Source organism: Pseudomonas sp. 7P_10.2_Bac1, assembly GCF_025465935.1.
Taxonomy (GTDB): Bacteria; Pseudomonadota; Gammaproteobacteria; order Pseudomonadales; family Pseudomonadaceae; genus Aquipseudomonas.
Window position 1 is genome coordinate 173015 of the sequence record NZ_JANLNV010000080.1, and the last position, 45243, is coordinate 218257.

At 58.2% G+C, this 45243-nt stretch carries 39 protein-coding genes (1 of these 39 running past the window's edge); 33 read left to right on the top strand and 6 right to left on the bottom strand.

Translation table 11 applies throughout. From position 1 onward, the window contains the following. Both clpA and clpS read right to left on the bottom strand, forming a co-directional pair. Positions 1-1422, bottom strand: the 5' portion of a protein-coding gene (clpA, locus tag NTD86_RS17595; protein WP_262204062.1) for an ATP-dependent Clp protease ATP-binding subunit ClpA. It extends 849 nt beyond the left edge of the window; 1422 of the gene's 2271 nt are visible here — the first part of the coding sequence; its start codon is at positions 1420-1422; its stop codon lies beyond the left edge, outside the window. Between the two features lie 29 nt (positions 1423-1451). Continuing rightward, positions 1452-1814 carry an ATP-dependent Clp protease adapter ClpS gene (gene clpS / locus NTD86_RS17600; RefSeq protein WP_262204123.1) on the bottom strand — a complete coding sequence of 121 codons (363 nt, stop codon included), beginning with the start codon at positions 1812-1814 and terminating at the stop codon, positions 1452-1454. Between the two features lie 225 nt (positions 1815-2039). Between clpS and NTD86_RS17605 the strand changes: the two genes are divergently transcribed. From NTD86_RS17605 to NTD86_RS17720, 24 genes are all read left to right on the top strand, one after another. Continuing rightward, a complete protein-coding gene (locus NTD86_RS17605; protein ID WP_262204063.1) occupies positions 2040-2318 on the top strand; it encodes a cold shock domain-containing protein in 279 nt (92 codons plus the stop codon). 464 nt (positions 2319-2782) lie between these two features. Then, a complete protein-coding gene (locus NTD86_RS17610) occupies positions 2783-5008 on the top strand; it encodes an NADP-dependent isocitrate dehydrogenase (protein ID WP_262204065.1) in 2226 nt (741 codons plus the stop codon). A 162-nt stretch (positions 5009-5170) separates the two neighbouring features. Next, on the top strand, positions 5171-5617 hold the full coding sequence (locus NTD86_RS17615; protein WP_262204067.1) for an NUDIX hydrolase: 447 nt from the start codon (positions 5171-5173) through the stop codon (positions 5615-5617). 59 nt (positions 5618-5676) lie between these two features. Continuing rightward, the gene (gene mnmA / locus NTD86_RS17620) at positions 5677-6810 is read left to right on the top strand and encodes a tRNA 2-thiouridine(34) synthase MnmA (RefSeq protein WP_262204069.1); all 1134 of its coding nucleotides are present in this window, start codon (positions 5677-5679) and stop codon (positions 6808-6810) included. Then, positions 6807-7430, top strand: a complete 624-nt coding sequence (gene hflD / locus NTD86_RS17625) for a high frequency lysogenization protein HflD (protein WP_262204071.1) — start codon at positions 6807-6809, stop codon at positions 7428-7430. Before mnmA ends, hflD begins: the two co-directional genes overlap by 4 nt. 126 nt (positions 7431-7556) lie before the next feature. Continuing rightward, on the top strand, positions 7557-8927 hold the full coding sequence (gene purB, locus NTD86_RS17630) for an adenylosuccinate lyase (protein ID WP_262204072.1): 1371 nt from the start codon (positions 7557-7559) through the stop codon (positions 8925-8927). Between the two features lie 83 nt (positions 8928-9010). After that, entirely contained in the window at positions 9011-10177 is a 1167-nt protein-coding gene (locus NTD86_RS17635) for a cupin domain-containing protein (protein WP_262204074.1), read from the top strand. Next, positions 10170-10601, top strand: coding sequence for a GNAT family N-acetyltransferase (locus NTD86_RS17640; protein WP_262204075.1), 432 nt, complete (start codon positions 10170-10172; stop codon positions 10599-10601). Before NTD86_RS17635 ends, NTD86_RS17640 begins: the two co-directional genes overlap by 8 nt. A 188-nt stretch (positions 10602-10789) precedes the next feature. Next, positions 10790-11533, top strand: coding sequence for a secretin N-terminal domain-containing protein (locus NTD86_RS17645; RefSeq protein WP_262204076.1), 744 nt, complete (start codon positions 10790-10792; stop codon positions 11531-11533). A gap of 233 nt (positions 11534-11766) precedes the next feature. Further along, positions 11767-13092, top strand: a complete 1326-nt coding sequence (gene aceA, locus NTD86_RS17650) for an isocitrate lyase (RefSeq protein ID WP_262204078.1) — start codon at positions 11767-11769, stop codon at positions 13090-13092. A gap of 557 nt (positions 13093-13649) precedes the next feature. After that, positions 13650-14063 (top strand): NADH-quinone oxidoreductase subunit A, encoded by a 414-nt coding sequence (locus NTD86_RS17655; protein ID WP_003446990.1) that lies wholly within the window; start codon positions 13650-13652, stop codon positions 14061-14063. A gap of 10 nt (positions 14064-14073) precedes the next feature. Continuing rightward, complete coding sequence (locus NTD86_RS17660; RefSeq protein WP_262204080.1) at positions 14074-14748, top strand: NuoB/complex I 20 kDa subunit family protein; 675 nt, start codon at positions 14074-14076, stop codon at positions 14746-14748. Between the two features lie 74 nt (positions 14749-14822). Next, a complete protein-coding gene (gene nuoC / locus NTD86_RS17665; protein WP_262204081.1) occupies positions 14823-16607 on the top strand; it encodes an NADH-quinone oxidoreductase subunit C/D in 1785 nt (594 codons plus the stop codon). Positions 16608-16609: 2 nt separating this feature from the next. Next, on the top strand, positions 16610-17107 hold the full coding sequence (gene nuoE, locus NTD86_RS17670) for an NADH-quinone oxidoreductase subunit NuoE (protein ID WP_055104976.1): 498 nt from the start codon (positions 16610-16612) through the stop codon (positions 17105-17107). Then, positions 17104-18459 (top strand): NADH-quinone oxidoreductase subunit NuoF, encoded by a 1356-nt coding sequence (gene nuoF / locus NTD86_RS17675; protein WP_262204084.1) that lies wholly within the window; start codon positions 17104-17106, stop codon positions 18457-18459. The genes nuoE and nuoF overlap by 4 nt, the downstream gene beginning before the upstream one ends. 133 nt (positions 18460-18592) lie before the next feature. Further along, entirely contained in the window at positions 18593-21307 is a 2715-nt protein-coding gene (nuoG, locus tag NTD86_RS17680; protein WP_262204085.1) for an NADH-quinone oxidoreductase subunit NuoG, read from the top strand. Continuing rightward, the gene (gene nuoH / locus NTD86_RS17685) at positions 21304-22311 is read left to right on the top strand and encodes an NADH-quinone oxidoreductase subunit NuoH (protein ID WP_262204086.1); all 1008 of its coding nucleotides are present in this window, start codon (positions 21304-21306) and stop codon (positions 22309-22311) included. The genes nuoG and nuoH overlap by 4 nt, the downstream gene beginning before the upstream one ends. A gap of 12 nt (positions 22312-22323) precedes the next feature. After that, a complete protein-coding gene (gene nuoI, locus NTD86_RS17690) occupies positions 22324-22872 on the top strand; it encodes an NADH-quinone oxidoreductase subunit NuoI (RefSeq protein WP_262204088.1) in 549 nt (182 codons plus the stop codon). A 9-nt stretch (positions 22873-22881) separates the two neighbouring features. Beyond that, positions 22882-23385 carry an NADH-quinone oxidoreductase subunit J gene (gene nuoJ, locus NTD86_RS17695; RefSeq protein WP_262204090.1) on the top strand — a complete coding sequence of 168 codons (504 nt, stop codon included), beginning with the start codon at positions 22882-22884 and terminating at the stop codon, positions 23383-23385. 1 nt (position 23386) lies between these two features. After that, complete coding sequence (gene nuoK / locus NTD86_RS17700; RefSeq protein ID WP_003446970.1) at positions 23387-23695, top strand: NADH-quinone oxidoreductase subunit NuoK; 309 nt, start codon at positions 23387-23389, stop codon at positions 23693-23695. Further along, positions 23692-25545: an NADH-quinone oxidoreductase subunit L gene (nuoL, locus tag NTD86_RS17705; protein ID WP_262204091.1), complete on the top strand. Its 1854-nt coding sequence runs from the start codon at positions 23692-23694 to the stop codon at positions 25543-25545. The genes nuoK and nuoL overlap by 4 nt, the downstream gene beginning before the upstream one ends. Before the next feature lie 38 nt (positions 25546-25583). Continuing rightward, positions 25584-27116, top strand: coding sequence for an NADH-quinone oxidoreductase subunit M (gene nuoM / locus NTD86_RS17710; protein WP_262204092.1), 1533 nt, complete (start codon positions 25584-25586; stop codon positions 27114-27116). Between the two features lie 7 nt (positions 27117-27123). Continuing rightward, positions 27124-28593 carry an NADH-quinone oxidoreductase subunit NuoN gene (gene nuoN, locus NTD86_RS17715; RefSeq protein ID WP_262204094.1) on the top strand — a complete coding sequence of 490 codons (1470 nt, stop codon included), beginning with the start codon at positions 27124-27126 and terminating at the stop codon, positions 28591-28593. A 243-nt stretch (positions 28594-28836) separates the two neighbouring features. Next, positions 28837-30954: a TonB-dependent receptor family protein gene (locus NTD86_RS17720; protein ID WP_262204096.1), complete on the top strand. Its 2118-nt coding sequence runs from the start codon at positions 28837-28839 to the stop codon at positions 30952-30954. On the opposite strand, the gene NTD86_RS17725 is transcribed toward NTD86_RS17720, so the two are convergent. Together NTD86_RS17725 and NTD86_RS17730 are read right to left on the bottom strand one after the other, a co-directional pair. Beyond that, a complete protein-coding gene (locus NTD86_RS17725; protein WP_262204097.1) occupies positions 30951-32033 on the bottom strand; it encodes an AI-2E family transporter in 1083 nt (360 codons plus the stop codon). The genes NTD86_RS17720 and NTD86_RS17725 overlap by 4 nt on opposite strands. A 141-nt stretch (positions 32034-32174) precedes the next feature. Then, positions 32175-32921, bottom strand: a complete 747-nt coding sequence (locus NTD86_RS17730) for a FadR/GntR family transcriptional regulator (protein ID WP_262204098.1) — start codon at positions 32919-32921, stop codon at positions 32175-32177. Positions 32922-33388: 467 nt separating this feature from the next. Between NTD86_RS17730 and NTD86_RS17735 the strand changes: the two genes are divergently transcribed. The 8 genes from NTD86_RS17735 (at position 33389) to yegQ (ending at position 41941) form a co-directional block, all read left to right on the top strand. Further along, positions 33389-34657: an OprD family porin gene (locus NTD86_RS17735; protein WP_262204099.1), complete on the top strand. Its 1269-nt coding sequence runs from the start codon at positions 33389-33391 to the stop codon at positions 34655-34657. Positions 34658-34831: 174 nt separating this feature from the next. Next, a complete protein-coding gene (locus tag NTD86_RS17740; protein ID WP_262204100.1) occupies positions 34832-35659 on the top strand; it encodes an NAD-dependent epimerase/dehydratase family protein in 828 nt (275 codons plus the stop codon). Positions 35660-35686: 27 nt separating this feature from the next. Then, positions 35687-36574 (top strand): glucurono-1,5-lactonase, encoded by an 888-nt coding sequence (locus NTD86_RS17745; protein WP_262204102.1) that lies wholly within the window; start codon positions 35687-35689, stop codon positions 36572-36574. Between the two features lie 59 nt (positions 36575-36633). After that, entirely contained in the window at positions 36634-37617 is a 984-nt protein-coding gene (locus NTD86_RS17750) for a TRAP transporter substrate-binding protein (RefSeq protein WP_262204104.1), read from the top strand. A 63-nt stretch (positions 37618-37680) separates the two neighbouring features. After that, positions 37681-38208, top strand: coding sequence for a TRAP transporter small permease (locus NTD86_RS17755; protein WP_262204106.1), 528 nt, complete (start codon positions 37681-37683; stop codon positions 38206-38208). Beyond that, entirely contained in the window at positions 38209-39489 is a 1281-nt protein-coding gene (locus NTD86_RS17760) for a TRAP transporter large permease (protein ID WP_262204107.1), read from the top strand. It begins immediately after the preceding gene. 112 nt (positions 39490-39601) lie between these two features. Further along, complete coding sequence (locus tag NTD86_RS17765; protein WP_262204109.1) at positions 39602-40516, top strand: EamA family transporter; 915 nt, start codon at positions 39602-39604, stop codon at positions 40514-40516. A gap of 84 nt (positions 40517-40600) precedes the next feature. Continuing rightward, positions 40601-41941 (top strand): tRNA 5-hydroxyuridine modification protein YegQ, encoded by a 1341-nt coding sequence (gene yegQ, locus NTD86_RS17770; RefSeq protein WP_262204110.1) that lies wholly within the window; start codon positions 40601-40603, stop codon positions 41939-41941. 74 nt (positions 41942-42015) lie between these two features. Here yegQ and NTD86_RS17775 read toward each other — a convergent pair whose 3' ends face one another. Next, entirely contained in the window at positions 42016-42744 is a 729-nt protein-coding gene (locus NTD86_RS17775) for a dienelactone hydrolase family protein (protein WP_262204111.1), read from the bottom strand. Positions 42745-42803: 59 nt separating this feature from the next. After that, positions 42804-44708: a molecular chaperone HtpG gene (gene htpG, locus NTD86_RS17780; RefSeq protein WP_262204112.1), complete on the bottom strand. Its 1905-nt coding sequence runs from the start codon at positions 44706-44708 to the stop codon at positions 42804-42806. Positions 44709-44929: 221 nt separating this feature from the next. Here htpG and NTD86_RS17785 point away from each other — a divergent pair, with 221 nt between their 5' ends. After that, positions 44930-45184 (top strand): hypothetical protein, encoded by a 255-nt coding sequence (locus NTD86_RS17785; RefSeq protein ID WP_262204114.1) that lies wholly within the window; start codon positions 44930-44932, stop codon positions 45182-45184. The last annotated feature ends 59 nt before the right edge of the window (positions 45185-45243 follow it).

The window sequence follows — 45243 nt, forward strand, 5'->3', positions numbered from 1 at the left end:
CAAGGAGTCAATCGCCGCATCCTGGCCAAATACCGTCAGCTTGAGGTCACGCTCCAGGTTACGCAGCAGCTCTTTGTCAGAGCTGGAGACGCTCTTGGGCGGAATACGGGCAATTTTCGCCACGATGTCTTCAACCTGCTCCACATCAATGCGCTTGACGCGTTTTTCAGCCGGTTGCAGACGCTGGAATGCACCCGCCTCGTCGATCACGTCAATGGCTTTGTCCGGCATGTGCCGATCATTGATGTAGCGCGAAGCCAGCTCAGCCGCCGAACGCAGCGCGTCATCGCTGTATTCGATGCCGTGATGTTGCTCGAACCGCCCCTTTAGGCCGCGCAGGATGCCGATGGTGTCCTCTACCGAAGGCTCGGATACGTCGACTTTCTGGAAACGACGCGCCAGCGCACGGTCTTTTTCAAAGATCCCGCGAAATTCCTGGAATGTGGTCGAACCAATGCAGCGAATCTCACCCGAGGACAGTAGCGGCTTGAGCAGGTTGGAAGCGTCCATCACGCCCCCAGACGCCGCGCCCGCACCAATGATGGTGTGGATTTCATCGATAAACAAAATCGCCTGCGGACGCTTTTTCAGCTCGCCAAGCAAGGCCTTGAAGCGTTTTTCGAAATCACCGCGGTACTTGGTACCGGCCAGCAAGGCGCCCAGGTCCAGTGAGTAGACAATGCTGTTGGCCAGCAGGTCCGGCACCTGGTTGTCGACAATACGTTTGGCCAGGCCTTCGGCAATCGCGGTTTTGCCTACGCCTGCCTCGCCCACCAGCAGCGGATTGTTTTTGCGGCGACGCGCCAGGATCTGCGCAACGCGCTCAACTTCGGTTTCACGCCCCACCAGCGGATCGATACGACCTTGGCGCGCCAGCTCGTTCAAGTTGCTGGCGTAAGCATCCAGAGGATTGCTTGAGGAAGTCGATTCACCGCCCTCCTCATCTTGCATTTCGTTCTCGCCTTCGGAATGGTCACCGTGGCCCGGCACCTTGGAAATGCCGTGCGCAATGAAGTTGACCACATCGATGCGCGCAACGCTCTGCTGCTTGAGGAAAAACACCGCTTGGCTTTCCTGCTCGCTGAAAATCGCAACCAGCACATTGGCGCCGGTGACTTCTCGCTTGCCGGAACTTTGCACATGAAACACGGCGCGCTGCAGGACACGCTGGAAACCCAGGGTCGGCTGAGTTTCACGGTCTTCGTCGTGGACAGGGATCAGGGGCGTGGTGGAATCAATAAACTCTTGCAGGTCATGCTTGAGTTTGTCGAGGTTTGCGCCACAGGCGCGTAGAACGGTTGCGGCCGCCTCATTATCCAGGAGCGCTAGAAGGAGGTGCTCGACCGTCATGAACTCATGACGCTTTGAGCGGGCCTCCTTGAAGGCCAGATTGAGGGTGACTTCGAGCTCGCGATTTAACATGGCTTCACCTCATACCCAAGTGGTCGGCGTTAACCGTCCTTCTCGATTTCACAGAGTAGCGGATGCTGGCTTTCGCGTGCGTACTGGTTTACCTGCGCCGCCTTCGTCTCGGCAATATCACGGGTAAAGATGCCGCACACGGCCCGTCCTTCTGTATGAACGGCCAGCATGACCTTGGTCGCCAATTCGCGATTCAAGTTAAAAAACACCTCAAGCACTTCGACAACGAAATCCATGGGTGTGTAGTCATCGTTGAACAAAACCACCTTGTACATCGGCGGCGCCTGGAGCGCAGGCTTAGCCTCTTGCACAGCCAAGCCAGCGGAGTCTTCGTCATCAAAATCGGGCTGATCTTGATTGGATGTTAGTCGAATCTGGCTGATTGCATGCATGGAAAGAAAGGTTCGTCTTTGATCGATTACAGTGATGGTGGCAGACAGAGCAAATTTCAACTGCGCCGCCGCGTGACCTTGACTATCGGTAAAACGGTGTTACAACCAATAGAACCCACAGTGGGTAACAAAGGTCCGTGCAGTCAACCATATTTCGTGGTTTCTGCGCGAGTGAACTGGATGATACTCCAGTGATGGAGTTGTTTGCAGCAGAGGGAGATGAGTATGCAAGGCAAGGTCAAGTGGTTCAACAACGCCAAAGGCTTCGGCTTCATCAATACGGAGGCCAAGGAAGGCATCGACGAGCATGGACACCCCATCGACTTCTTTGCCCATTTTTCAGCCATTCAGATGGACGGTTACAAGACGCTGAAAGCAGGCCAACCTGTTAGCTTCGAAATCATTCAAGGGCCAAAAGGCCTGCACGCCGTTGCGATCACCGATGCAAAGGTGCTCACGCCATCCCCCGTGACTGCATCAGGGACCAACCGCCTCTCGGTCTGAGCCCCCAAGCACAGCTCGTGATCAAAAAACGGCCGATTCAATCACAGGAATCGGCCGTTTTTTTATGCCGTCGACTCGGGAAAATGATCCCCCCGGGCGCTGCCAAACGTCTGCAAAAGCCAGTAAAAACGGGGATAACACGGTAAAAACAAGGACATATTGCCGCAGGATCTTAGACCAATGGATGATTTGTGATACGCCGCCCCCCTCGCAGCAACCTTAGTGACCTATGTATACTGCGCGGGTGACCACGGAGTCACCCAGATATACCAACTGGAATGAGTCTTTCAGGCCTAGAAAGGCTGAGCCGTTACCCCGGCTCGACCGCTTGACGCTCTACTGATGCATTCACATCACCGCTAAGAACCTCGACTTTCGGCTCATTGTTCACTGTGTACGAAAGCGCCTACCCTGCGCATCTCGAGTATCTGAGCACGCTCAGCAAAGAAGAGAGTTAATCCGAAATGCCCAACCGTTCGAAGATCATCTACACCTTCACCGACGAAGCTCCGGCGCTCGCCACCTATTCACTGCTGCCTATCATCGAGGCCTTTACCGCCAGCGCTGATATCGCCGTTGAGACGCGCGACATCTCTTTGGCAGGCCGCATCCTCGCCAGCTTCCCCGAGCAATTGGGTGACAAGGCTGTAGCAGACCACCTCGCCGAACTGGGCGACCTGGCTGTTACCCCTGAAGCCAACATTATCAAGCTGCCCAACATCAGCGCATCGGTTCCTCAGCTGCAAGCTGCCATCAAGGAACTGCAAGCACAGGGCTTCAACATCCCGGACTACCCGGAGACTGTAACCACTGACGCCGAGAAAGAAATCAAGGCGCGTTACAGCAAAGTCATGGGCAGCGCCGTAAACCCGGTATTGCGCGAAGGCAACTCTGACCGTCGCGCCCCGCTGTCGGTCAAGAACTACGCTCGCAAGCACCCGCACAAAATGGGCGCCTGGACCGCAGACTCCAAGTCCCACGTTGCGCACATGAGCGAAGGTGACTTCTACGGCAGCGAAAAAGCCGCCACGGTAGAAGCCCCGGACAACGTCAAAATCGAATTGATCGCTCAAGACGGCACCACCACCGTCCTGAAGGAAAAAACCGCCGTACAAGCCGGCGAGATCATCGATTGCTCCGTCATGAGCAAAAACGCCCTACGCAAGTTCGTAGCGGCCGAAATCGAAGACGCCAAGAAACAAGGCGTGCTGTTCTCGGTTCACCTGAAAGCCACCATGATGAAGGTTTCCGACCCAATCATGTTTGGTCAGATCGTGGCTGAGTTCTACAAGGACGCGCTGGCAAAACACGCTGACGTCCTGAAAGAAATCGGCTTCAACCTGAACAACGGCATTGGCGACCTGTACGCCCGCATCAAAACCCTGCCTGCCGACAAGCAAGCTGAAATCGAAGCCGACATTCAGGCTGTTTACGCGGATCGCCCTGCACTGGCGATGGTGAACTCCGACAAAGGCATCACCAACCTGCACGTACCGAGCGACGTCATCGTTGACGCCTCGATGCCAGCCATGATCCGTGACTCCGGCAAAATGTGGGGCGCTGATGGCCAACTGCATGACGCCAAGGCTGTGATCCCGGATCGCTCCTACGCCACCATCTACCAGGCCACGATCGAAGACTGCAAAAAGCACGGCGCTTTCGATCCGACCACCATGGGCAGCGTGCCAAACGTTGGCCTGATGGCACAAAAAGCCGAAGAGTACGGCTCGCACGACAAAACCTTCCAGATCAAGACCCCAGGTGTTGTTCGCGTTACCGACAGCAACGGCAACGTGCTGATGGAGCAAAAGGTTGAGGAAGGCGACATCTGGCGCATGTGCCAGGCCAAAGACGCGCCGATCCGCGACTGGGTCAAACTGGCCGTCAACCGCTCCCGCGCCAGCAACACCCCGGCCGTTTTCTGGCTGGACCCTAAACGCGCCCACGACGCCCAGATGATCAAGAAGGTAGAAACCTACCTGAAAGATCACGACACCAGCGGCCTGGACATTCGCATCATGTCGCCTGTCGAGGCCATGAAGTTCACTCTGGAACGCACCCGTGCCGGCCTGGACACCATCTCGGTGACCGGCAACGTACTGCGCGACTACCTGACTGACCTGTTCCCGATCATGGAGCTGGGCACCAGCGCCAAAATGCTGTCGATCGTACCGCTGATGAATGGTGGCGGTCTGTTCGAAACTGGCGCAGGCGGTTCGGCACCCAAGCACGTACAACAACTGCTGGAAGAGAACTTCCTGCGCTGGGACTCCCTGGGTGAGTTCCTGGCACTGGCAGCCTCCCTGGAGCACCTGGGCACGACCTACAACAACGCGAAAGCGCTGGTGTTGGCCAAGACTCTGGACCAGGCCACCGGCCAGTTCCTCGACAACAACAAATCGCCATCGCGCAAAGTCGGCAACATCGACAACCGCGGCAGCCACTTCTACCTGGCGCTGTACTGGGCTCAAGCCTTGGCCGCGCAGACTGAAGACAAAGCGCTGCAAGCCCTGTTTGCCCCAGTGGCAAAAGCCATGACCGAGAACGAGGCAAAAATCGTTGCCGAACTCAACGCCGTGCAGGGCAAGCCAGTCGACATCGGTGGTTACTACCACGCTGACGCCGACAAGGTGAGCACCGTAATGCGCCCTAGCGCCACACTGAACGCGATCATCGCTTCACTGGTGTAAGAGCAACAGGCAACAGCACAGACCCCGGCCCACGACGCCGGGGTTTGTGTTTTCAGGGCGCTCGCAACTGTGCAATCGCTGCCGAAGGCTTCAGGTTTTGGGATTGACGCAAACTTTCTGTAGCATCAAGGAATATTCCCCCAAAAATCGAGAACCACCTCAATGGAATGGAAACCCCACATCACCGTTGCCACGGTCGTTGAAGACAATGGCCGTTTTTTAATGGTTGAGGAATACAGCGGCGAACGCGCCGTGCTCAACCAGCCCGCCGGGCACCTGGACCCAAACGAAACCCTGATAGAAGCCGCCGTGCGCGAAACCCTCGAAGAAACCGGCTACGACGTCGAGCTAACCGGGGTCATCGGCATTTATTTGTACACAGCCCCGAGCAATGGCGTCACCTATCAGCGCGTCTGCTTTGCCGGTAAAGCGCTCAAACACCATCCTGACTACACCCTGGACACCGGCATCATAGGCCCGCAATGGCTGACCCGTGACGAGCTACTAGCCCAACGCCACCGCTGGCGCAGCGAGTTGAGCCTGCAGTGCATCGACGATTATCTGAACGGTCAACTGTTCGACCTCACGCTAATCCGTCCTTCGGTTTAGCCTTGAACGCTCGGGCCTGATAGAATCGCGTCCTTTTTCAAGACACTCATTGAAACCTTATGCGTGATCCAGCCTTAGTCGCCCCCGAACAACAGCGCGTCATCGTCGGCATGTCCGGTGGTGTAGATTCTTCCGTTTCCGCCGTTCTGCTCATGGAGCAGGGCTATCAGGTGGAAGGCCTGTTCATGAAGAACTGGGAGGAAGACGACGGAACGGATTACTGCACCGCCATGGACGATCTGGCAGACGCCCAGGCCGTATGCGACAAAATCGGTATCAAGCTGCACACCGCCAATTTTGCCGCCGAATACTGGGACAATGTCTTTGAGCACTTCCTGGCCGAATACAAGGCCGGACGCACGCCCAACCCAGACATCCTGTGCAACCGCGAAATCAAGTTCAAGGCGTTCCTCGACTACGCCCTGATGCTGGGCGCCGACCTGATTGCCACCGGCCACTACGTTCGCCGTCGCGACATTGACGGCCGCACAGAGCTGCTCAAGGGCCTTGATCCAAACAAGGACCAAAGCTACTTCCTGCACGCCGTGGGCGGCGAACAGATTGCCAAGACTCTGTTCCCGGTCGGCGAACTGGAAAAACCGGAAGTTCGCCGCATCGCCGAAAAACACGGCCTGGCTACCGCCAAGAAAAAAGATTCCACGGGTATCTGCTTTATTGGCGAACGCCGCTTCAGCGACTTCCTCAAGCAGTACCTGCCTGCACAACCGGGCGAAATCAAAACCACCGAAGGTGAAGTGATCGGCCGCCACCATGGCCTGATGTACCACACCATCGGCCAGCGTCAGGGCCTGGGCATTGGCGGCCTCAAAGACGCCAGTGACGAGCCGTGGTACGTGCTGATCAAAGACCTGGAGCACAACGAGCTGATCGTCGGCCAGGGCAACGATCATCCGTGGTTGTTCTCCCGCGCCCTGCTCGCCTCAGAGATCTACTGGGTCAACCCGGTCGACCTGAGCAGCCCGCTGCGCCTGACCGCCAAGGTCCGCTATCGTCAAGGCGACCAGCCTTGCACCCTGGAAAAGACCGCTACCGGCTACCGCGCCACCTTCGACGACCCGCAGCGCGCCGTTACCCCCGGCCAGTCCGTAGTGTTCTACGACGGTGATGTCTGCCTGGGCGGCGGCGTGATCGAAGTGGCCGAGCCGTGGACCAGCAAGGGCCATCGCGCATGAACACCATTCAGGAGCAACTGGTAGCCCTTGGCGGTGTGTTCTTTGCCGCCGTGCTGGTAGACAAGATCGCCAAGACCGGCCAGATCAGCGAAACCGATCTGGCCTGCATGCTGGGTAGCTTGCTGGTCCGCGACCCAAAGGACACGCTTGAAGTCTATGGCGGTGACGACATCAACCTGCGTGAAGGCTACCGGGCACTGATTGGCGCCCTCGAGCGCGACCCCAACACCCTGCAGCGCGAACCGCTGCGCTACGCGCTGTCGATGCTGGGTCTGGAGCGTCAACTGGCCAAGCGCGACGACATGCTCGAGCTGATCAGTAAGCGTCTGCCACAGATCCAGTCACAGGTTGAGCACTTTGGCCCTGCCCACGAAAACGTGGTGGCGGCCTGCGGCGGGCTGTACCAGGACACCCTGAGCACCCTGCGCCAGCGCATCCAGGTCCACGGCGACATGCGCAACCTGCAACAACCGAATAACGCGGCAAAAATTCGCGCGCTCCTGCTGGCCGGTATTCGCTCCGCCCGGCTGTGGCGCCAATTGGGTGGTCATCGCTGGCAGCTGGTTTTCAGCCGCCGCAAGCTGCTCAAAGAGCTCTACCCGATGCTGCGCGGCAACTGAAACACGCCAGCACACACCTTGTAATGTCGTTATGCGCAAGACGCCGGTCAGTTGGCAACGGACCGGCCGTTTTTTTCATGTATGATACGCGCCCTATTTCGTTGCCCGACTGTCCGAGAACACCCCATGCAGCTCTCTTCGCTCACTGCGGTTTCCCCTGTTGACGGCCGCTACGCCGGCAAAACCCAGGCCCTGCGCCCAATTTTCAGCGAGTACGGCCTGATCCGCGCTCGCGTTCTGGTTGAAGTTCGCTGGCTCCAGCGCCTGGCTGCTCACGCTGCCATCCCTGAAGTACCCGCCTTCTCCACCGAAGCCAACGCCGTTCTGAACGAACTGGCCGAGAACTTCTCTCTGGAGCACGCCGAGCGTGTGAAAGAGATCGAGCGCACCACCAACCACGACGTAAAAGCCATTGAGTACCTACTCAAGGAACAGGCTGCCAAGCTGCCTGAACTGGCCAAAGTCAGTGAATTCATCCACTTTGCCTGCACCAGCGAGGACATCAACAACCTGTCCCACGCCCTGATGCTGCGTGAAGGCCGTGATGATGTGATGCTACCGCTGATGCGCCAGACTGCCCAAGCCATCCGCGAGCTGGCCATCCGCTTCGCTGACGTGCCGATGCTGTCGCGCACCCACGGCCAACCGGCTTCCCCAACCACGTTGGGCAAAGAGCTGGCCAACGTGGTTTACCGCCTTGAGCGTCAAATCGCCCAAGTCGCTGCAGTCCCGCTGCTGGGCAAGATCAACGGCGCTGTGGGCAACTACAACGCCCACCTGTCGGCCTACCCGCAGATCGACTGGGAAGCCAACGCCCGCGCCTTCATCGAAGACGAACTGGGCCTGAGCTTCAACCCGTACACCACGCAAATCGAACCTCACGACTACATCGCCGAGCTGTTCGATGCTATTGCGCGCTTCAACACCATCCTCATCGACTTCGACCGCGATATCTGGGGCTACATCTCCCTGGGCTACTTCAAGCAGCGCACCATCGCTGGCGAAATCGGCTCCTCGACCATGCCGCACAAGGTCAACCCGATCGACTTCGAAAACTCCGAAGGCAACCTGGGTATCGCCAACGCCCTGTTCCAGCACCTGGCCAGCAAATTGCCAATCTCCCGCTGGCAGCGCGACCTGACCGACTCCACCGTGCTGCGCAACCTCGGTGTCGGCTTTGCCCACAGCGTGATCGCATACGAAGCCAGCCTCAAAGGCATCAGCAAGCTGGAGCTTAACGCACCAAAAATCGCCGCAGACCTGGACAACTGCTGGGAAGTCCTGGCCGAGCCGATCCAGACCGTGATGCGCCGCTACAACATTGAAAACCCGTACGAGAAGCTCAAGGAACTGACGCGTGGCAAGGGCATCAGCCCTGAAGCCCTGCAAACGTTCATCGACGGCCTTGAAATGCCGGAAGCGGCCAAGGCCGAGCTGAAGTTGCTGACGCCTGCCAACTACATTGGCAACGCGGTCGAGCAAGCCAAGCGCATCTGACTGCTGCAATGACCTATTAACGCCCGGCCGTGCCGGGCGTTTTTATTCCCGATTACAAAGCGCATTTTTTCAATAGGTTACACATGAATCCTGATATTCCTCTTCAACTTTTGGGCGGCCTGACGGCGCGCGAATTCATGCGCGACTATTGGCAAAAAAAACCATTGCTGATCCGTCAGGCGATTCCTGACTTCGAAAGCCCGATCGATGCCGATGAACTGGCCGGCCTGGCCCTGGAAGAAGAAGTCGAATCACGCCTGATTATCGAACACGGCGAACGTCCATGGGAATTGCGCCGCGGCCCGTTTGAAGAAGACGAATTCGGCAAACTGCCTGAGCGCGAGTGGACCTTACTGGTTCAAGCGGTTGACCAGTTCGTACCTGAAGTCGGTGAATTACTGGAAAACTTCCGCTTCCTGCCGAGCTGGCGCATCGATGATGTGATGATCAGCTATGCAGCCCCGGGCGGCAGCGTAGGCCCGCACTTTGACAACTACGACGTGTTTCTGCTTCAAGGGCATGGCAAGCGCCACTGGCAAATCGGCCAAATGTGCGACTCGCAAAGCCCGCTGCTGGAGCATGCCGACCTGCGCATTCTGGCTGATTTCCAGACAACCGATGAGTGGACCCTGGAACCCGGCGACATGTTATACCTGCCGCCACGTCTGGCCCACTGCGGCGTAGCCGTGGATGACTGCCTGACCTACTCGGTAGGCTTCCGCGCACCCGGGGCTGCCGAAGTGCTGACCCACTTCACTGACTTCCTGAGCCAGTACCTGCCCGATGAAGAGCGCTACACCGATACCGACGCGCAGCCTGTCAGTGATCCGCACCAGATCCAGCACGACGCATTGGGTCGTCTGAAAAACCTGCTGACCGAGCACATGAGCGACGAACGCATGCTGCTGACCTGGTTCGGACAGTTCATGACCGAGCCACGCTATCCGGAACTCGTGGTCGGCCCCGAACTCGAAGAACAAGAGTTGATCGACAGCCTGGAACAGGGAGCCATCCTGATCCGTAATCCAAGCGCACGCCTGGCCTGGTCTGAAGTGGACGAAGACCTTCTGCTCTTCGCCAGCGGCCAAAGCCGCCTGTTGCCAGGCAAACTGCGTGAGCTGCTGAAAATGATCTGTGCTGCTGACGCACTGCACAGTGACAACCTCGGCCCATGGTTGGCCGATGAAGACGCAAGCAACCTGCTCTTGGAGCTGGTTAAACAAGGAAGCCTGGGGTTTGCCGATGAATAAGATTCACGTACGTGTCGCCGACTGGCATAAGGACAACGCCGAACTTCGACGCATTCGTGAGGCGGTGTTTATTGCCGAACAACATGTTCCGCCCGAGCTTGAGTGGGACGCTGACGATTCAGATGCGGTACATTTCCTGGCTTACGAAGGCGACTTTCCCATTGGTACCGCCCGCCTGTTGCCAGACGGTCATATCGGCCGTGTATCAGTCCTCAAGGATTGGCGCGGCCTGAAAGTCGGTGATGCCTTGATGCAGGCCACAATCAACGAGGCTGAAAAACGCGGCCTGAAAGAACAAAAGCTCAGCGCGCAAGTGCACGCGACGCCGTTCTATGAGCGCCTGGGTTTTGAAGTCATCAGTGAGGAGTTCCTCGAAGCAGGCATTCCTCACGTTGATATGAAACGCAGTAGCAAAATTCTGTAGCCCCTGGCGCAGGCTGCGATAAGGGCCGCAGACCCTTTATAACCGGGGTTGCTGCGCAACCTATCGCAGCCTGCGGCAACGACTACAAACGCCTGCCACAAAACGCCCTGCGATCTTCGGATCGCAGGGCGTTTTGCTATCTGCCACACTCCGAACAGACCTTTACACGTATTTCGGAGATAACGGACATGTCCCCACGGGCTTTTATTGCCAGCCTGCTCTTGACCTTTAGCGTGAGCGCGCTCGCCGACACTCAGGTCATCACCCTGCAAAACCGAACCAGCGCCGAACTGCTACCGATTGCACAGAACTTTATCGGTAAAAACGGCAAAGTCAGCGCTTATGGCAATCAGCTGATTGTCGAAGCAGCCCCCTCAAAAATTCAAAACCTGGAAAACCTCCTGGCCCAGCTCGATACGCCGGCCAAACGGCTATTGATCACCGTCGACACTCGTGACAACGCCCTGCCCAACTCCAATTCAGACACCCGTGTGTACAGCACGGCCAGCCGAGAAGGAGGAGTTCAGCAAATACAGGCCACCGAAGGCGTGCCAGCGCAGATTCAGATCGGACAGAGCGTACCCCTCACCAGCACCCGGACTGACGGTTATGGCCGACTCTTCACACAGACCGAATACCGCGATGTTACCCAAGGTTTTTTCGTCACTGCCAACGTCACAGGTGAAACGGTACACCTCGCGATCAGCACGCATCTGGACGCCATGAGCCAAGAGCAGCCAGATGTAGTGAACGTTCAAAATGCCAACACACAAATCAGCGGACCACTGGGTCAATGGATCACCGTGGCAGGTAGCAGCAACCAGAACCAGACCGCAAATAACGCTACAACCCTTACGTACTCTACTCAAGGTCGCAATGACCTGACGGTGCGGGTCAAAGTCGAAACACTCGACCAAAAGGCCCAAAACTGACTGACGGGTCGTATTAGACCAAATATGTAGTGCGGAAAAAAAAGCACTACAAAGTGTTTGACGACACAAAAATGCAAAGGCATGATGGCCCCGCTCCCGCCAATCAGAGCCCCACCAACAGGCCCTGGACGCTCCATGGCGAGCAGCCATTCACGCACGTACTCAAACAAAATTGTTGTGTGCTGGTGGAGCAAAATTTTTCAACCCAGACCTATGCGACGAGGTTTATCTCCATGGCACTGACACGCGAACAGCAAATTGCAGCCCTTGAAAAAGACTGGGCCGAAAACCCACGCTGGAAAGGCGTGAAACGCGATTACTCCGCTGCTGACGTGGTCCGCCTGCGTGGTTCGGTTCAACCCGAGCACACCTTTGCAAAAATGGGCGCCGACAAGCTGTGGAAACTGGTGACACAGGGCGCACACCCGTCCTTCCGTCCTGAGAAAGATTTCGTCAACTGCATGGGCGCCCTGACCGGGGGCCAGGCAGTTCAACAGGTTAAAGCCGGTATCCAGGCTATTTACCTGTCGGGTTGGCAAGTGGCAGCAGACAACAACTCTGCTGAATCCATGTACCCCGATCAGTCGCTGTACCCGGTGGACTCGGTTCCAACCGTGGTCAAGCGCATCAACAACTCGTTCCGCCGTGCTGACCAGATCCAGTGGAAATCCGGCAAGAACCCGGGCGATGCAGGCTACATCGACTACTTCGCTCCAATCGTGGCAGACGCTGAAGCCGGTTTCGGCGGCGTACTGAACGCATACGAGCTGATGAAAAACATGATCGAAGCAGGCGCCGCCGGCGTTCACTTCGAAGACCAACTGGCCTCAGTGAAAAAATGCGGCCACATGGGCGGCAAAGTATTGGTACCCACCCAGGAAGCCGTACAAAAGCTGACTGCAGCGCGCCTGGCAGCTGACGTGGCTGGCGTACCGACCATCATCCTGGCCCGTACCGACGCTAACGCCGCAGACCTGCTGACCTCTGACTGCGACCCGTACGACCAGCCGTTTGTATCGGGCGAACGCACTAAAGAAGGTTTCTACAAAGTGCGTGCCGGCCTGGACCAAGCCATTGCCCGCGGCCTGGCCTACGCTCCTTATGCCGATCTGATCTGGTGTGAAACCGCCAAACCAGATCTGGACGAAGCTCGCCGCTTTGCCGAAGCGATCAAAAAGGAATACCCGGACCAACTGCTGTCTTACAACTGCTCGCCTTCTTTCAACTGGAAGAAAAACCTGGACGACGCAACCATTGCCAAGTTCCAGCGCGAACTGTCAGCCATGGGCTACAAACACCAGTTCATCACCCTGGCAGGCATTCACAACATGTGGCACAGCATGTTCAACCTGGCGCACGACTATGCCCGCAACGACATGACTGCCTACGTGAAGCTGCAAGAGCAGGAATTTGCTGACGCAGAAAAAGGCTACACCTTCGTGGCACACCAACAAGAAGTGGGCACCGGCTACTTCGACGACATGACCACCGTTATCCAGGGTGGCTCTTCATCGGTAACCGCCCTGACCGGCTCGACCGAAGAAGAACAGTTCCACTGATAGCTGCTCCTCAGTGATTGGCGCCCCGACTGGTTCGGGGCGTTTTTTTGTGTGCCCGAACAACCCTGTAGGAGCGAGCTTGTCTCGCGATCTTTTGATCTTTTAAAAGATCGCGAGGCAAGCTCGCTCCTACAGAGGGTGAGCATTCACCAAAACCCTGACCTGGATCCATAAACTGAAACCCGAAACAGGTTACAAAACCAAGTTCTAAACTTGCCAATTGCGTCTATATAAGCCAAGTTCAACAGGTTGACTGCACCGCGTCACAATAGCGCAGCTTTTAAACGATATTAATTATCATTTAGAGTTGCTTTTGTTGATTACCTGAACGGTAAAACATAATCACTGAAACACGCTGTAATCCACGTAACACAAGGCCTGCGTAGACTTTGGGGAGTGCCATACCACTAAAGGATTGAATTTATTCATCTTAGAAAATTTACTTGCTGGGTGTTTAGCCATAAAATCCCGGCAATCAATAGCGCTGCGACATATCGTCACTGCTTTATTACCTTTTCAAGCTCAGAGACCTTTGCTCTCTGTTAAGGATTTCCAGCATGCCCGAAGCGACAGGACTCATAGCCCACAACTGGGGCTTTGCCATTTTCCTTCTCGGCGTTGTCGGCCTCTGTGCCTTCATGCTCGGCGTCTCCAGCCTCCTTGGGTCAAAAGCCTGGGGCCGCAGCAAAAACGAACCGTTCGAATCCGGCATGCTGCCTACCGGTGGCGCCCGCTTGCGGCTCTCGGCAAAATTCTATCTGGTCGCGATGCTGTTCGTGATCTTCGATATCGAAGCCCTCTTTCTCTTTGCATGGTCTGTGTCTGTTCGCGAAAGCGGCTGGACCGGATTCGTCGAAGCTCTCGTTTTCATAGCAATTCTGTTGGCAGGCCTTGTCTACCTATTTCGGGTGGGTGCTCTTGATTGGGCACCAGAAGCTCGTCGTAAGCGGCAGGCCAAGCTGAAACAATGAGGCTTTGGCAATGCAATACGAACTCACCAGGATCGACCCGGATGCTCCTAACGAGCAATACCCAATCGGCAAACGGGAAACCGTTGCCGATCCGTTAGAAGATCAAGTCCACAAAAACATCTTCATGGGCAAGCTTGAAGACGTGCTGAGCAATACCGTCAACTGGGGGCGTAAAAACTCCCTGTGGCCGTATAACTTCGGCCTGTCCTGCTGCTACGTGGAGATGACCACCGCCTTCACGGCGCCCCACGATATCGCGCGCTTCGGTGCCGAAGTAATCCGGGCATCGCCGCGTCAGGCGGATTTCATGGTTATTGCCGGTACCTGCTTCATCAAGATGGCGCCGATCATTCAGCGTCTCTATGAGCAAATGCTTGAGCCTAAATGGGTTATCTCCATGGGTTCTTGCGCCAACTCCGGTGGCATGTACGACATCTACTCCGTGGTTCAAGGGGTCGACAAGTTCCTGCCCGTGGACGTTTACGTGCCAGGCTGCCCACCCCGCCCAGAGGCTTTCCTGCAGGGCTTGATGCTCTTGCAAGAGTCGATTGGCCAGGAGCGTCGCCCACTTTCCTGGGTTGTCGGTGAACAAGGCGTGTACCGCGCCGAGATGCCGTCCCAAAAGGAACAGCGCCGCGAACAGCGTATTCAGGTCACTAACCTGCGCAGCCCCGACGAAGTCTGATCCAGCGCCGTTTCTTTATATAGAACGAATCACTGGCTTCATTCTTTACGTTGACCGAAAGCGATAAAAAAACCATGACTACAGGCTCCGCTCTGTACATCCCGCCTTATAAGGCTGACGACCAAGATGTGGTTGTCGAACTCAACACCCGTTTTGGCCCTGAGGCGTTCACCGCCCAAGCCACACGCACCGGCATGCCGGTGCTTTGGGTTTCCCGCGCAAAACTGGTTGAAGTCCTCACCTTCCTGCGCAACGTGTCAAAACCGTACGTCATGCTCTATGACCTGCATGGTGTGGACGAACGTCTGCGTACCAAGCGTCAGGGCCTGCCCTCCGGTGCCGACTTCACAGTCTTCTACCACTTGATGTCACTTGAGCGTAACAGCGACGTGATGATCAAGGTGGCCCTGTCCGAAAGCGATCTGAGCCTGCCGACCGTTACCGGTATCTGGCCGAACGCCAGCTGGTACGAACGTGAAGTCTGGGACATGTTCGGTATCGACTTCAAAGGCCATCCGCACCTGTCGCGCATCATGATGCCGCCAACGTGGGAAGGTCACCCGCTGCGCAAGGACTTCCCGGCGCGCGCCACTGAATTCGATCCGTACAGCCTGACATTGGCCAAGGTTCAGCTGGAAGAAGAAGCCGCACGCTTCCGCCCTGAAGACTGGGGCATGAAGCGTTCGGGTGAAAACGAGGACTACATGTTCCTCAACCTGGGCCCGAACCACCCTTCTGCTCACGGTGCTTTCCGTATCATCCTGCAACTGGACGGCGAAGAGATCGTCGACTGCGTGCCGGACATCGGCTACCACCACCGCGGTGCCGAGAAAATGGCCGAGCGCCAGTCCTGGCACAGCTTCATCCCGTACACCGACCGTATCGACTACCTCGGCGGCGTGATGAACAACCTGCCGTACGTGCTGTCGGTCGAGAAACTCGCCGGCATCAAGGTACCGGATCGGGTCGACACCATCCGCATCATGATGGCCGAGTTCTTCCGTATCACCAGCCACCTGCTGTTCCTGGGGACCTACATCCAGGACGTGGGCGCCATGACTCCGGTGTTCTTCACCTTCACCGACCGTCAGCGCGCCTATAAAGTGATCGAAGCCATCACCGGTTTCCGTCTGCACCCGGCCTGGTACCGCATCGGCGGCGTTGCCCACGACCTGCCAAATGGCTGGGAGCGTCTGGTCAAGGAATTCGTCGAGTGGATGCCAAAGCGTCTGGACGAATACCAAAAAGCTGCCCTGGACAACAGCATCCTGCGTGGTCGTACCATCGGCGTCGCCCAGTACAACACCAAAGAAGCCCTGGAATGGGGCGTTACCGGTGCTGGCCTGCGCTCCACCGGCTGCGACTTCGACCTGCGTAAAGCGCGCCCATACTCGGGCTACGAGAACTTCGAGTTCGAAGTCCCGCTGGCGGCCAATGGCGATGCCTACGACCGCTGCATCGTGCGCGTCGAAGAAATGCGTCAGAGCCTGCGCATCATCGAGCAGTGCATGCGCAACATGCCAGCCGGCCCGTACAAGGCGGATCACCCGCTGACCACGCCGCCGCCTAAAGAGCGCACGCTGCAGCACATCGAGACCTTGATCACGCACTTCCTGCAAGTTTCGTGGGGCCCGGTCATGCCGGCCAACGAGTCTTTCCAGATGATCGAAGCGACCAAGGGCATCAACAGTTACTACCTGACGAGCGACGGCGGCACCATGAGCTACCGCACCCGGATTCGTACTCCAAGCTTCGCCCATTTGCAGCAGATCCCTTCGGTGATCAAAGGTGAAATGGTCGCGGACTTGATTGCGTACCTGGGGAGTATCGATTTCGTTATGGCCGACGTGGACCGCTAAGCATGAACAGCACGCTTATCCAGACAGACCGTTTCGCCCTGAGCGAAACCGAGCGCTCGGCCATCGAGCACGAGATGCATCACTACGAAGATCCACGCGCAGCGTCGATCGAAGCCCTGAAGATCGTTCAGAAGGAACGCGGCTGGGTGCCGGATGGCGCGGTATACGCCATCGGCGAACTGCTGGGCATCCCGGCCAGCGACGTTGAAGGCGTGGCCACGTTCTACAGCCAGATATTCCGTCAGCCGGTTGGCCGTCACATCATTCGCGTCTGCGACAGCATGGTCTGCTACATCGGTGGCCACGAGTCGGTGGTCAGCGAAATCCAGAGCAAACTGGGCATCGGCCTGGGCCAGACCACTGCTGATGGCCGCTTCACGCTGCTGCCAGTGTGCTGCCTGGGCAACTGCGACAAGGCGCCGGCGTTGATGATCGACGACGACACATTCGGTGACGTGCAGCCTGCTGGCGTCGCTACGTTGCTGGAGGGCTACCCATGACCCTGACTTCTTTCGGCCCTGCCAACCGCATCGCGCGTACGGCAGAAACCCACCCGCTGACCTGGCGCCTGCGTGATGACGCCGAGCCGGTGTGGCTCGAAGAGTACCAGGCCAAAAACGGCTACGCGGCTGCTCGCAAGGCGTTCGCTGACATGGCCCAGGACGATATCGTCCAGACCGTGAAAGACGCGGGCCTCAAAGGCCGTGGCGGTGCGGGCTTCCCCACCGGCGTGAAGTGGGGCCTGATGCCCAAGGACGAGTCCCTGAACATCCGTTACCTGCTGTGTAACGCCGATGAAATGGAACCCAACACCTGGAAAGACCGCATGCTGATGGAGCAACTGCCCCATCTCCTGATCGAAGGCATGCTGATCAGTGCTCGTGCCCTGAAAACCTACCGTGGCTACATTTTCCTGCGCGGCGAATACGTCACTGCCGCCAAGCACCTTAACCGTGCGGTCGAAGAAGCCAAGGCAGCAGGCCTGCTGGGCAAAAATATCCTGGGTTCCGGCTTTGATTTCGAACTGTTCGTGCACACCGGCGCCGGGCGTTACATCTGCGGTGAAGAAACCGCACTGATCAACTCCCTCGAAGGCCGTCGCGCCAACCCGCGCTCCAAGCCGCCGTTCCCGGCCGCTGTGGGTGTGTGGGGCAAGCCGACTTGCGTCAACAACGTAGAAACCCTGTGCAACGTACCGGCCATCATCGGCAACGGCGTTGACTGGTACAAATCCCTCGCCCGCGAAGGCAGCGAAGACCACGGCACCAAGCTGATGGGCTTCTCCGGCAAAGTGAAGAACCCCGGCCTGTGGGAACTGCCGTTCGGCGTGACTGCACGCGAGCTGTTCGAAGACTACGCCGGTGGCATGCGCGACGGCTTCAAGCTCAAGTGCTGGCAGCCAGGCGGCGCCGGTACTGGCTTCCTGCTGCCGGAGCACCTGGACGCACAAATGTACGCCGGCGGCATCGGCAAAGTCGGAACCCGTATGGGGACAGGCTTGGCGATGGCGGTCGACGACAGCGTCAACATGGTGTCCTTGCTGCGCAACATGGAACAGTTCTTCGCCCGTGAATCGTGCGGTTTCTGCACACCTTGCCGCGATGGCCTGCCATGGAGCGTCAAGCTCCTGATGGCCATCGAGAAAGGTGAAGGCAAGCCCGGCGATATCGAGACCCTGCTGGGTCTGGTCGGTTTCCTCGGCCCAGGCAAGACCTTCTGTGCACACGCACCGGGCGCCGTGGAGCCATTGGGCAGCGCGATCAAGTATTTCCGCTCTGAGTTCGAGGCCGGTATTGCTCAGGCAACACCGGGTGCCGTGCCATTGGCACGGCCGATCGTAGTCGGCGCGTAACGCTTTGCATGAGGGCGGTCCGTGCCGCCCTTTGATCGTTCGATGACGCCGTAAAGGCTGTGTTGATTCGAACGCATAACAAGATTCCATTAGCCACGCCCGCTGACACCGGGCCAACGAAGAACTTTGAACCATGGCCACTATCCACGTAGACGGCAAAGAGCTCGAAGTCGATGGGGCAGACAACCTGTTACAGGCCTGTTTGTCGCTAGGACTCGATATTCCGTATTTCTGCTGGCACCCTGCCCTGGGCAGTGTTGGCGCCTGCCGCCAGTGCGCAGTCAAGCAGTACACCGACGAGAACGACACCCGCGGTCGAATCGTCATGTCCTGCATGACACCCGCCAGTGACGGAAGCTGGATTTCCATCGAAGACGAAGAAGCGAAAGTGTTTCGCGCCAGCGTCGTCGAATGGCTGATGACCAACCACCCGCACGACTGCCCGGTCTGCGAGGAAGGCGGTCACTGCCACCTGCAAGACATGACGGTGATGACCGGCCATAACGAGCGCCGTTATCGCTTCACCAAGCGTACCCACCAGAACCAGGAACTCGGCCCGTTCATCGCTCACGAGATGAACCGCTGCATCGCCTGCTATCGCTGCGTGCGCTACTACAAAGACTACGCCGGTGGCACCGACCTGGGCGTCTTCGGCGCGCACGACAACGTGTATTTCGGTCGCGTTGAAGACGGCGTGCTTGAAAGCGAGTTCTCCGGCAACCTGACCGAGGTCTGCCCGACTGGTGTATTCACCGACAAGACTCACTCCGAGCGCTACAACCGTAAGTGGGACATGCAGTTTGCACCAAGCATCTGCCACGGTTGCTCCAGCGGCTGCAACATCAGCCCGGGCGAGCGTTATGGCGAGCTGCGTCGCATCGAAAACCGTTTCAACGGTTCGGTGAACCAGTACTTCCTGTGTGACCGCGGCCGTTTCGGCTATGGCTACGTCAACCGCACCGACCGTCCACGTCAGCCGCTGCTGGCCGACGGCACCAAGCTGGGCCTCGACGCGGCGCTGGATAAAGCCGCCGAACTGCTGCGCGGTCGCAACATCGTCGGTATCGGTTCGCCACGTGCCAGCCTCGAAAGCAACTACGCGCTGCTCGAGCTGGTGGGCGCCGAGCACTTCTACTCCGGCATCGAAGCCAGTGAGCTGGAGCGCATTCGCCTGGTGCTGCAAGTTCTCAAGGACAGCCCGCTGCCAGTGCCGAACCTGCGCGACATCGAAGACCACGATGCGGTGTTCGTACTTGGCGAAGACCTGACCCAGACCGCCGCCCGTATGGCGCTGTCGCTGCGTCAATCGGTCAAGGGCAAAGCCGAAGACATGGCCGACGCCATGCGCGTTCAGCCTTGGCTCGACGCTGCAGTCAAAAACATCGGTCAGCACGCGCTGAACCCGCTGTTTATCGCAAGCCTGGCTGAAACCAAGCTTGATGACGTTGCCGAAGAATGCGTACACGCCGCTCCAGATGACCTGGCGCGCATCGGTTTCGCCGTGGCTCACGCCCTGGACGCCAGCGCACCAGCTGTTTCTGGCCTGGATGCCGAAGCCCTTGAGCTGGCCCAGCGCATCGCTGACGCCCTGCTCGCGGCCAAACGCCCACTGATCGTGGCCGGTACTTCGCTGGGCTCCAAGGCCCTGATCGAAGCCGCCGGCAACATCGCCAAGGCTCTGCACTTGCGTGAAAAAGCCGGTTCCATCAGCCTGGTGGTGCCAGAGGCCAACAGCCTCGGTCTGGCCATGCTCGGCGGTGACTCGGTGGATGCCGCGCTGCAAGCGGTCATCGACGGCAAAGCCGACGCCATCGTGGTTCTGGAAAACGACCTGTTCACCCGCGTGGACGCGATCAAGGTCAATGCTGCACTGGACGCTGCCAAAGTGGTCATCGTTGCTGACCACCAGAAGACCGCGACCACTGACCGCGCTGATCTAGTACTGCCAGCCGCCAGCTTTGCCGAAGGCGACGGTACTCTGGTCAGCCAGGAAGGCCGCGCCCAGCGCTTCTTCCAGGTCTACGAGCCACGCTACCTGGACTCGAGCATCCTGATCCACGAAGGCTGGCGCTGGTTGCACGCCCTGCGCAGCACCCTGCTGAACAAGCCGGTTGACTGGACCCTGCTCGACCACGTGACCCAAGCCACTGCTGCCAGCACGCCAGCACTGGCTCAGATCGTGGATGCTGCGCCGTCTGCCGCGTTCCGTATCAAAGGCTTGAAACTGGCCCGTGAACCGCTGCGTTATAGCGGACGCACAGCCATGCGCGCCAACATCAGCGTGCACGAGCCACGTATTCCTCAAGACCCGGACACCGCGTTCGCGTTCTCGATGGAAGGTTACTCGGGCTCGGTCGAGCCGCGTAAACAAGTACCGTTCGCCTGGTCTCCGGGCTGGAACTCACCCCAAGCGTGGAACAAGTTCCAGGACGAAGTCGGTGGTCACATCCGTGCTGGCGACCCAGGCACCCGCCTGATCGAAAGCAAAGGCGATGCACTGAGCTGGTCTGCCAATATTCCGGGCGCTTTCAACCCGGCACGTGGCACCTGGCAAGTGGTGCCGTTCTATCACCTGCTGGGCAGCGAAGAGAACTCTTCCAAAGCCGCGCCGGTGCAAGAGCGCATTCCAGCCGCTTACGTTGCGCTGGCCAAGTCCGAAGCCGATCGTCTGGGCGTCAATGATGGCGCACTGCTGAGCTTGAACGTTGCGGGCCTGACCTTGCGTCTGCCACTGCGTATCAATGAAGAGCTGGGCGCAGGCCTGGTGGCATTGCCGGCCGGTTTGCCAGGCATTCCACCCGCTATCTTTGGCCTTACCGTTGACGGTTTGCAGGAGGCAGCCCAATGAGCTGGTTTACGCCTGAAGTGATCGACGTGATCATCACGGTGGTGCAGGCCATCGTGATCCTGCTCGCCGTTGTGGTGTGCGGCGCACTGTTGAGCTGGGTCGAGCGTCGTTTGCTCGCCCTCTGGCAAGACCGTTACGGTCCGAACCGCGTCGGCCCGTTCGGCGCGTTCCAGATTGCCGCCGACATGGTCAAGATGTTCTTCAAGGAAGACTGGACACCTCCATTCGCCGACAAGATGATCTTCACCCTGGCGCCGGTTGTGGCCATGAGTGCCTTGCTGATCGCCTTTGCGATTATCCCGATCACCCCGACCTGGGGCGTGGCGGATCTGAACATCGGTATCCTGTTCTTCTTCGCCATGGCCGGTCTGTCGGTGTACGCGGTGTTGTTCGCTGGCTGGTCCAGTAACAACAAGTTCGCCCTGCTGGGCAGCTTGCGTGCCTCGGCACAGACCGTGTCGTACGAAGTGTTCATGGGCCTGTCGCTGATGGGTATTGTGGTGCAGGTTGGCTCGTTCAACATGCGCGACATCGTTGAATACCAAGCGCAGAACCTGTGGTTCATCATCCCGCAGATCTTCGGTTTCCTGACCTTCTTCATCGCTGGTGTCGCCGTGACTCACCGTCACCCGTTCGACCAGCCAGAAGCGGAGCAGGAACTGGCCGATGGTTACCACATTGAATACGCCGGCATGAAATGGGGCATGTTCTTCGTGGGTGAGTACATCGGGATCGTGTTGATCTCGGCGTTGCTGGTGACTTTGTTCTTCGGTGGCTGGCACGGGCCTTTCGGCATCCTGCCGCAGATCCCGTTTATCTGGTTCGCCCTGAAGACCGCGTTTTTCATCATGATCTTCATCCTGCTGCGCGCTTCTATTCCGCGTCCACGGTATGACCAAGTGATGGACTTCAGCTGGAAGTTCTGCCTGCCGCTGACCCTGATCAATTTGCTGGTAACCGCTGCAATCGTGTTGATGAACACGCCTGCAGTCGCGGTTCAGTGAGGATAGAGACCCATGTTCAAGTATTTGTCTGAAATCGTGCATGGCACCTACACCCAGCTTCGCAGCTTGGTGATGGTCTTTGGCCATGCCTTCCGCAAGCGTGACACGCTGCAATACCCGGAAGAACCGGTCTATCTGCCACCGCGTTACCGTGGCCGAATCGTCCTGACCCGCGACCCGGACGGTGAAGAACGTTGTGTAGCCTGTAACCTGTGCGCCGTAGCGTGCCCGGTAGGCTGCATCTCGCTGCAAAAAGCCGAAACCGAAGATGGCCGTTGGTATCCGGAGTTTTTCCGCATCAACTTCTCACGCTGCATTTTCTGCGGTCTGTGTGAGGAAGCCTGCCCGACCACCGCGATCCAGCTGACGCCGGATTTCGAAATGGCCGAGTTCAAACGTCAGGATCTGGTTTACGAGAAGGAAGATCTGCTGATCTCCGGCCCGGGCAAGAACCCTGATTACAACTTCTATCGTGTTGCGGGTATGGCCGTGGAAGGCAAGCCGAAAGGCGCTGCCCAGAACGAAGCCGAGCCGATCAACGTGAAGAGCTTGCTGCCTTAAGGAAGAACGATGGAATTCGCTTTCTATTTCGCATCGGGTGTCGCTGTCGTGTCCACGCTACGCGTGATCACCAACACCAACCCCGTGCACGCCCTGCTCTACCTGATTATTTCGCTGATTGCCGTAGCGATGACCTTCTTCAGCCTGGGGGCACCGTTTGCCGGTGTCCTGGAAGTGATCGCCTACGCTGGCGCCATCATGGTGCTGTTTGTGTTTGTGGTGATGATGCTCAACCAGGGCCCGGCCTCGGTGACGCAAGAACGCCACTGGCTCAAGCCCGGCATCTGGGTTGGCCCGAGCATTCTGTCGGCGCTGTTACTGGCAGAGCTGCTGTACGTGCTGTTCGCTCACCAGAGCGGCGCGGCTATCGGTCAAACCACCATTGATGCAAAAGCCGTAGGCATCAGCCTGTTCGGCCCGTATCTGCTGGTGGTCGAACTCGCCTCGATGCTGCTGCTTGCTGCAGCTGTGACGGCGTTCCATTTGGGCCGCAACGAGGCGAAGGAGCAATAAGATGCCTGGAATACCTTTGGAACACGGCCTTGCGGTAGCAGGTGTACTGTTCTGCCTCGGTCTGGTTGGACTGATGGTTCGCCGTAACATTCTCTTCGTATTGATGAGTCTGGAAATCATGATGAACGCCGCTGCACTGGCGTTCATTGTTGCCGGTGCACGTTGGGCGCAACCGGATGGGCAAGTGATGTTCATCCTGGTGATCACCCTGGCAGCTGCCGAGGCCAGTATTGGCCTGGCGATCCTGCTTCAACTGTATCGCCGCTTCCACACGCTTGATATCGATGCTGCCAGTGAGATGCGCGGATGAACCTTCTCTTTCTGACTTTCGTATTCCCCCTGATCGGCTTTTTGCTGCTGTCGTTCTCCCGTGGACGCTTCAGCGAAAACCTCTCGGCACTGATCGGCGTTGGCTCGGTGGGCCTATCGGCCCTCGTGGCCGCGTATGTGATCTGGCAATTCAACGTCGCGCCGCCTGAAGGCGGTCACTACACCCAAGTGCTGTGGCAGTGGATGTCGGTAGGCGAGTTCAAGCCTTCCTTCACCCTCTACCTAGACGGCTTGTCGGTGACCATGCTCGGCGTGGTCGTCGGTGTGGGCTTCCTGATCCACGTGTTTGCCTCCTGGTACATGCGCGGTGAAGACGGCTACTCGCGCTTCTTCTCCTACACCAACCTGTTTATCGCCAGCATGCTGTTCCTGATCCTGGCCGATAACCTGCTGTTCGTGTACTTCGGTTGGGAAGGCGTGGGCCTGTGCTCTTACCTGTTGATCGGTTTCTACTACAGCAACCGCAACAACGGTGACGCGGCACTCAAAGCCTTTATCGTGACCCGTATCGGTGACGTGTTCCTGGCCATCGGCCTGTTCATCCTGTTCCAGCAACTGGGCACGCTGAACATTCAGGAACTGCTGGTACTGGCACCGCAGAAATTCCAGGCCGGTGACTTCTGGATCGTTCTGGCGACCCTGATGCTGCTGGGTGGTGCGGTGGGTAAATCGGCGCAACTGCCGCTGCAAACCTGGTTGGCAGACGCGATGGCCGGCCCTACCCCGGTATCGGCACTGATCCACGCGGCCACCATGGTGACCGCAGGTGTTTACCTGATTGCCCGTACCCACGGTCTGTTCACTCTGGCACCTGAAGTGCTGCACCTGGTCGGTATCGTCGGCGGTGTGACACTGGTGCTGGCAGGTTTCGCTGCGCTGGTTCAAACCGACATCAAACGTATCCTCGCCTACTCGACCATGAGCCAGATCGGCTACATGTTCCTGGCGCTGGGTGTAGGTGCCTGGGACGGCGCGATTTTCCACCTGATGACCCACGCCTTCTTCAAGGCCCTGCTGTTCCTTGCTTCGGGTGCGGTGATTGTTGCCTGCCACCACGAGCAGAACATCTTCAAGATGGGCGGCCTGTGGAAAAAACTGCCATTGGCTTATGCAAGCTTTATCGTCGGCGGGGCGGCCTTGTCGGCCTTGCCACTGCTGACAGCCGGCTTCTACTCCAAGGACGAAATTCTTTGGGAAGCCTTCGCCAGCGGTCACAGCGGTCTGCTGTATGCCGGTCTGGTGGGTGCGTTCATGACCTCGCTGTACACCTTCCGCCTGATCTTCATCACCTTCCACGGTGAAGCCAAGACTGAAGCTCATGCAGGCCACGGCGTAACCTACTGGCTGCCGCTGAGCATCCTGATCGTACTGTCGACCTTCATCGGCGCCCTGATCACACCGCCACTGGCGGGCGTGCTGCCACAAAGCGTTGGCCATGCAGGCGGCGAAGCCAAGCACAGCCTGGAAATCGCCTCGGGTGCCATCGCCCTGGCCGGTATCCTGCTGGCTGCTCTGCTGTACCTGGGCAAGCGTCGTTTCGTCACCGCTGTTGCCAACAGCGGCATCGGTCGCTTCCTCTCGGCCTGGTGGTTCGCCGCCTGGGGCTTCGATTGGTTGTACGACAAACTGTTCGTCAAACCGTACCTGTTGATCTGCCGCTTGCTGCGCAAAGATCCGCTGGACCAGACCATTGGTTTGATCCCGCAGATGGCCAAGGCCGGGCATAACGCCCTGAGCCGCAGCGAAACCGGTCAACTGCGTTGGTACGCTGCTTCCATGGCCGCCGGTGCTGTACTGGTCATGGGCGCCATCGTACTGGTAGCGGTCTGATATGAACCTTCGACATTGCGAAAGGAATTGAGCCCGTCATGATTCTGCCTTGGCTAATCCTGATCCCCTTTATCGGCGGCCTGCTGTGCTGGCTGGGTGAGCGCTTCGGCCCTACCCTGCCACGCTGGATTGCGTTGCTGACCATGTCCCTCGAACTTGCCCTCGGCCTATGGCTGTGGGCGCACGGGGACTACCACCTGGCGCCGAACCCGGGCGCTGCCCCGGCGTGGGCGCTTGAGTTCCAGCACACCTGGATCGAGCGCTTCGGCATCAGCGTGCACCTGGCGCTGGATGGCCTGTCGCTGCTGATGATCCTGCTGACCGGCCTGCTGGGCGTGTTGTCGGTTCTGTGTTCCTGGAAAGAGATTCAGCGTCACGTGGGCTTCTTCCACCTGAACCTGATGTGGATCCTGGGCGGTGTGGTTGGCGTGTTCCTCGCCATCGACCTGTTCATGTTCTTCTTCTTCTGGGAAATGATGCTGGTGCCGATGTACTTCCTCATCGCGCTCTGGGGTCACAGCTCCTCCGACGGCAAGAAAACCCGTATCTACGCCGCGACCAAGTTCTTCATCTTCACTCAGGCGTCCGGCCTGATCATGCTGGTGGCGATCCTCGGTCTGGTACTGGTCAACTACAACGAAACCGGTGTGCTGACCTTCAGCTACGCCGAGCTGCTGAAAACCAAGATGTCACTCACCACCGAGTACATCCTGATGCTCGGCTTCTTCATTGCATTTGCCGTGAAACTGCCGGTTGTACCGTTCCACTCCTGGTTGCCTGACGCTCACGCCCAGGCACCGACCGCAGGTTCCGTCGATCTGGCCGGTATCCTGTTGAAGACCGCTGCTTATGGTCTGCTGCGTTTCGCCCTGCCGCTGTTCCCGAATGCCTCGGCCGAGTTTGCGCCGATCGCCATGACCCTGGGTCTGATCGGGATTTTCTACGGTGCTTTCCTGGCCTTCGCACAAACCGACATCAAACGTCTGATCGCTTTCTCCAGCGTTTCCCACATGGGCTTCGTGCTGATCGGTATCTACTCCGGCAGCCTGCTGGCGCTGCAAGGTGCAGTGATTCAGATGCTGGCACACGGTCTGTCGGCCGCGGCGCTGTTTATCCTCAGCGGTCAGCTGTACGAGCGCCTGCACACCCGTGACATGCGTGAAATGGGTGGCTTGTGGTCCAAGATCGCTTACCTGCCAGCTATCAGCCTGTTCTTCGCCGCCGCGTCGCTGGGCCTGCCGGGCACCGGTAACTTCGTCGGTGAGTTCCTGATTCTGATGGGCTCGTTCGCCAGCTTCCCTTGGGTCACGGCAATTGCAACAACCGGTCTGGTGTTTGGTTCGGTTTACTCGCTGATCATGATTCACCGGGCCTACTTCGGCCCTTCCAAGTCGGACGCCGTTCTGGCCGGCATGGATGCTCGTGAACTGATCATGGTGCTCGGTCTGGCGGTACTGCTGGTGTTGATCGGCGTGTACCCACAACCGTTCCTCGATACCTCTGCTGCGACCATGCATGGCGTGCAGCAATGGCTCGGCACCGCCTTCACTCAACTCGCTTCGGCCCGGTAAGAGCGCTATGGAATTTACGATCCAACACTTTATCGCGCTTGCTCCATTGCTGATTACCAGCCTCACCCTTGTGGTGGTGATGCTGGCAATCGCATGGCGCCGCAATCACTCACAGACCTTCCTGCTTTCGGTGGCGGGTCTCAACCTGGCACTGTTGTCGATTTTCCCGGCGTTGAAAGTGGCTCCACTGGCCGTCACCCCGCTGTTGATGATGGACAACTTCGCCTATCTGTACATCGGGCTGATCCTGGTTTCGACCCTGGCTTGCGTCACCTTGGCACATGCCTATCTGGGCGAAGGCGGCACCGGCTACCCGGGCAACCGTGAAGAACTGTACCTGCTGATCCTGCTGGCCGCTGCCGGCGGTATCGTGCTGGTGAGCGCGCAACACCTGGCTGGCTTGTTCATCGGTCTGGAGCTGCTCTCGGTACCGGTCTACGGCCTGGTGGCCTACGCCTTCTTCAACAAGCGTTCGCTGGAAGCCGGTATCAAGTACATGGTGCTGTCGGCCGCGGGCTCTGCGTTCCTGCTGTTCGGTATGGCTCTGCTCTACGCCGAAGCCGGCAGCCTGAGCTTCAGCGGTATCGGCCATGCCCTGGCGTCGACTGGCGCACCAAGCGCCATCGCACAGCTGGGTCTGGGCATGATGCTGGTCGGTCTGGCATTCAAACTGTCGCTGGTACCTTTCCACCTCTGGACCCCAGACGTGTACGAAGGTGCTCCGGCACCCGTGGCGGCTTTCTTGGCCACCGCCTCCAAAGTGGCTGTGTTTGCCGTTATCGTGCGTTTGTTCCAGATCTCCCCGGCGGCGACTACCGGTGTAATGAGCGACGTACTGACCGTGATCGCGATTGCCTCGATCCTGTTCGGTAACCTGCTGGCCCTGACGCAAAACAACCTCAAGCGTCTGCTCGGTTTCTCGTCCATCGCCCACTTCGGCTACCTGCTGATCGCCCTGATTGCGAGCAAAGGCATGGCCGTTGAAGCGATTGGCGTGTACCTGATCACTTACGTGCTCACCAGCCTGGGTGCGTTCGGCGTCATTACCCTGATGTCGTCGCCATACAAAGGCCGTGACGCAGACGCACTGTACGAGTACCGCGGCCTGTTCTGGCGCCGTCCGTACCTGACCGCCGTACTGACCGTGATGATGTTGTCGCTGGCCGGTATCCCGCTGACCGCAGGCTTCATCGGCAAGTTCTACATCATTGCCACCGGCGTTGAAGCACATCAATGGTGGCTGGTCGGTTCCCTGATCCTGGGTAGCGCCATCGGCGTGTTCTACTACCTGCGCGTGATGGTGACTCTGTACCTGGTCGAGCCAAAACTGCATCGCCACGACGCTCCGCTGAACTGGGAGCAAAAGGCAGGTGGCGTGATGCTGCTGGCCGTGTCGATTCTGGTGTTCTTTCTGGGTGTGTACCCACAACCGATGCTGGAACTGGTGCAACACGCAACGCTGTACCTGCATGGCTAAGCGTTAAACGGTTGTCCCGATACCCCGTGAAGGCCCGGCCTTCACGGGGTATTTTTTTGGGTTGGATTTAAACCCTGCCAGCCCCTGTAGGAACGAGCTTGCCTCGCGATCTTTTAAAGCTCAAAAGATCGCGAGGCCAGCTCGCTCCTACGGTTTAGGTAGATCGGTGATTGTCTGACAGTTGCGAGTGATTACTGGCTTGTATAGGCTGGCGCGCCGCCCGCCCTCCTGGAATACCTGCTGATGCGATCTGCCCTGTCTTCGTTGCTGCCCCTTGCGCTGGTTTGCGCTGTACCTGCCTATGCCGGCCCGCTGGAGCTGAGCGAGGTGCAGGTGCGCAGCGAAGAAAACAGTGATCTGGAAACCGCCCAGCAAGCCCTCAAGCAAGTCCCCGGCGCCAGCAATCTGATCGACATGAACTCCGTCGAAAATGGTCGCGTCGCCACCAACAGTGATGTGCTGGCCTATCAACCCGGGGTCTATGCTCAATCGGGCGGTAATGAAGGCACCAAGATTTCGGTACGGGGCTCGGGCCTCAACCGCGCTCCCGGCGCTCACGCCTCAGGCCTGTATGTGATGTTCGACGGTCTGCCGCTGACCGGTCCCGGCGGCACGCCCTATGAGCTGTTCGAACCGCTGTGGCTGAGCCGCGCAGAGGTGTTGCGCGGTGCCAATGGTTTTGAGGCCGGTGCGCTGGCCCTGGGCGGCTCGATCAACTACGTCACCCACACCGGCTACGACGCCGCGCCGCTGCAAGTGCGCTATGAAACCGGCAGCTACGGTTACCAGAAGCGCCAGATCAGTTCCGGGCAAGTGTTGGGCGATCTGGATTACTACGTTTCGCTAAACGACGCTGAAACCAGCGGGTATCAAGACCACACGTCAGGCAACAGCAAAGGTGTCGCGGCCAATATCGGCTATCGCTTCAGCCCGCAATTAGAGACGCGCTTTTACCTGCGCTACCGCGAAACCGACAACGAACTCGCTGGCCGCGTCACTAAAGAACAGATCAAGCACCACCCGCGTGCCGCCAACCCGGCGTATGTGAGCGGCGACTACACGCGCCCGCAACCCGGCAGTACCTGGCTAGGCAACAAAACCACGATGTACCTGGATGACGACTCGCAACTGGAAGTCGGGCTGGTGTACCACGATTACCCCATGGACCTGCGCGAAGGCCCCAACCGACTCAAGGTCGCCTACACCGACGTCAGCGGCACGCTGAACTACAAACGTCGCGACACGCTGTTTGGCCTCGAAAGCAACACCACGGTGGGCCTGCGCAGCACCAAGCACCTGCCCAACAACGGCGCGTCAGAATACGTGCGACTGCCACGCGGCAACACCGCCAGTTACGCACCGGGCACCAAAATGCGGGACTTCACGTATCAGGGTTCAGACACCGTGCTGCACGCCAGCAATGATCTGGAGCTGATGCCCGACCTGTGGCTGACCACCGGCATGGCGCTGATCTACACCCGCCGCGAAAGCGAGGTGAGCTACCCCGAAACCGGCGGTAAAGTCAGCCGCCACGATTGGGACTACGCGCCGCGCCTGGGTTTACGCTATGAGTTCAACCCGCACTTGCAGGTGTACGGCAACCTCAGTCGCTCGGTCGAACCGCCGCACCCGTGGTCGATGATCTGGAGTTCGCCGTACGTGTTCCCGGAGGGTAGCGGCCCGGCCACCGGGCGCCAAAGCACCCCGATTGCAATGCACAACCAGACCGCGACGACCCTTGAGCTGGGGACGCGCGGCGACTCGGGGATCGGCCAATGGGATGTGGCCTGGTATTACTCGGCGGTGCGCCATGAACTGCTGACGGTTGAGCTGCAACCCGCCACGGCTGACCTGGCGCCCATTCTCGGCGAGTCCAACGCCAGCCCGACCGTGCACCAAGGCATTGAAGCCGGTCTTAACAGTAAGCTGTGGGAGCGCGATGGTGTGGGCAGCGTGTCGTTGCGTCAGGCCTACACCTTCAGTGACTTCCATTACCGCGATGACGCGCGTTTTGGTGACAACCGCTTGCCCGGCATCCCGCAACACTACTACCAGGCTGAAGTCCGCTATGACCATCCGCAGGGTTGGTATGCGGGGGTCAACACCCAAGTCGCCTCACGCATGGCGGTGGACTATGCCAACAGCTATTACGCGTCGTCCTACAGGCTCTTGGGCGCAACACTGGGCTACGCGTCCCCCAAGCGCGACTGGCAAACCTGGATCGATCTGCGCAACCTGACAGGCGAGCGTTATGCTGCCACGGTAACGCCGGGCTACGACGACAAAGGTCAGGACGCCGCCCGCTCCACCCCTGGCGAAGGCCGTGGCGCCTACGTCGGGGTGTCGTACAGCTTGCGTTAATCGATTCTGATTTTATCGGCGGGCAAACGCACCTTGCGCCGGGTGCCGCTGAACAATCCCCAGCTCGACAGGAACAGGGCGGCGATCAATGGCCCGATGACAAAGCCATTGAGGCCGAAAATCGCCATGCCGCCCAAGGTCGAGATCAGAATCAGGAAGTCCGGCATTTTTGTGTCCTTGCCCACCAGAATCGGGCGCAGAACATTGTCGACCATACCGATCACGAACACCCCGAACAGCGCCAACACCACGTTTTGCCAGATCATCCCGGTGGCCAGGAAGTAAACCGCCACCGGCGCCCAGACGATGCCCGCACCCACCGCCGGCAGCAGCGACAGGAACATCATCAGCACCGCCCAGAACAACGAACTCTGGATGCCCAGAATCCAGAAGATCACTCCGCCCAGCGCTCCCTGAACAACCGCGACAGCCAGGTTACCCTTGACGGAAGCCCGGACCACGCGCCGCAATTTGATCTGCAACAGCCGCTTGTGCTGTTCCGCCATTGGCACCGCGTTACGGATCATGCGCACCATGGCCTGCCCGTCCCGGATAAAGAAGTACAGCAGGTAGAGCATGATGAAGAAACTCACCACCAGCTCAAACGTGCTCTGACCAAAGTTGAACACTTGGGTGGCGAAAAACTGGCTGCCTTCCAGTGCACCCTTGGAGATTTTGTCGCTGACGCCTTCGATGCTGCGCAAACCCAGACGGTCGAGCCACTCCAGGGCCTGATGCGGCAAGCTGCTTTGCAATTGCGCGACATAGCGGGCGACATTGATCTTGCCGCTCTGCACATCGCTGTAGAGGGTTGCCACTTCCTGCACCAGCAGGATCGTGGTGAAAATCACCGGCAAGATCGCAATCAACGTGCAGGCCGTCAGCGTAATGAAGGTAGCCAGATTACGGCGCCCTTTAAGCTTGTGGAGCAATTTGCGTTGTAAAGGCGTGAACAGAATGCCGAGCGCCACCGCCCAGAAAATCGCGCCATAGAACGGTATCAGGATCCAGATAAAGGCAATGGTGACAAAGGCCAGTAGCAAGAGCAGGGTTTTACGTTGCAGGCTTAAATCGTTCATAGGCCATCCATGTCTTAAGTCGCCAAGTAGCGACTGCCGAAGGCTGCGATAAGGTCCGCAAGACCTTCGCTGCTGACTTCACAGGTGTGGGCCGCTGCGCAGCCCATCGCAACCAGCGGCAGCGACTACAACTGCAGTTCTTTAACCCTGCGCTTCTGCTTCTTCATGGGCATGGCGCAGGCGTTCGCGGCTGTTGGTCAGGTGCAATCGCATGGCCGCACGGGCGGCGTCGGAGTCCTGGCGAGCAATGGCGGCGTAGATTTCTTCATGCTCGCGACCCAGGCGGCTCATGTAATGCGCCTGGTCATCATGGGCCAGGCTCGCCGAGTTGAGGCGGGTCCGCGGAATGATGCTGGTGCCAAGGTGGTTCATGATGTCGGTGAAGTAGCGATTGCCGGTGGCCAGGGCAATCTGCAAGTGGAACTGGAAGTCCGAGGCCACGGCATCACCGTTGCGCGCGGTGTTTTCATTCAGGGCATCCAACGCAGCACGCATCGCGGCCAGCTGCTCGGGGCTGCGACGTTGCGCGGCCAACCCGGCCGACTCGACTTCAAGGCTGATACGCAACTCCAGAATCGCCAGCACGTCGCGCAATGTGACCACTGTGGCCGGATCGATGCGAAAGCCGCTGGGACTTGGCGTGTCCAACACAAAAGTACCGATGCCATGGCGCGTCTCGACTTGCCCCGCCGCCTGCAACCGGGAGATGGCTTCGCGCACCACGGTGCGGCTGACGCCATGGGCTTCCATGATCGCGGACTCGGTGGGCAACTTGTCGCCCCGCTTGAGCAAGCCGTCGCGAATTTGTTCTGACAGCACCGTCACCAATTCCTGCGCGAGGCTGCGGCGTTTGCGAGGAAGGCGTGGAATGTCGGTCGGTTTTTCCATGGTCAACATTTATCTCGAATTCAGTGGCGCGAGCTGCAAGTTCACGCATGATAGCTCATGCCGGTTGTACGATCACCTTTCAAGGGGGCAATGCGCCCTCGCCTACCCCTGAAAAACCCTGATTTCTTTGCTGGGCGTTGCATTGACAAAGCCGGTCGAAGCTGTAAATAATCCTACATAGTTGTACGACAACGGATAACAAAACAATAATAATCAGGGTATTTCCGTATGACCGCATTGCCTCGTCTTATACCTGTCACCCCAGCCCTCACCCGCCTCTGTCGCGTCCGACTCACGTCGGGGCGATTGCCCGCCGCATTGGCTGATTGTCTGCCTGCAGCAAATGACTCATCCACCAGAACGGCTTGAGTCAGCGCCCTGACACCAGGGCATCACACTTCGCCTTTTCTGACTGCTTATGCCGGTCACGCGAGGACGACTTTGTCAAAAATGGGAGCACAACAATAATGAAATCTCAAAACACCCGTTCATTGATTCTGATGGGGCTGGGCGGCATGACCTTTTCACTGCCGCTGACAGGGGTGGCAGAAGGGTTTGTCGAAGACACCAAGGCGACCCTGACCCTGCGCAACGCGTACATCAACCGTAACTACACCCACCCGGACTACCCCAACAGCCGCACCCCGCAAAGCAAGGCCGAAGAATGGACGCAAAACTTCATTCTCGACGTCAAGTCCGGCTTTACCCAAGGCACTGTCGGTTTCGGGGTGGACGTACTGGGGCTGTATTCGCAAAAGCTCGATGGCGGCAAAGGGACTGCAGGCACCCAGTTACTGCCAACCGGCAGCGATGGCGAGCCGGCAAAGAACTTCGGCCGCCTGGGGGTTGCCGCCAAGGCCAGATTCTCCAACACGGAACTGAAAGTTGGCGAGTGGATGCCGGTCCTGCCGATTTTGCGCTCGGATGATGGGCGCTCGCTGCCGCAAACCTTTCGCGGCGCGCAGATCACCTCCAAGGAAATCGCCAACCTGAACCTCTACGGCGGGCAGTTTCGCGCCAACAGCCCACGCAATGACGCGAGCATGGAAGACATGTCACTCAACGGCAAAGGCGCTTTCACCTCCGACCGCTTCAACTTTGTCGGCGGCGATTACACCTTCAACGACAAACGCACCCAGGTCGGTGTGTGGTATGCCGAATTGGAAAACATCTACCAGCAACAATTTCTCAATCTGATACACAGCCAGCCCGTCGGCGATGTGACGCTAGGCGCCAACCTGGGCTATTTCTGGGGCAAGGAAGATGGCAGCAAACGCGCCGGGGATCTGGACAACAAAACCGCTTCCGCCCTGCTCTCTGCCAAATACAAAGGCAATACCTTGTACGTCGGCCTGCAAAGGGTATACGGCGACGATGGCTGGTTCCGGGTCAACGGCACCAGCGGCGGGACCCTGGCCAACGACAGTTACAACTCCAGCTATGACCTGGCCAAGGAACGCTCCTGGCAACTGCGCCACGACCTCGACTTCGCCGTGCTGGGCGTGCCGGGCCTGAGCATGATGAACCGCTATATCAGCGGCGATAACATCCATATCGGTACCTACACCAACGGCAAGGAATGGGGTCGCGAATCAGAACTGGCCTACACCGTGCAGAGCGGAACACTCAAGGACCTGACGCTTCGCTGGCGTAACGCAAGCATTCGCCGCAGCTACAGTGCCCATGAATTTGACGAAAACCGCATTTTCATTAGCTACCCGTTGTCGTTGTTGTAACCAGCCCACTTGCCTCGCGATCGTTCAAGGCATCGCGAGGCAAGCTCCTATAGGGTTCAAAGCACGATGATGGCACTCGGCCAAATCGTGCATTGACAACCCCGACCGGGGCTGTGAATAATTCGCGCAAGTCATACGACAACAGATGACATTAATAAAAAGCAGGGGTCCTTGATGACTAACACTCGTACTGTCCAAACTCCCTTCAACCGCCTTCTTCTAACCGGTGCCGCGGGTGGTTTGGGGAAGGTGCTGCGCGAAAGCCTGAAACCATATACCAAGGTGCTGCGCTTGTCTGACATTGCGCCAATGGCGCCGGCTGTCGACAGCACTGAAGAAACTGTGATCTGCGACCTCGCCGACAAACAGGCCGTGCATCAGTTGGTCGAAGGCGTGGACGCCATCCTGCATTTTGGCGGAGTGTCGGTTGAACGCCCCTTTGAAGAAATCCTCGGCCCTAATATCAGCGGCGTGTTTCATATTTACGAAGCCGCGCGTCGACATGGGGTCAAGCGTGTGGTTTTCGCCAGTTCCAACCATGTGATCGGCTTTTACCCGCAAGAGCAGACACTCGACGCCCACTCCCCTCGCCGTCCCGACGGTTACTACGGGCTGTCCAAGTCGTACGGCGAAGACATGGCGACTTTTTACTTCGATCGTTACGGCATCGAAACCGTCAGCATCCGTATCGGTTCTTCATTCCCGGAACCGCAAAATCGTCGAATGATGCACACCTGGCTCAGTTTTGCCGACCTCACGCAGTTGCTCGAACGTGCGCTCTACACGCCGAATGTCGGGCATACCGTGGTCTATGGCGCCTCGAACAATCTGAACGTGTGGTGGGATAACCGCTATGCGGCGCATTTGGGGTTCGCCCCCAAGGACACCTCAGAGGTTTACCGGGAAAAGGTTGAAGCCCAACCCATGCCGCCCGCAGATGATCCCAGCCGAATTTACCAAGGCGGTGCCTTTGTGGCAGCCGGCCCATTTGGCGACGAATAAAAACAATACCAACAGGGATCAAGCCGCATGACTGCCGAACTGATTCTCGACGCCCGCAATGCCACGGGTGAAAGCCCGGTCTGGAGTATTGCCGAACAAGCGCTGTACTGGGTTGATATTCCGGCCAAGCGCCTGCACCGCTGGCAGGCAACTGGCGGCATCAGCCAAAGCTGGGAAGCCCCACAAATGCTCGCGTGTATCGCTCGAGGCAGTGATGGCCACTGGATTGGCGCGATGGAAAGCGGCGTCTTCAGCCTCACGCCCCAAGCCGATGGCCGCCTGAGCACGCGCCTGTTGAGCGGCGTTAAACATGCACAACCGGGCATGCGCTTCAATGATGGCCGCTGCGATCGCCAGGGCCGCTTCTGGGCCGGCACCATGCTGCTGGATATGGCCGCAGGGGTGCCCGTCGGTGCGATGTATCGCTATGAAGCCGGGCGACATGAGCCTCTAAAACCGCAGATGAGCGGGTTTATCGTGCCTAACGGCCTAGCGTTCAGCCCGGACGGCCTGACCATGTACCTCTCGGACTCGCACCCGGACGTGCAAAAAATCTGGGCCTTTGATTACGACATCGACACGGCCACCCCACATAACCGCCGCCTGTTTGTCGACATGACACAACATCCCGGCCGCCCTGACGGCGCCGCTGTCGACGCCGACGGCTGCTACTGGATTTGCGGCAACGATGCCGGGTTGATTCACCGGTTTACCCCCGAAGGCAAACTTGACCGCTCGCTGGCCGTCCCGGTCAAGAAGCCGGCAATGTGCGCCTTTGGCGGCGCGAATCTGGACACCCTGTTCGTCACCTCGATTCGCCCCGCAGGCGACCTCAGTGACCAACCTTTGGCGGGCGGCGTGTTTGCCCTTAACCCTGGCGTTAAAGGGCTGGCGGAGCCCGCGTACACAAGCTGACTGTTTAATCCTGCTGATCCAGAACCTTTAAATAACAAAAACAATATGTGGAGTGACCCATGGATTTCAAACGCACCTTACTCATCGCTGCATTGCCGCTTGCCTTCTGCCTGTCGGGCATAGCCCAGGCCGAAATCAAGATCAAATTCGCCGAAGTTCATCCGGCTGGCTACCCGCCGGTGGTGGCTGAGCAAGAGATGGGGAAGAAGCTGCAGGCCCAAAGCAATGACGAAATCACCTTCAAAATGTTTGCCGGTGGCGTACTTGGCTCCGAGAAAGAAGTGGTTGAACAGTTGCAGTCCGGTGCCGTGCAAATGACCCGCGTCAGCCTTGGCATCCTCGGCCCCGTGGTGCCGCAAACCAATGCCTTCAACCTGCCCTTTGTGTTCCGAGACCAGGCGCACATGCGCAAGATCATCGACGGCGAAATCGGCCAGGAGATGCTCGACAACATCACCAACTCCGACTTCAACATGGTCGCATTGGCGTGGATGGATGGCGGCACCCGCAACCTCTATACCAAGAAGCCTGTGCGTGAACTGGCTGATCTCAAAGGCATGAAGATCCGCGTACAAGGCAACCCGGTGTTTATCGACACCATCAATGACATGGGCGGGAACGGCATTGCCATGGCCACCGGCGAAATTTTCAGCGCCCTGCAAACCGGCGTGATCGACGGTGCCGAAAACAACCCGCCTACCTTCCTTGAGCACAACCATTACCAGAACGCCAAATACTTCACCTGGACCGATCACTTGATCCTGCCCGAGCCCATCGTGATCGCCAAAACCACCTGGAACAAACTCAACCCCCAGCAACAAGCCCTGGTGCAGAAACTGGCCCGCGAAGCGCAGATGGAAGAGCGTGTGATCTGGGACCAAAAATCGGCCGAGAGCGAAGCCAAGCTCAAGGCGGCTGGTGTGGAGTTCATCACCCTCACCCCGGACCAGAAAAAAGCCTTCTACGACGCCACCCAACCGGTTCGTGACAAATACGGCGCCGGCTACAAAGACCTGATCTCGCGTATCGAAGCGGTTCAATAAGCCTGTCCGACAACGCCGCGGTGGCGGGCGCGAGCCCGTTTGCCGCCGCTGGGGTGAGCCTCCATGAAAAATACCGTACTGCGTTTTAACGACTTTCTGTACAGGGTCTGCATCGGGATCGCCGGTTTGTCGGTGCTGACCATGACCCTGATCATTCCCTGGGGCATCTTCGCCCGATACGTATTGGGTTCGGGCTCCAGCTGGCCGGAACCGACCGCCATTTTGCTGATGGTGGTGTTCACCTTCTTCGGGGCCGCCGCCAGTTACCGCGCCGGCGCCCACATGGCGGTCGCGATGGCGGTGGAGCGCATGCCGGCTCACGTACGCAAGCCGGTGGCGGTGCTGGTGCAGATCCTGATGGTCGTTGTTTGCCTGTTCATGGCGGTCAAGGGGTTCAAGTTGTGCGCCACCACCTGGAATCAATTCCTCGGCGAAATGCCCTCCATGCGGGTCGGGATTTCGTACTTGCCCATCCCCATCGGCGGCCTTATCACGCTGATCTTTGTCCTGGAAAAGCTCTTCCTGGGCGACCAGAGCCACCGCCGTGTTGTGCGGTTCGACATCGTAGAAGCCAGTGAAGAGGCCGTATAAATGGACGCTTTGGTACTTTTGGGCAGCTTTATTGCCCTGATCCTGATTGGCATGCCGGTCGCCTATGCCCTTGGTCTCTCAGCCCTGATCGGCGCCTGGTGGATTGAAATCCCGTTCGACGCGCTGATGATTCAAGTCGCCGGGGGCGTGAACAAATTCTCGCTATTGGCGATTCCGTTCTTCGTCCTGGCGGGCGCGATCATGGCCGAGGGCGGCATGTCGCGCAGGCTGGTGGCATTTGCCGGTGTGTTGGTGGGCTTTGTTCGCGGCGGCCTGTCACTGGTGAACATCGTGGCCTCGACCTTCTTCGGCGCCATCTCGGGCTCGTCGGTGGCTGATACCGCATCCGTCGGATCGGTACTCATCCCCGAAATGGAGCGTGCAGGCTACCCGCGCGAGTTTTCCACAGCCGTGACGGTCAGCGGCTCGGTACAAGCCCTGCTCACGCCACCGAGCCACAACTCCGTGCTGTACTCGCTGGCCGCTGGCGGCACGGTGTCGATTGCCTCGTTGTTCATGGCCGGGATCATGCCGGGGCTGCTGCTCAGTGCGGTGATGATGGGCTTGTGCATGATCTTCGCGCGCAAGCGCAACTACCCCAAGGGCGAAGTGATCCCGCTTAAACAGGCACTGAAAATCGCGGGTGAAGCCCTGTGGGGCTTGATGGCCATGGTCATCATCCTTGGCGGCATCTTGTCGGGCATTTTCACCGCCACCGAATCGGCGGCGATTGCGGTGTTGTGGTCGTTCTTCGTGACCATGTTCATCTACCGCGACTACAAATGGCGCGACCTGCCCAAGCTGATGCATCGGGCGGTGCGGACTATTTCCATCGTAATGATCCTGATCGGTTTTGCCGCCAGCTTTGGCTACATCCTGACGCTGATGGAAATCCCGATGAAAATCACCACGGCGTTCCTGACACTGTCAGATAACCGTTACGTGATCCTGATGTGCATCAACGTCATGTTGCTACTGCTGGGCACGGTGATGGACATGGCGCCGCTGATTTTGATCCTGACCCCGATTCTATTGCCGGTCATCATCGGCATCGGCGTCGACCCGGTGCACTTCGGCATGATCATGCTAGTCAACCTGGGCATCGGGCTGATTACTCCGCCGGTGGGCGCGGTGCTGTTTGTCGGTGCTGCGGTGGGCAAAGTCACCATCGAAAACACCGTCAAGGCGTTGCTGCCGTTCTACTTGGCGTTGTTCGGCGTGCTGATGCTGGTGACCTACGTGCCGGCCATTTCGCTGTGGCTGCCAAGCCTGGTGTTGTAACCCTCCCCTCTGTAGGAGCCAACTGCCTCGCGATCTTTTGAACCGTTAAAAGATCGCGAGGCAAGCTCGCTCCTACAGGGCGTATTTATCCAGCCAAGGAGGCTGGTTGCTTATGTCTGCTCCTGCTCTGTTTCCCCGTCATATTGCGGTGTTGATTCTGGTACTGCTGGCGTGTGCCTTCGCTGGCAACCATATTGCTGCGCGCATTGCTTTCGATCATGACACCGGCCTTTTGCTGGCGATTCTGTGCCGCGCCGGGATCACCTTACTGGTGCTGACGGCCTTGGTGGTCTGGCAACGCGAACGGCCTCGATTGACGGCTGCCAACTGGCGTTGGCAACTGTTGCTGGGCCTGCTGATTGCGGCGCAAAGCTTTTTTCTTTATTCAGCAGTGGCGCGCATACCCGTCGCGCTGGCGTTGCTGATCGGCAATATGGCGCCGATTCTGCTGGTGTTGCTGACATGGGCACTGGGCGGTGCTGCGCCTACCCGCCGCGCAGCCCTGCTGATGGGCCTGATCATGTGCGGTCTGGTGTTTGCGCTGGACGTGCCCGAGCGTCTGGCCAATCAGGGCAGCACCGAGGCGCAATGGCTGGAGGGCATCCTGTTTGGTTTTGGTGCCGCATCTGTGTTCGCCTGCGCGCTATGGATCACCGATCACAAACTGTCGAGTCTGCGCGGCACCGTGCGCAGCCTGCTGACCATGTTGATCGTGTTCAGCGCTGCCGCCCTGGCCGGGGTCAGCGGCGTCTTGCCCGGTGGCGTTTCGCTGCCCAGCTCGCCCACCGGCTGGACCGCCCTCGCTTGCCTGGTCACGCTGTATGGCGTCGGCTTTTGCTTGCTGTTTATCTGCATGACCCGCCTGAACATGGCGCAAAACGCCCCGGTGATGAACGTTGAGCCGGTGGCGAGCCTGCTGTTTGGCTGGCTGATTCTGGATCAGGTGCTCAGCAGCGGCCAGGTTATCGGCGGGCTGATGGTGGTTGCCGGCATCGTCATGCTGGCCTTGCAACGGGCGGCGCGGTAAACCAGGCACAGGTTTTTAGATCCAGATCAATAAGTGCGCCCAAAGGCTCGACTACCATTGCGCCTTTTTGCGAAAGACTCGATTATGCGCTTTGCTCCACCCGAACTCCTCGCCCCCGCCGGTACCCTGAAAAACATGCGGTACGCCTTCGCCTACGGTGCCGACGCCGTCTACGCAGGCCAGCCGCGCTACAGCTTGCGGGTGCGCAACAACGAATTTGATCACGACAACCTGGCCATCGGCATCCGCGAGGCTCAGGCTCAGGGCAAGCGCTTTTACGTGGTGGTCAACATCGCGCCACACAACGCCAAGCTGCGTACCTTCCTTAAAGACCTGGAACCGGTGATTGCAATGGGCCCGGACGCGCTGATCATGTCCGACCCTGGGTCGATCATGCTGGTACGCCAGCATTATCCGCAGATGCCCATTCATTTGTCGGTTCAGGCCAATACGGTGAACTGGGCCAGTGTCGAATTCTGGCGCCAGCAGGGCTTGAGCCGCATCATTTTGTCCCGAGAACTGTCGCTGGATGAGATCGATGAAATCCGTCAGCACGTACCTGACATGGAACTGGAGATCTTCGTGCACGGTGCGCTGTGCATGGCCTATTCCGGCCGCTGCCTGTTGTCTGGCTATATGAACAAACGCGACGCCAACCAGGGCAGTTGCACCAATGCGTGCCGCTGGAAGTACGAAGCCAAACCGGCCACAGAAAACGAACTGGGCAATGTGGTGAAGGTGGTTGAGCCCACGCTCGGTCTGGGCGCACCGACCGACGAAGTGTTTGTGCTGCACGAAAGCAATCGCCCGGACGAACCGATGGCGGCGTTCGAGGATGAGCACGGCACCTACATCATGAATTCCAAAGACCTGCGCGCCGTGCAACACGTGGCACGGCTGGCAGAAATGGGCGTGCACTCGCTGAAGATTGAGGGGCGCACCAAATCGCATTTTTACTGCGCACGGGCCACACAGGTGTACCGCAAGGCAATCGATGACGCAGTGGCGGGACGTGAGTTCGACCGCAACTTGATGAACGACCTGGAGTCACTGGCGCAGCGCGGCTACACCGAAGGCTTTCTGCGCCGGCATGTGCATGACGAGTACCAGAATTACCTGCACGGCAGCTCGTTCTCACATCGCCAGCAATTTGTCGGGGAATTGACCGGCGTGCGGCGCAAAGGGCTGGCCGAGGTCCATGTGAAAAACCGTTTTGCCTTGGGCGATCACCTCGAGTTGATGACCCCCAGTGGCAATTACCACTTTGATCTGGACCAACTGCTCAACACGGCGGGATTGCCAATCGAAGTCGCCCCGGGGGATGGCCACACGGTCTACTTGCCGATCCCCGAGCAGGTGGACCTGAACTATGCCCTGCTGATGCGTGATTTGACGGTGAGCGAAAGCATAGAGAGGGCACTGTAAGAGCGAGCTTGTCTCGCGATCTTTTAACAGATCAAAAGATCGCGAGGCGAGCTCCTACAACAACGTGCGTAGCATCAACCCTTGAACACTTCTTCCAGCAGGTTGTGCATGGCAGTGAAAGCCCGTTGCGCGGTCTTGGCGTCGTACATCATTTTGCCCGGCACATTGGCGTGGGGGTCAGTGAAGGAATGCACCGCACCGCCGTAGCTGGTCAGCTGCCAATCTACACCGGCCGCGTTCATCTCGGCTTCAAACGCCGGCAATTGCTCATGGGGCACCAACGGGTCAGCAGCACCATGCAGCACCAGCACTGAACCGGTGATGTTATTGGCATCTGCCGGGTTGGGTGTGTCGAGCGAGCCGTGGAAAGACACCGCCGCTTTCAGCGCAGCCCCATCACGCGCCAGCTCCAGGGAACAGCATCCACCAAAGCAGAAACCAAAGGCCGCTAACTGGTTGCTGTCGACTTTGGCCTCTTTTTGGACGCTCAAGGCCGAGTAGGCCGCCTGCATGCGTTTGCGCAACAAGGCACGATCATTTTTCAACGGCATCATGGCCGCGGCGGCCTCATCACCGTTGGTTGGGCGAACGCCCTGACCGTACAGGTCAGCAATCAGTACCACATAGCCTTGCTCGGCGACCTTCTTGGCAATGTCCTCGGCACCTGCGCTGATGCCCATCCAGTTAGGCGCCATCAGCAGGCCCGGCAGCGACTGTTCGCAGCTTGGGTCATACGCCAGGCGGCTTTCATAAGATTGGCCATCGATTTGATAGACCACAGAACTGACCGTAATTGACTTCATTAAAAACTCCCGAATTCAAAACAAAAAAAACCCGCCGAAGCGGGTTTTTTATAGACGTGTTACACGGACAACTCAACTAACAACTTATTTAGGCGACGGACATACGCCGCCGGATCTTTCAGGCTGTCACCGGCCGCCAGGGCAGCTTGGTCGAAGAGGATATGCGACAGCTCGTCGAAGCGCTCTTCGCTCTGCTCCGCATCCAACTTCTCGATCAGCGGGTGAGATGGGTTGAATTCAAAGATCGGCTTGGAATCCGGGACCTTCTGGCCGCTGGCTTCCAGGATCTGGCGCATTTGCAAGCCCAGGTCCTGCTCACCAATCGCCAGAATGGCCGGCGAATCGGTCAAACGGTGCGAAACACGCACTTCGCTGACGCTTTCACCCAGCGCTTTCTTGATGCGTTCAACCAGACCTTCTTTGGCCTTGGCGACTTCTTCTGCGGCCTTCTTGTCCTCTTCGGAGTCCAGGTTGCCCAGGTCGAGATCACCGCGCGCCACATCAACAAAGCTCTTGCCGTCGAATTCGGTCAGGTAGCTCATCAGCCACTCGTCGATACGATCAGTCAGCAGCAACACTTCGATGCCTTTCTTGCGGAAGACTTCCAGGTGCGGGCTGTTTTTGACCTGCGCGTACGTTTCGCCGGTCAGGTAGTAGATCTTGTCCTGACCTTCCTTGGCACGTGCCAGGTAGTCGGCCAGGGAAACCGTTTGCTCACCGTCATCGCCGTGGGTGGAAGCGAAGCGCAGCAGGCCGGCGATTTTTTCCTTGTTGGCGAAATCTTCTGCCGGGCCTTCTTTCATGACCTGGCCGAAGTTTTTCCAGAAGCCTTGATACTTCTCAGGCTCGTTCTTCGCCAGTTTTTCAAGCATGTCCAGCACGCGCTTGGTCAGCGCCGACTTCATGGAGTCGATGATCGGGTCTTTCTGCAGGATCTCACGCGACACGTTCAGCGACAGATCGTTAGAGTCGACCACGCCTTTGATGAAGCGCAGGTACAGTGGCAGGAACGACTCGGCCTGATCCATCACGAATACACGCTGTACATACAGCTTCAGGCCTTTAGGCGCTTCACGCTGGTACAGGTCGAACGGTGCACGGGCCGGTACATACAGCAGCGAGCTGTATTCGAGCTTGCCTTCAACCTTGTTGTGGCTCCAGGCCAGCGGGTTCTCGTAATCGTGGGCAATGTGCTTGTAGAACTCCTGGTATTCCTCGTCCTTCACTTCAGTGCGCGGACGGGTCCACAGGGCGCTGGCGCGGTTAACAGTTTCCCATTCCAGAGCCGGAGCCTCCTCACCTTCGGCAGCGGTCTGTTCTTTAGGCAGCTCGATCGGCAAGGCGATGTGGTCGGAGTACTTCTTGATGATGTTGCGCAGGCGCCAGCCATCGGCGAACTCTTCGTCGCCGGATTTCAGGTGCAGAACGATCTTGGTGCCGCGAGAGGCTTTCTCGATGTTCTCGACTTCAAACTCGCCTTCGCCTTTGGAAGACCAGTGCACGCCTTCGCTGGCCGGAGTACCGGCACGGCGGCTGTACACGTCTACCTTGTCAGCCACGATAAAGGCCGAATAGAAGCCCACACCGAACTGACCGATAAGGTTCGAGTCTTTCTTTTGATCACCGGTGAGGTTTTTCATGAAGTCGGCGGTGCCGGACTTGGCAATCGTACCCAAGTGGGCGATTACGTCATCACGGTTCATACCAATACCGTTGTCTTCGAGGGTGACGGTCTTGGCGTCCTTGTCGAAGCTCACACGGATTTTAAGTTCGTCGCCGCCTTCCAGAAGTTCTGGATTGGACAGCGCTTCAAAACGTAATTTGTCGACAGCGTCAGAAGCGTTCGAGATCAATTCGCGAAGGAAGATTTCCTTGTTGGAGTACAGCGAATGGATCATGAGGTGCAACAGTTGCTTGACCTCGGTCTGGAAGCCCAGGGTTTCCTTTTGAGTTTCCACGCTCATTGTTATCAAACTCCGATTAGATGGCATAAGCCACGCCCAAGAGGGTTAGCGGCGGGATGTGATGAAAGTTGGGGGCTGAACTTGAGATTTCAAGGCCTGATACTTTTTACCAATAGATTCTGTTCATCCCGCACTACTTATATATCTGCCTGACCAAGGAACTTAACTGATGCAGGCAAGCTCAAACGCCCCATAGAATCACTCACAAGGAGAAACACCCCATGCGTAATACCGTTGCTGTTGCCTTGATGCTGGCCGCCACTCTGGGTCTGGCTGCTTGCGATAAAAAATCCGAAGACAAAGCTCAGGAGGCTAATCAGCACGCAGAACAAGCCCAACAAAACATGACTGAGGCGCAAGACAAGGTAAACGACGCTGCCAAAGAGAACGCCGAAGCCGCTAAAGCCCAGGCCGAATCCAATGAAGCAGCAGCAAAAGAAGCCGCTCAGGATGCTCCAGCGGCTGAAAGCAAGTAATTCGCTGTAGCTGACCTTGTAGGAGCGGGGGGGGGGGGGGGGGGGTTTTTTTTTTTAAA

Coding starts and splice junctions, on each gene's coding strand:
- clpS (WP_262204123.1), bottom strand. CDS start 1,814: ATGCATGCAATCAGCCAGATTCGACTAACATCCAATCAAGATCAGCCC.
- NTD86_RS17605 (WP_262204063.1), top strand. CDS start 2,040: ATGCAAGGCAAGGTCAAGTGGTTCAACAACGCCAAAGGCTTCGGCTTC.
- NTD86_RS17610 (WP_262204065.1), top strand. CDS start 2,783: ATGCCCAACCGTTCGAAGATCATCTACACCTTCACCGACGAAGCTCCG.
- NTD86_RS17615 (WP_262204067.1), top strand. CDS start 5,171: ATGGAATGGAAACCCCACATCACCGTTGCCACGGTCGTTGAAGACAAT.
- mnmA (WP_262204069.1), top strand. CDS start 5,677: ATGCGTGATCCAGCCTTAGTCGCCCCCGAACAACAGCGCGTCATCGTC.
- hflD (WP_262204071.1), top strand. CDS start 6,807: ATGAACACCATTCAGGAGCAACTGGTAGCCCTTGGCGGTGTGTTCTTT.
- purB (WP_262204072.1), top strand. CDS start 7,557: ATGCAGCTCTCTTCGCTCACTGCGGTTTCCCCTGTTGACGGCCGCTAC.
- NTD86_RS17635 (WP_262204074.1), top strand. CDS start 9,011: ATGAATCCTGATATTCCTCTTCAACTTTTGGGCGGCCTGACGGCGCGC.
- NTD86_RS17640 (WP_262204075.1), top strand. CDS start 10,170: ATGAATAAGATTCACGTACGTGTCGCCGACTGGCATAAGGACAACGCC.
- NTD86_RS17645 (WP_262204076.1), top strand. CDS start 10,790: ATGTCCCCACGGGCTTTTATTGCCAGCCTGCTCTTGACCTTTAGCGTG.
- aceA (WP_262204078.1), top strand. CDS start 11,767: ATGGCACTGACACGCGAACAGCAAATTGCAGCCCTTGAAAAAGACTGG.
- NTD86_RS17655 (WP_003446990.1), top strand. CDS start 13,650: ATGCCCGAAGCGACAGGACTCATAGCCCACAACTGGGGCTTTGCCATT.
- NTD86_RS17660 (WP_262204080.1), top strand. CDS start 14,074: ATGCAATACGAACTCACCAGGATCGACCCGGATGCTCCTAACGAGCAA.
- nuoC (WP_262204081.1), top strand. CDS start 14,823: ATGACTACAGGCTCCGCTCTGTACATCCCGCCTTATAAGGCTGACGAC.
- nuoE (WP_055104976.1), top strand. CDS start 16,610: ATGAACAGCACGCTTATCCAGACAGACCGTTTCGCCCTGAGCGAAACC.
- nuoF (WP_262204084.1), top strand. CDS start 17,104: ATGACCCTGACTTCTTTCGGCCCTGCCAACCGCATCGCGCGTACGGCA.
- nuoG (WP_262204085.1), top strand. CDS start 18,593: ATGGCCACTATCCACGTAGACGGCAAAGAGCTCGAAGTCGATGGGGCA.
- nuoH (WP_262204086.1), top strand. CDS start 21,304: ATGAGCTGGTTTACGCCTGAAGTGATCGACGTGATCATCACGGTGGTG.
- nuoI (WP_262204088.1), top strand. CDS start 22,324: ATGTTCAAGTATTTGTCTGAAATCGTGCATGGCACCTACACCCAGCTT.
- nuoJ (WP_262204090.1), top strand. CDS start 22,882: ATGGAATTCGCTTTCTATTTCGCATCGGGTGTCGCTGTCGTGTCCACG.
- nuoK (WP_003446970.1), top strand. CDS start 23,387: ATGCCTGGAATACCTTTGGAACACGGCCTTGCGGTAGCAGGTGTACTG.
- nuoL (WP_262204091.1), top strand. CDS start 23,692: ATGAACCTTCTCTTTCTGACTTTCGTATTCCCCCTGATCGGCTTTTTG.
- nuoM (WP_262204092.1), top strand. CDS start 25,584: ATGATTCTGCCTTGGCTAATCCTGATCCCCTTTATCGGCGGCCTGCTG.
- nuoN (WP_262204094.1), top strand. CDS start 27,124: ATGGAATTTACGATCCAACACTTTATCGCGCTTGCTCCATTGCTGATT.
- NTD86_RS17720 (WP_262204096.1), top strand. CDS start 28,837: ATGCGATCTGCCCTGTCTTCGTTGCTGCCCCTTGCGCTGGTTTGCGCT.
- NTD86_RS17725 (WP_262204097.1), bottom strand. CDS start 32,033: ATGAACGATTTAAGCCTGCAACGTAAAACCCTGCTCTTGCTACTGGCC.
- NTD86_RS17730 (WP_262204098.1), bottom strand. CDS start 32,921: ATGGAAAAACCGACCGACATTCCACGCCTTCCTCGCAAACGCCGCAGC.
- NTD86_RS17735 (WP_262204099.1), top strand. CDS start 33,389: ATGAAATCTCAAAACACCCGTTCATTGATTCTGATGGGGCTGGGCGGC.
- NTD86_RS17740 (WP_262204100.1), top strand. CDS start 34,832: ATGACTAACACTCGTACTGTCCAAACTCCCTTCAACCGCCTTCTTCTA.
- NTD86_RS17745 (WP_262204102.1), top strand. CDS start 35,687: ATGACTGCCGAACTGATTCTCGACGCCCGCAATGCCACGGGTGAAAGC.
- NTD86_RS17750 (WP_262204104.1), top strand. CDS start 36,634: ATGGATTTCAAACGCACCTTACTCATCGCTGCATTGCCGCTTGCCTTC.
- NTD86_RS17755 (WP_262204106.1), top strand. CDS start 37,681: ATGAAAAATACCGTACTGCGTTTTAACGACTTTCTGTACAGGGTCTGC.
- NTD86_RS17760 (WP_262204107.1), top strand. CDS start 38,209: ATGGACGCTTTGGTACTTTTGGGCAGCTTTATTGCCCTGATCCTGATT.
- NTD86_RS17765 (WP_262204109.1), top strand. CDS start 39,602: ATGTCTGCTCCTGCTCTGTTTCCCCGTCATATTGCGGTGTTGATTCTG.
- yegQ (WP_262204110.1), top strand. CDS start 40,601: ATGCGCTTTGCTCCACCCGAACTCCTCGCCCCCGCCGGTACCCTGAAA.
- NTD86_RS17775 (WP_262204111.1), bottom strand. CDS start 42,744: ATGAAGTCAATTACGGTCAGTTCTGTGGTCTATCAAATCGATGGCCAA.
- htpG (WP_262204112.1), bottom strand. CDS start 44,708: ATGAGCGTGGAAACTCAAAAGGAAACCCTGGGCTTCCAGACCGAGGTC.
- NTD86_RS17785 (WP_262204114.1), top strand. CDS start 44,930: ATGCGTAATACCGTTGCTGTTGCCTTGATGCTGGCCGCCACTCTGGGT.